This window comes from Bhargavaea ullalensis, assembly GCF_042432615.1.
Lineage (GTDB): Bacteria > Bacillota > Bacilli > Bacillales_A > Planococcaceae > Bhargavaea > Bhargavaea ullalensis.
In genome coordinates this window covers 1-57,671 of sequence record NZ_JBHLWY010000001.1, presented here as the reverse complement: position 1 = coordinate 57,671, position 57,671 = coordinate 1, and the positions used below count along the sequence as shown (strand labels likewise).

The window sequence follows — 57,671 nt, the reverse complement described above, 5'->3', positions numbered from 1 at the left end:
CGAAACAGAAAAACGAAGGGAGACAGAAGATTGAAGAGGCTATGGTATGGAGTATTGTCCGTCCTGCTCGTCACGTCGCTCGTCCCAAGCGCCATTTCGGCGAAAAAGCAGGAGGAGCCGGACGCGGAATTGTGGAGTGCCGTGAAGCCGCTGGAAACGACGGTGACTTTCCTGAACACGGGGGCCCACCCGGACGATGAGCGCAGTGATTTCCTCGCTTATCTTTCAAGGGGGCTAGGCGTGAAGACGTCCAGCCTGATCGCCAACAGGGGCGAAGGCGGCCAGAACGCGATCGGCAATGAGCTCGGGAACGGACTCGGGATCATCCGTTCCAACGAAATGGTGGAAGCCGCCAAAGTGAACGGCGTCAAAGCGTATCACCTGAGCGAGACTACTTCCGATCCGATCTACGACTTCGGCTTCTCGAAATCCCCGGAGGAAACCCTTGAAAAGTGGGGCGAGGAAGTCACGTATTCCCGGCTCATCCGGTTTATCCGGACGTACCAGCCGGACATCGTCATGCCTTCGTTCCTCGATGTGGACAGCCAGCACGGCCATCACCGGGCAATGAATGTGCTGTCTGTCAGGGCATTTGAAGACGCGGCCGATCCAACCGTCTTCCCCGAGCAACTGAAAGAAGGTCTCGAGCCTTGGCAGATCAAAAAGCTTTATCTCCCCGTCTCCAAAGATGAAGCGACGACTTCAATCGAAATCGGCGGTTATGATCCGGTCTACGGGATGAGCTATCCTCAGCTCGGCGAGGCTTCCCGATATCTTCACAAGAGCCAGGGAATGGGCCGGGAAGTTCCGGTTGAACCGCGGCAGACGCATCTTTTGCTGGCGGATTCCGCAGTGGAAGCGGACTCGTCCGATCTGTTTGCGGGAATTCCATATGACTTCGACGAATGGGCCAACGCGGTCCGGGACAAAAAGCTGAGCGGCAAGCTGGCGGATCTCCAGGAAAGCCTGGATGAAATCGTCGATGCCTATCCGGACCGCACGGCCATCCTGCCGAAATCCCAGAAAGCGCTCGATGAAACAAGAAAGCTCGCCAAGCATGTGGAAAAGTCAAAACTGGCAGGCGAAGTGAAGCATGACCTGCTTCACAAGCTGGAACTGAAAGAAGAGCAGCTGCAGGAAGTCAGTTTCATTTCCTCGAATCTGGAAACGACCATCAATATCGGTTCCTACGTCCTGACGCAGGGCGAGAAAACGGAAGTGATGGTCGAAGTGAAAAATAACGGCCGGCAGAAAGTGCAGCATCTCGAAGCGGAACTTCTCACGCCTGACGGCTGGAAGCACGGGGGCAAGGCCAAATTGAAACATCTCAAGCCGGGCGAATCCGGGAAAGTCACCTTTGACGTGACGGTGCCGGAAGATGCCGGCTACTTTGAGCCTTACGCGGACCCTGCGCTGCAAGTCCGGCTGTCGTTCAAGGAAAAAGGCACCGAAACGGTCCGTGTGCAGGATCTTGACAACACGGTCAGCGTACTGCCGGAGCTGAGCGTGACGCCGGATCCGGTCAATATCACCGTGAACACGGCCGATGTCCAGGATGAGATCCCGGTCAAGGTCCGGGTGAAAAACTACCGGGCAGGCGAGACGGAAGCGACCGTTTCCCTGAAGCTTCCGGAAGGGTGGAAAAGTGAGCCGGAATCTATTGAAACGGCTTTCGGAGCACGCTTTGAAGAGAAAACCGCGGCCTTTACACTGATTCCGCCCGCAACCGTCGAGGAAGGCGACTTCACCGTCGAAGCAGTGGCCGAAATGGACGGGCAATCCTTCAACACAACCGTCCAGGAGATCAAATACGAGCACATCAACGACTCGTATTATCTGTACCCGTCCGTCATCAACGGAGTGGCGTTTGAAATGCTGAAGCCGGAAGGCCTGAAAGTCGGGTACATCGACAGCGGGTTTGACCAGATGGCGGATGCATTCAGCAACGCCGGATTTGATATCACGAAGCTGACGCCGGAAGACCTGGCAAGCGGCGATCTTTCCCAATACGACACGATCGTCACCGGCATCCGGGCCACGCTCGGCCGGGAAGATCTGCTTCAGAACAATGAGCGCATCAAGGAATACGTCCGCAACGGCGGCCACTTTGTCATGCAGTATGTGACGGCCGCCGACCCGTGGGATGCGGAGCTCACACCGCCTTACCCGCTTAAAATCGGGACGCCGTCCATCCGGTGGCGGGTGACGGACGAGACAGCGGAAGTGACGATGACGAAACCGGACCATCCGCTGTTCAACTATCCGAACAAGATCACCTCCTCTGACTGGGACAACTGGGTCCAGGAGCGGGGCCTGTACTTCCCGATGGAATGGGACAGCCGATATGAAACGTTCGTTTCGATGGCTGATCCTGGGGAAGATCCGTTCACAAGCGGAATCCTTATGGCGGAGTACGGGGAAGGGACGTATCTTTATACGAACCTCGTCTTCTACCGGCAGATCGGTGCGCAGGTGCCGGGCGGATACCGCATCTTTGCGAACCTGATGAGCTACGGAACTCAGAAATAAAAGAAGGCTACCCTTCACGTTGAACCAGCAAAAGGCAAGGACGGCGGTTGGCTGCAAAACGCAACCGAACTCCTTGCTTTTTGCTTTTCGGTCAACGCCTTCTTTCTAATCCATATAATATTGAGAAATTTCCGTGAAAGCCTTTACATGGGCTCTCTTTTCTACTACAATAGCCTCAAGAAGTTAGTAAGTTAATTTAACAAACCAACAAAGGGAGAAATGGGCACCCGGATCAGAAGTCCGGCTGTGCCGCAGCGAAAAGGATCAATGTCTGCGGATTGACCGGCAGGAGTAAGGGGCAACGTCATGCAGAATATGAATGAAGAATCAAACAGGAACCGGAATGCCAGGCAAGTGCTTCAATGCGTGCAGATGGCCGGATCCACCACAAGAACGGAAATTGCCCGGAGACTTTCACTCAGCAAGCCGACGGTTTCCACGATCATCGCCGAACTGATCGAGGAAGGATGGATTGTGGAGACGGGAAGCGGGGAGGCGTCCGCAAGCGGAGGCCGGAAGCCGGTCAATTTGAGGTTCAATCCGAAAAAAGCCTATTGCATCGGAGTGGACATCGGCGGTACGAAAGTGGCGGTCGGCGTGACGGATTTGAAAGGGGAACTGGAAAGCTACCGCACGTTCCCCACTCAGGAACACCTGGAACGGGATCTGTTCGGAACAATCCGCGAAAAAGTGGAGGAAATGAAAAAAGAACTGTCGATCGGGGACGGCCAGATACTGGGCCTCGGGGCAGGTGTACCGGGGGTCACGAACGTCCAAACCGGGGTGGTCGAAGAAGCCCCCGCCCTTCGCTGGAAGAACTTCCCCGTCCGGATGAAGCTCGAGGAACTGTTCCCTTTTCCGGTGTATGTGGACAACGACGTGAATATCGGGGCGCTCGGGGAGCATTGGAAAGGGCTCGGCCGCGACAAGCGAAATTTGATCTTCATCGCCGTCGGGACCGGCATCGGCAGCGGAATCATCCTCAACGGACAACTGTTCCGCGGCAGCCATTACAGCGCCGGTGAAATCGGTTACATGGTCACGGACCGGACTTTGTCGAAAAAGTATGAAGCGTCCTTTGAAGGCTACGGTTTTCTCGAAAGCATGGCGGGCGGCACGTCGGTCGGCATCAGTTTGTCGAGGCGGCTCGGCCGGCCCGTCTCGGCACGCGAAGCATTTGAGCTTTACCGTTCAGGAGATCCGGCAGCCGTGGAGGAACTGGGGACGGCCCTCCAGCATCTGGGGATCGCCATCGCAAACTATGTGTCCATCCTGGATCCGGAGCTGATCATTTTAGGAGGTGGTCTGGCACAATCATTCGATGTAATCCATCCGGTCGTCTCAGACATCGTGAAGCAGCATGCACCGAAGGAATGCGAGATCGTAAAGACGGCGTCCGGCAGCGAAGCCGGCGTGATCGGGGCAGTCGCACTGCTGTTGAAAGAACACGAGGGCATTTACAACATTTAATGGAGAGGGGTAGTTGATTTGGGGAAAATGTTCAAGAAAAGCTGGCTCCTGCTGGTGGCCGCACTGTTCGCGCTCATGCTGGCCGGCTGCATGGCGGACTCCGGCACAAAAGACAACGCGGATGCCGACAAAGGGACGGATGACAAGTCCGACACAGGCAAAAGCGAAGGGGAAGACAAGCCGGCTGCAGAAGATCTCGAAGACAAAGTCGTCATTTATTCACCGCACGGCAGCGACATTCTGGGGGATTTCAAACAGCAGTTTGAAGAAGAGTACGGCATCAAGATGGAGTTCCTCGACATGGGCTCGCAGGAAATTCTCGACCGGGTCCGCTCCGAGAAAAACAACACCCAGGCGGATGTTTGGTGGGGCGCTCCTCAGGTGAACTTCGACCAGGCAAAAGACGAAGGCCTCCTCGCCGAGTACAAGCCGTCTTATGCGGATGCGCTCGATGACATGTACCATGACGAAGACTGGATGTGGAGCGGAACGTCGATGACACCTGAAGTCATCATGTACAACAACAAGGAAATTTCCGAAGAGGAAGCGCCGACAGACTGGGATGACCTGGTCGATCCGAAGTGGAAAGACGAGCTGATCATCCGCTACCCGCTCGCTTCGGGAACGATGCGCACGATTTATTCCGCGATGATCTACCGCACTTACAAAGACACAGAAGACACGCAGGAAGGCTACGATTGGCTGAAGAAACTCGACGCCAATACAAAGGAATACTCGGCCAACCCTGAGCTGATGTACAACCAGCTCGCAAAAGGCGTCGGCACGCTCACGGTATGGAACATGCCGGACACCGTCATGCTGGCCGAGGAAAAAGGCTATCCGTTCGGCTATGTGCTGCCGGAAAGCGGAACGCCGGTCTTGACGGAAGGGATTGCGGTCATCAAGGATGCCCCGCACCCGAAAGCCGCCGAAGCGTTCTATGAATTTGTCAACACGAAGGAAGCCGCGAAGCTTCTCGCCGAGAAGTACTACCGGATCCCGACCCGTGATGACGTCGATGACCTTCCGGAGTGGATCACGGAAGCCGAAGACAAAATCAAGCCGATGGACATCGACTGGGCGCTGTTCCAGGAGAAATCCGACGAGTGGATGGACTACTGGGACAACCACATCAAAAGCTCGGACAAAGAAAAGGGAGAGTAACCTGCAGGCTGCATGGCACTCTGTATGAAAATCAGCCACTGACATCGGACTATCGCAGGCGAGGGTGCCGGCGGTAGTCCTCCTTATTTAAGGGAAAGGGTGTGAATCAAATGTCCATCGTTCATTTATCAGCCATCACCAAGCAGTTTGGAAAAGTCACGGCGGTTGAAGACCTGGACTTGCAGATCGGGGAAGGCGAATTCTTCACGTTCCTTGGACCGAGCGGATGCGGGAAGACGACGACCCTCCGGATGGTTGCGGGGTTTTATTACCCGACGAAGGGGGTCGTCAAGTTCAACGACCGGGACATGACGACCGTTCCGCCGGAAAAGCGCAATACGGGCATGGTGTTCCAGAACTATGCGCTGTTCCCGCACATGACCGTCTTTGAAAACGTCGCGTTCGGCCTGAAGGTCCGCAAGCTCGGCAAGGCGGAAACAAAAGAGCGCGTGGAGGACGTGCTCAAGAAAGTCCGGCTCGACCAGTATGCGGAGCGCCAGGTGAGCCAATTGTCGGGCGGCCAGCAGCAGCGGGTGGCATTGGCGCGGGCAATCGTCATTGAACCGGACATCCTGCTCCTGGACGAGCCGCTCAGCAACCTGGACGCGAGGCTGCGGGATGAGATGCGGGCGGAGATCCTCCGGCTCCAGCAGGAATACAAGATCACGACGATCTACGTCACGCACGACCAGGTGGAAGCGCTGACGATGAGCGACCGGATCGCCGTGTTCAACTTCGGCAAGTGCCAGCAAGTCGGCACGCCGACCGAAATCTACAACGAGCCGGTCAATGACTTCGTTGCCGAATTCATCGGCGAGACGAACCTGCTCCCGGTGACCGAGACGGGGGCGGGCGAAGGGCGCCGGGTCTTCCGCGTGGACGCACTTGGCCAGGAAGTCACCGTCAACGAAACGACGCTGAACATCGCCGAATACGGCAAAGAAGATGACCTGCGCATGTCGATCCGCCCCGAGGCCGTAGAAGTTTCCAAGACCCGTCCTTCCGGTCTCAATGTTTATCCGGGCACGGTGAAAAATGTCCAGTTCACCGGAGCAGCCGTACATACTTATGTGGAAATGAACCAAGGCCTGACACTTGTCGGCACGGCGTTGAATCAGGGACCGAGCACTTACCTGAAGGAAGGCGCCGATGTGTTCGTCCGCTTGCCGGAAGACCAGATCCGCATCGTTCCGAAAGCGGGGGTGTGACGGATGCCAAACTTGAACCATTCGAATCCGGCGGCACAGGGGAAAGGCGGGAAGCGACATGTTGAATGCTGAAAAGCGGAGAACGTACATCCTGCTCATCCCCGTCATCCTCGTCCTCGTCGGGTATGTGCTGTATCCGACCTTGCGAACGGCCTATGAAAGCTTCCTTCACAACGGGGCTTTCTCGATGCAGAACTATGAGGACTTCTTTGGGACGAAAGCAAGGGCGAATCTCCAGGCGCTCTGGAACTCGGTATGGATTTCACTGCTGTCCGTGCTGTTCAGCGCACTGATCGGGATTCCGCTCGCCTACATCTTCAACCGGTATGAATTTCCGGGCAGGCGGTTCTTCTCGAACATCGCGATCATGCCGATTGTGCTGCCTTCGCTCGTCGGCGTCATGGCGTTCATGTTCCTTTACGGCGAAGCGGGCCTCGTTCCGAATGCGATCAAGGATCTGCTCCATCTGTCGGACGTGCCGTTCAAGATCGGCGGAATCTCCGGCATCCTGATCGTGCACGCGTACACGATGTACCCGTACTTCTACATGACGACTTCGTCGGCGCTTGCCAATCTGGATCCGTCACTTGAGGAATCGGCATCGAACCTCGGTGCGGGACGCTTCAAGGTGTTCTGGCAAGTGACATTCCCGCTGCTGACGCCGGGAATCGTCGCCGCCTCGCTCCTCGTCTTCATGGTGTCGATGGCGAGCTTCAGCGCGCCGTTCCTGCTGGCCGGCGGATTCCGGGTGCTGAGCCTCCAGATCTATTTCTCGAAGATCAACGGGGATCTGGAAATGGCGGCCACACAATCCGTCATCCTGTCGATCGTGTCCATTTCGTTCCTGCTGTTCATGCGCTGGTATCAGAGCCGGAAAGATTACCGGATGGCGTCCAAGGGGATCGGCGCCCACCGGAGCGAGGTGAGCAACCCGCTCCTGAAGTGGACGATGGTCACCGCCGGGATCGTCGCGATGATCATCCTGCTCCTGCCGCATGCCACCTTGCTGCTCTTGTCGCTCGTGCCGGAAGGGACCTGGACGTGGCAGACGTACCCGACGGCATTCAACTTTGAAAACTATACGATGCTGTTTGACACTCCATATATTTGGGAGCCGGTGCGCAACAGTCTGATCATGGCGTTCCTTGCCTGCCTTGGCGTGTTCGTGTTCGGGATCTTCACTTCCTACGCACTCGTCAAGCGGAACTTCATCGGAAAGAACCTGCTCGATATCCTGGTCATGATTCCGTGGGCGCTTCCGGCGACCGTCGTGGGGATGAACCTCATCCTCGCCTTCAACTCGCCGAACCCGTTCTCGTTCGGCCAGATCCTCGTCGGGACATTCTGGATCCTGCCGCTCGCCTACTTTGTCCGCTTCCTGCCGCTCGTGGTCCGTTCAACGAACGCGGTGCTGGAACAGCTGGACGATTCCATCGAGGAAGCGGCACAGAACCTGGGAGCCAAGTGGTTCTACACCTTCAGGAAAGTCGTGATCCCGATCATCCTGCCGGGGGTTCTCAGCGGGACACTGCTTGCATTTGTCCAGGCGGTCGGTGAATTCCCGACGTCCGTCCTGCTTTATACGATCGGCAACCGTCCGATTTCCATTGAAATTATGAATCAGCTGCGCATGTTCAACATCGGGCAGGCCGCGGCTTACGGAATGATTCAAGTCGGACTGATCGCGATCGTCATGTTCATCTCCAGCCGGTTCCTCGGCGTCAAGGCCGAGAAGTCGCTCGGCTGATGGTTCAACCAACAAAGTAAAAGAGGTGCTCATTCCGTGACTGCTTGGAGAAAGGAATTTATGTTGTCCGACGGGGAGTCGTTCCCCGGCAAAACGTATGTGGATGTGCTGCTGAGGCCCGTGTTTGACGAGCAGCGGGAGTATTTGTTCGATGCGATGTTTGAAGTGCATGCGGCGCACACGAAAATGCTGGCGGAGCAGGGGATCCTCAGCAAAGTGGAGGCGGAAAAAATTCTCGGTGCCATCCGGAAAGTCGAAGGGATGGACCGCAGCGCGCTCACTTATTCCGCCGACTACGAAGACCTTTTCTTCCTCGTCGAATCCAAAATCGGCGAGCTGATCGGCGATGAACTCGCGGGAAAGATGCATATCGCAAAAAGCCGCAACGACATGGGCGAGGCGATGTACCGGATCGTGCTCCGGCAATATCTGGACGAAACCACCGAAAACGCGAAGAAGCTGGCGGGGGCGATCCTCGCACAGGCGACCGAGCATGTCGAGACCGTCATGCCGGCGCACACGCACACCCAGCCGGCGCAGCCGACGACGTTCGGCCATTACCTCGTCGCCATCTATGACAACCTGAGCCGGGACATCGAGCGGCTGGAGCGTGCCCGCCGGACGGTGAACCAGTCGCCGATGGGCGCGGCGGCCATCACGACGACAGGCTTTCCGATCAGCCGAGAACGGATGGTCGAGCTGCTCGGGTTCGACGGGATGATTGAAAATTCCTATGACGCGATCGGCACGGGAGACTACCTGATCGAGGCGGCCCAAAGCCTGATCAGCCTCATGACGAACATGGGCCGCTGGATCCAGGAGTTCCTCCGGATGGCGTCCAAGGAAGTCGGCCTGCTCCGCGTGTCTGACGCCTACGTCCAGATCTCGAGCATCATGCCGCAAAAACGGAATCCGGTGTCGATGGAGCACTCGCGTGCGCTTGCTTCGAGCGCCGCATCGGAGGGCCTCGCGGTCATCCATATGATTCACAACACCCCTTACGGCGACATCAATGACACCGAAGACGACCTGCAGCCGCATCTGTACGCCGGATTCGAGAAGGCGAACCGGGTGCTCCGGCTCATGACGGCCGTCGTCCTGACATTCGAGTTCGACAAAGACCGTGCCCGCCAGCAGGCCCGCGAAAACATGATTACGATCACCGAGCTCGCAGACGTGCTCGCACGCGAATACGGCGTTTCCTTCCGCCGCGCCCATCACAAGGCGAGCATCATCGCGCGGGAAGCGGACCGCCACGAGCATGAATTGTACGAAATCCCGCTTGAGACGATCAACGGATGGCTCGGTGATGTGCAGCTTTCTGCGGAAGACTGGAAAGCGATCGTCGATCCGGTTGCATTCGTCGAGCGCAGAAGCATCACGGGCGGACCAAATCCGGATGTTGTGCGCGACATGATTAAGCGCAGGCAAGAAAAGAGTTCATAACAGGAAGGACCGGCGGCCGGGCGAGGCTTCCGGTCCTTTTGGCATCTTGACGGACGGAAATCCCGGGGATATAATAAGCGGTTGTATATTCTGGGAATTGCGGTTTTAGAACCGTTGCAAAGGAGTCCTCTGTTCAATGATGTCATTATATGCCCGGCTGTTCGGTCGTTACTGGAACCCGTACACCGCGCTCATTGCGGCCGGCGTGCTCAGCGCGCTTTATTTTGGCCTCACCGGCACGGTCTGGGCGGTGACCGGCGAATTCACCCGGCTCGGCGGCCATATGCTGAACCTGTTCGGCGTTGACACGTCCGACTGGGCCTATTTCAACCTCGTCGGCATGGAAGGCACGACGTTCACGCGTTCGGACGGCTGGATCGTCTGGGGCATGTTCGCCGGGGCGCTCATCACCGTCCTGCTTTCAAACAGCTTCAAAATCCGCGTGCCGAAACAAAAGCGGCGGCTCATCCAGGGGCTCGTCGGCGGCATCATCGCCGGCTTCGGCGCCCGCCTTGCCCTCGGCTGCAACCTCGCCGCGTTTTTCACCGGCGTGCCGCAGTTTTCCATCCACTCGTGGATCTTCATCGTCGCGACGGGCTTCGGGACATACCTCGGCGCCCAGATCACGAAAACGAAATGGTGGAAAGGGAAGCCGGCCCTCACCAAAGGATCTGCCGTTTCTAAAACGCGGCAAAAGCGGGTCATCCAGCCGTATGTCGGCGGCCTGGTGGCCCTTGCGTACAGCGTGCTCATCATTGTCTTCTTCGCAACCGGAAAGCCGCTGCTCGGAACGGCCGCGATTTTCGGTGCCTTGTTCGGAATCCTGATCGAGCGCGGCCAGATCTGCTTCACTTCGGCATTCCGCGACCTGTGGCTCACCGGCCGCAGCCTCATGGGCAAGGCGATCATCGCCGCCATGGCCGTGAGTTCGGTGTGCACGATCGTGGTCATTGCCTTTTACGGCATGGAGCCCATCACGAAAATCGCCTCGCCCGGCACGTTCGTCGGCGGCTTTCTGTTCGGCCTCGGCATCGTGCTCGCGAGCAGCTGCGAAACCGGCATGATGTACCGCCTCATGGAAGGGCAGGTGCTTTACCTCGTCGTCTTCGCCGGCAACCTCATCGGCGTGACGTTGCTCGCCTACGCCTGGGACCACCTCGGCGTGTATGATCTGCTCGTGGCGAGCGGGGAGAAAGTCAACCTCGTGACCGCGGTCGGGCCGGTCTGGGCGATCATCGCCACGCTCACGATGCTCGCCGCCTGCTGGGTGTTCGTCGACTACTGGGCGAAACACAAACGCTACCGCATGACGGTGAAAAGGGAGGAAAAGAAACTTGTCAGCTGACTTCACACTCGACCTGCGCGGCGAATCGTGCCCGTACCCGGTCATCTACACACTCGACGCACTGAAGGACATGCAGCCGGGCCAGCTTCTGCAGGTCATCACCGACTGCCCCGGCTCATTCCGCAACGTCCCGGAGGAAGTCGTTTCGCACGGCTACCGGCTCATGAAAGACCCGGAGAAAAACGGCCAGGAATATTTGTTTTATATTGAAGCCTGATTGAGAGGGGACGCCTGGGTGCGTCTCTTTTTTTGTGGGCGGAGCCACTGCGCGGGTGTTTATCCACATGTGGATAAGGGTACGGCAGGGGAATTCATCCACAAAAACGGCGGATTCATCCACAATTGGGGGATAAGGGAGAGGAGGGATTGGCTTAAGAGTCCGACTCGCGCGCGTAAGAGTCCGATTCTCACGTTTAAGAGTCCGATTCATGTGCGTAAGAGACCGATTCTTCCCTTTAAGAGTCCGATTCCCGCCCAACCTTACGAAATCGTCACATTGGAAGGCCGGTTTGTCACGACAATCGAACGACCGGCGGCGAGGGTCCGCGTTATGATAAAGACAACAAATCGGGCGGGGCGCAAAGCACACCCGCCGACCGGGAGGAAATCAGCATGCAGCAAGACGGTTTGATTCTCGAAGCGCACGGAGTCCGGAAGTCGTTCGGATCAAAGCAAAACGCCCAGGAAGTGCTCAAAGGCATCGACCTGCGCGTCAAAGAAGGAGAATTCGTCGGAATCATGGGGCCGTCGGGGGCGGGGAAGACGACGCTCCTCAACGTGCTCGCCACGATCGACCGCCCGACGTCCGGCGCAATCCGGATCGGCGGGCAGGAAACATCGAAAATGAAAGATGCGCAACTGTCCACGTTCCGCCGCGACAAGCTCGGCTTCATTTTCCAGGACTACAACCTGCTCGACACGCTCACCGTGAAGGAGAACATCCTCCTGCCGGCTTCACTCGGCGGACTGTCGAAAAAAGCGGCGGAAGCCCAGTTTCAGGACATTGCCGGCATTCTTGGCATCACCGACCACGCAAGCAAATACCCGCATGAAATATCAGGGGGGCAAAAACAGCGGACTTCTGCCGCGCGGGCGCTCATCAACGAACCGTCGATGGTGTTCGCAGACGAACCGACGGGCGCACTGGACTCCAAATCGGCCGCTTCGCTTCTCGGCACGCTCGAAGACATCAACCATAAGCGCGGCGTCACGATCATGATGGTCACGCACGATCCGGTCGCGTCCAGCTACTGCAGCCGGGTCGTCTTCCTGAAAGACGGTGCGCTTTATTCCGAACTGTACCGCGGCGACAAGTCCCCCCAGGCATTTTTCCAGGATATCCTCAACGTGCAGGCCGTTCTCGGGGGTGACCGCGTTGACGCTCGTTGATCTCGTTTTCCGCTCGATGCGCAAAAACATCAGGCACTACTACTTGTACTTCTTTGCGCTCATCTTCGGCGTGACGCTGTTCTTCATCTTTTCGACGCTGCAGTTTGACGGAGCGGTGTCCGGAGAAACCGACTTGTCGGCGAAGATGACGTCCGGCTTCAAGGCGGCCACGGTGCTGCTGTTCGCCATTCTGCTCATTTTTGTCACTTATGCCAATGACTTGTTCCTCACAAGACGCAGCCGTGAAATCGGGCTGTATCAGCTGGTCGGGCTCACAAAACGCACCGTGTCCCGGATGCTGATCATCGAAAACGTGCTGCTCGGTGCCGGTGCATTCATCATTGGAATCGGCGCGGGGCTTCTCGTGTCACGGCTGTTCCTGCTGCTGCTCTTGAAGCTGATCGGATATGAAGGAACGGTCAGCCTGTCGTTCAGCGGCGCCGCGTTCAGCCAGACGGCGATGCTGTTTGCCGTTCTGATCGTCGTCACGTCCTTCCGGATGTTCATTAAAGTCCGCCGCACGAAGCTCATTGATCTGTTTAATGAAGACAAAAAAGACGAGCATCCGAAGCAGCCGAAACCCGTCACCTCGGCAATCCTCGGCATCGTCGGCTTGGCAATGATGATTTTCGGCTATTGGTTCGCCAACTCAAAATATATGCTGAATGCCTTTTTGCTCTTGAACATGCTGATGGTCCTGGCACTGGTCATCGTCGGCACGTATCTCGTGTTCCGCGTGACGATCGGATGGATTCTGACGCTGTACCGCCGGAGCCGCAACGGACAGATCGGCCTGAAGGGTGCCTTGTCGGTTGCCCCGCTGATGCACCGAATGCGGGCGAATGCCAAATCGCTTACCGTGATCACCACGCTGTCCGCGATGACGCTGGCCATGACTGGATTTGCCTTTTCAATGTATTACTCGACAGGGCAGGAGGTCCGGGTCGGAACACCGCATGATTTCATGTTCACGGAAAGGGAAGAGGCAAACGAGCCGTTGCCGGAAGAACTGGCGGGCCAATTCGCAAAGTCACTGGACGACGCCGGCATTCCTTACAACGAACAGGCGATCACCTACGTGCACACGATCGGCATGTTCAACGGAAAGCATTTTCCCGAGATTCTGGAACTTGAAGGCCGTACTGTGGATGTGCTCGTATTCGACTGGGATCAGTTGAATGCATCCGGACTGGAAACTGAAGTCCCGGCGAAAGGGGAAGCTGTTTTCCATGATTCCGGACTGTCCTGGCTGCTCACGGACAAAACCTTCCCGTTTGATGCGAGCCTGCAATCCGGCGACCTCAAGGAGAACTTCCGGGTGAGCGAAATGGGGGATCGCCAGGTGACGAGCGGCTACGAAGGCGTCACCACCGAGTTTGTGGTTAAACATGACAGTTACATGAAGTTGAAAGACGCGGCACCGCCCGAATCTCTTCACACCGTTGTCGGGTTCAATCTGAAAGACAAAGACGATCTGAAGGAAGCCTCCAAGCTGTATCAGGAGATCAATCCCGGCAACACGCGGCTCGATTACTATCTTTCCTACCAGGATGCCATCTCCTATAGCGGAATCATGATCTTCATCACCGGATTCCTCGGACTCGCATTCCTGGCATCCACCGGCAGCATCCTGTATTTCAAGCAGATGAGCGAAGCCGAACAGGAGAAAAGAAGCTACACGACACTGCGTCAGCTCGGATTCAAGACAAGCGAAATCATGAAAGGAATCCGGCGCAAGCAGGCATTCGTGTTCGGCATTCCGCTCCTGATGGGGCTCGCCCACTCGATTTTTGCCATCAAGTCCGTCTCCATCTTCTTCACATCCGGCGATATCCGGACGCCGGTCGCCATTGCGATGATCGTCTATTCCTTGATTTACCTCATTTTCGCAGTGTTCACCGTCGGCTACTACCGGAAAACAGTAAACGACGCACTCTGACAAAAATCGCCCTCTCTTCAGCAGAAAGGGCGATTTCCCTGTTCATTTCCCGGGAAATAACTCGAAATATGTTTCATGTGAAACAGGGGTTCTGATTTTTCTGATCAACAGAGGAGTGATTTACACAATGATCGAGCTAGGATTCATCAATCACAGCCCGAGCGGAGGACTGCACAGGATTAGACAATTCCCTCCACCTTTCGACCTATTCACGTTTAAATCACTATATGTTAGGCTATATGAGCGTTAACAACACAATATCTAGTAGTACGATGGATCGGTACCGATCGCGGTTTAATAGGGAATCCGGAAAAGCCGGAGCTGTCCCCGCAACTGTGAACGCGGACGACCGCCGAAGGGCCACTGTGGGGAAAACCATGGGAAGGCAGGCGGAAGGATGACGCGCAAGCCAGTAGACCTGCCGGCCATCGTGAAGCGACACTTTCTTCGGGGTTTGAGGAGTGGAAGCGAACGGGTGCCGACCCATTCATTTCTTTTATTCTTCCATTCATTCCAGGCCCCGCTCATTCCATTTATTCAACGCAGTGGGCAGAAGCCCCGCCGAAGACTTGTTCTCGGCGGGGCTTCTGCTTTTTGTCGTTCCGTGTTTTCGAAGAACAAAGAAAAGCGACTCACTCGCGCCCGATTGCGACTCACTCGCGGTCAAAAGCGTCTCACTCGCACCGGATTGCGTCCCGCTCACGGGCGAAAGCGTCTCACTCGCCGAAAACGGCTCGCCGGCTCGAAAAAATCACCCTCGCTCCACCCATAAAAGGAGGAATCATCATGGTTACCAAACCGACGGATCATCTGGCCATCATTCATTCTCTTGAACAGGAATTCACGCCCGGGAAAATTGGACCGCTGCGGCATTCGGCGGAGCGGTATATAGATCGGCGGGGCAGCGCGGACGACAGCCTCGACGGCCATCTCATCCGCGAATCGCTCGCTCGCGTGGATGAAGCCGAGACGTTCTGGACGGACGTGGCGGCGCGGATTTTGCTCCACCGGCTGTACAAAGAACAGCAGGTTCTCCGCGGCACGCCTGACCCTTATCAAGATTTCGCCGGTCATGTCCGCCGGCTGGTCGACGGGGGCCTCTACGCGCCGTCGCTCACAGAATCCTATTCCGACGAAGAACTCAAAGAAATCGGCGAGCTCCTCGATCCGTCGCGCGACCGGCTGTTCACGTACACCGGTCTTAAAACGCTCACGGACCGGTATGTCGCGACCGACTTCGGCAAGCGGCCGGTCGAATTGCCGCAGGAGCGCTGGCTCGTCATTGCGATGACGCTCATGAGGGGCGAAACGGACGACCGCCTGGGGAAAATAAACGAAGCGTACTGGGCGCTTTCGAATTTGTACATGACCGTCGCCACGCCGACGCTTGCCAATGCCGGGAAGCCGCATGGCCAGCTGTCGAGCTGCTTTATCGACACGGTCGATGATTCGCTCCGGGGGATCTATGACTCGAACACCGACATCGCAAATCTTTCCAAATACGGCGGCGGGATCGGTGTTTACATGGGGAAAGTCCGGGCCCGGGGTTCGGCGATCCGCGGTTTCGAAGGAGCGTCGAGCGGCGTGCTTCCGTGGATCAAACAGCTCAACAACACCGCCGTTTCGGTCGATCAGCTCGGTCAGCGCCAGGGGGCGGTTGCGGTGTACCTGGACGTCTGGCACCGGGACATTCTGACGTTCCTCGACCTGAAATTAAATAACGGCGATGAGCGGCTCCGTGCACACGATATTTTCACGGGCGTCTGCCTGCCGGATCTGTTCATGGAACAGGTCGACGCGCGCGGCGACTGGCATTTGTTCGACCCTCACCAAGTGCGCTCGGTGATGGGCTGGTCGCTCGAAGATTTCTATGATGAGCGGCGCGGGGACGGATCGTTCCGCGAACGGTACTTGCAGTGCGTGGCGCACCCCGGCATTTCTTCCAAAAAAGTGCCGGCCATCGATATCATGAAGCGCATCATGCGCAGTCAGTTGGAGACGGGCGTGCCGTTCATGTTTTACCGGGACGAGGTGAACCGGATGAATCCGAACAAGCACGAGGGGATGATCTACTCGTCGAATCTGTGCTCGGAAATCGCGCAGAACATGAGCGCGACGGGGGCTGCGCAGGAGACGCTCGAGGAAGGCATGATCGTGAGCCGCCGGGCGCCGGGTGATTTCGTCGTCTGCAACCTGTCGTCGATCAACCTCGGCAAGGCGGTGCCGGCGGGTGTGCTGGAGCGGCTCATCCGGATTCAGGTTCGCATGCTCGACAATGTCATTGATCTGAATCAAATCCCGGTGCTGCAGGCCGGGGTCACGAATGCACGCTACCGCGGAATCGGCCTCGGCACGTTCGGCTGGCATCATCTGCTTGCACAGGAAGGGGTGCAGTGGGAGTCGGACGAGGCGGTCGAGCGGGCGGATCTGTTATATGAAGAGATCGCTTATCATACGATCCGCGCATCCATGGAACTGGCCCGGGAAAAGGGCGCCTATCCGCTTTGCGCCGGGTCGGACTGGGAAACCGGCGGGTATTTCGAGCGCCGCGGATACAGCGGGGACCGGTGGACGGAACTGAAGTCGGCGGTTGCGGAAAACGGCGTGCGAAACGGCTACATGATGGCCGTCGCCCCGAATTCGTCGACGTCGGTGATCGCGGGCTCGACGGCTTCGATCGATCCGGTGTTCAAGCCGTTTTACCATGAGGAGAAGAAGGATTATAAGCTGCCGGTCGTCGCACCGGATCTTGATCACCGCACGTATGACATTTACCGGCGGTCGGCCTACATCGTCGACCAGCGCTGGAGCGTCCGTCAAAACGCCGCCCGCCAGCGCCACGTCGACCAGTCGATCTCGTTCAATCTGTATGTCCCGAACACAATCCGCGCGAGCGTCCTGCTGGATCTTCATCTCCAGGCGTGGAAATCGGGGCTGAAGTCGACGTACTATACGAGGTCGACCGCGAGCGAAGTGGAGGAGTGCGAGTGGTGCCAGTCGTGACGGGGGCGGGGAGACCGTGCGGAGGTCCAGATACCGGGGAGGTGTTCTCAGATGAAGCGGGTGCTCATCGCCTATGCGACCTACAGCGGCAACACGCTGGAAACGGCGGAACTCGTCGCCGGTGAATTGGAGGCGTCCGGCTGCCGGGCGGACCTTCACCGGATCGGCGCGGAGCGGGTGCCGGATGTTTCGCACTATGACGCGCTGATCGTCGGTTCATTCACCTGGGCGGAAGGCAGCGTCCCGGAAGAAGTGAAAGACTTCATCCTCGACGTCGGCTACAAGCCGCCCCGCGTTTATGTGTTTGGAACGGGCGACACCCAGTTCGGCGGAGACGATCTGTTTTGCCGCGCCGCCGTGAAACTCGCCCGGTTCTATGAATCCTCTCTGCCTCCGCTGAAGGTCGAACAAAGCCCGCGCGGCGTGCAGGAAGCGAGGGTGAGGAAGTGGGCGGCGGGATTGCTGGAAGACGTAAGGGTATGAAGGGCGAGTGGGACGCAATGGAGCGCGAGTGAGACGCTTTTGCGCTCGAGTGAGACGCAATCCGGTCCGAGTGGGACGCTTTTGCCTCCGAGTGAGGCGCAATCCAAAAAAGGCCCTTCAGCTTGGATCAGACATCTAAAGGAGTGAATGCAACATGAGCATGACGACGAACACACGCCTTACCCGCGTGAAGGTCCTCGATCCGGTCAATCCGAACCGGGCGACGGCGATTTTCGGCGGGGAAGCGAGCGGCATCCTGAATTGGAACGACTTGAAATATCCGCACTTCTACAAGCTGCGGCAGCGGATCCGCTCGCTGTTCTGGACGGCGAATGAAGTGGACATGACCCAGGACGTGAAGCAGTTTTCCCGTCTGGACGCAAACGAGCAGGACGCATTTCTGAAAATCATCGGGCTGCTGGCGACGCTGGACGGGCCGCAGACCGACGTGGCGGCGAAATTGTCGGCGTACGTGACGGACCCGTCGGTGAAGTCGCTGTTCGCCACGATCGCCGACCAGGAAAGCGAGCACAATCACAGCTATGCGTATGTCCTGAGCTCGGTGACGGACTTCGACCATCAGGTGAGGGCGTTTGAAATGGGCCGGCGGGACGCGGTTCTTCTTAAACGAAATGAACGGATTGCGCAGGTGTACAACGACTTTGCGGAGTACCCGACCGTCGAGAACGCACTCAAGTCGATGGTGTACACGACGCTGCTCGAGGGCCTGTTCTTTTATTCCGGCTTTGCGTTCTTCTATAACTTGGCGCGCAACGGGAAGATGGTCGGCACGTCGACGATGATCAGCTACATCAACCGCGACGAGCTCGAGCACGGCAAGGCGATGAGCGACGTGTTCCGGGCGGCGATGGGCGAGAATCCGGAGCTCAACACACCGGAATTCACCGAGTGGATCTACGACGCCTACCGCCATTCGGTCGAGCAGGAAACCGCATGGAGCCGTTACGTGCTGGACGGCATCGACGGAATTGATCCCGACGAAATGGAAGGCTACATTAAATTCAGGGCGAATAAAATGCTCCGAATGCTCGGCCTGAGCGAACTTTACGAGGAGCATGCCGACAATCCGATGAAGTGGATCCGCGCCTACGTCGACTCGTTCGACAACACGAAAACCGACTTCTTTGAAGGCTCGTCGCGGCAATACACGAAAACGAGCGACCTGAACGGGTTTGATGATTTGTGAATGAGTTTCCTTCCAAACTCCTACAGAAAAAATGAAAAATCCTCCTTCAATCATGGACAAATGTGATGAAATATTTGTTATAATTGCGTCAATGAATATTTTGTCCAAAGGAGAGAAGAGCATGGCGGGTACCGCGAATAAAGAGAAAGACACGAAACCACAAAAAACTTTTGAGCAAAGGCTCCGGGCAGTGAAGGAAGTGACGGAGAAAAAACGGAAAAAAGGCGCTGTGGCGAAAGAGCTCGGCGTCCATCCGAACACGCTCAAAAATTGGATCGACGCTTTTGAGGCGGAAGGCGAGGAAGGCCTCATTCCGAAAAAACGCGGCCGCCAGCCGAAATCACCTTCTGTGGATCCGAACCGACGCCTGCGCGAGCTGGACCGGGAAGTGCGCCGCCTGCGCGAGGAAAATGAAATCCTCCAGAAATTCCTCGGCAAGGTGAAGATCAAGAAAACCGACCGCTTCGACGCCATCACCGAGATGAAGGAAGAGCATAAGGTCCGCCGCCTTTGCATGACGCTCGATGTGTCCGAAAGCGGCTATTACAACTATGTGAACCGTCCGGACAACAAGCTGTCCGACCGCGACAAGGAAGATATCCTCGTCATCCGCCGCCTCATGGAGACGGAAAACGTCGACGATGCGGACTGGATCCTCCTGGAAATGCGCAAGGAAGGCCACCGGATCAACCGGCGGCGTCTCCTCCGCCTGCTCGATCAGATGGACATGATCGAGGAAGACGGGTTTGAGCCTGAAATGAACCCGGACATCGAAGAAGCGGCGGAAGAAGAACTGCTGGAACCGGTCGCCGCGGAATAAATTACACAACGATCAACAGCCGCCGGAACATCGCATCCGGCGGCTGTTCGCTGAATGGATTGGCAAGGAAAGGGGACGGGGGACATGAAAAAGACGGTGTACATCACGCGGAAGCTGCCCGAGGAGGCGGTCGCGCCGCTGCGGGAATCGTTCAACGTGGACATGTGGACAAGCGAGGACGAGCCGGTCCCGCGCGGGGTGCTGCTCGAAAAAGCGGAGGAAGCGCATGCGCTCTGGACGATGCTGTCGGAAGAAGTTGACCGCGAATTGCTCGAGCGGGCGAAGAACCTGGAGATCGTTTCACAGCTGGCGGTCGGCTACAACAACATCGACACCGAAGCCGCAAAGGAACACGGCGTCACCGTCACGAACACGCCGGGCGTCCTCACCGAAACGACCGCAGACCTCGCGTTCACCCTCATGCTCGCCGCCGCTCGCCGGACCGGCCAGGCGGAACGGGCGCTGCGCGCGGGCGAGTGGAAATCGTGGACGCCGATGGGCTTCACGGGACAGGACATCTTCGGCGCCACGCTCGGCATCGTCGGCATGGGCCGCATCGGCGAAGGGGTCGCCCGCCGCGCCCGCGGGTTCGACATGAACGTGCTGTATCACAACCGCACACGCAAACCCGAAGCCGAATCCATGCACGGATTCCGCTACGCCGGGCTCGATGACCTGCTCCGGCAGTCCGACTTCGTCGTTGTCCTGGCGCCGCTCACCGACGAAACCCGCGGCATGATCGGCGAACGCGAACTCGGGCTGATGAAGGAAACCGCAGTTCTCGTGAACGCCGCGCGCGGCGGGATCGTGGATGAAGAAGCGCTGTGCGACGCGCTGAGGAACGGGCAGATCTGGGCCGCGGGACTCGATGTCTTCGAGGAAGAGCCGATCGCCCAGGATCATCCGCTGCTCGAATTGCCGAACGTCACCGCGCTGCCCCATATCGGCAGCGCGAGCATCGAAACCCGGCTCGCCATGATGAAGCTGAACGCCGAAGCGATTGCGGACAGGCTGGAAGGCCGCACGCCCGACAACCGGGTGGTGTGAGCGATGCGAAGGAAGATTTTATTGGCCGCGGGGCTGATTTACTGGATCGGCGCGGCAGTGAAGCCAAAGCGCGTGCGGGCGGGCGTGTGCAGGAAAGTGGAGGGAACCGGCTGAATGAAAATGAACACCAACCAGAAATTCATCCTCGTCGGCGGGCTGATCTTGTTGATCGCCGTCCTGACGATCGTGCTGATGACCTACTTCAACACGAAAGAAATCAAAACCCTCATTTCGGGATGCGAGGAAAACGGGGGGCAGTACGAGTTGACCATCACCAAGCCGCTCACGAGCGGGTATGAATTTAAGTGTGAGCGGTGAGAGAGTGAGGGAGGCCTTGTCCGGGGGGACGGGGCCTTTTTGGGTGAGTGGGGGCGGGGGTGGGAGTCCGCAGGAGAGTGAGTGGGATCATAGGTGGGTTGAGTGAGCGCGTAGAGGGGGCGAGTGGAATCATAGGAGTTTGAGTGTGGGCGGCAATAAGGAGAGAGGCCTTGTCCCTGGGGATGAGGCCTAATTGGGTGAGTGGAATCGTAGAGGTGTTGAGTGAGCGCGTAGAGGGGGCGAGTGGAATCATATGGCTGTCGAGTGAGCGCGTAGGGCGGGTGAGTGGAATCATAGGGTCAGGACTCTCTCTTCTTCAGGCGATCTTTATGGAGATGGCGAAGCGCGCAGAAAGAATAGGCAGCGGTTTTCCCCCAGCCGATCGGGTCCAGGTGACTGCCCAGGTGCCGTCTGGCCGTGCTTTCGGGAACGACTTTGAGGAAAGAGACGAATTCTTTTGTGGTGACCACAGGTTTGATTGTCAGGACATAGTCGAGCAGAGCGCGAGCGATCGACTCATCCGAATCGACGCGTCTGCAGCGGGTGCAACTGTATTGCCGTTGGGTGTCGCGATCCAGTTCGGAACCGCAGTTGTCGCATAGCAATCCAGTGAGGAAATCTGTTTTCAGTAAATGATGCCGCTCAGCCGAAGTTGTCAAATCCGGCCCTAACTGCTCCGTATGGATTCGGATGAATGCCGACTTTGCCAAGCTGTTCTCGACAAGCGGCAAGTTCCTGAATGACTTGTTCAGGTAATGATGGAGCTCTTTTACGGAAATGATTGTGGAATTGGCAGGAAGATTCATCCAGGTATTTTTCGTTGCAAACGCGACGACGCCGGCCACCGGAATATCCAGGTTCCGGTCCAGCAGCCAATTGCGGAGAGCGACTTTCTGGTTTTCCACTTGAATGATGGGACAATCAAATGTCAATACGGTACCGTCCGGCTCGATTCTCTCGATCCGTCTCGGGTACTCGAGCCAGTGCAATGTGCCGCGGATCATTTTGGCTTCGATAATCCAAATTCCTTTTTCCGTGATGATCAGCGTATCGAATTGGGCGATATAATTATGACTGATTTCCAGGCGGACATCCCGCAAAACCGTCCACCAGCCGGGCAGCTGAACGTGCCGCAAATACTGATCCACTGCCAACTCACCTTTGTAGCCGGCCTCGATCCGGCTCGCCTGCTCACCAAAAAACTTTTTCTTCTCATGCCCCGCGACCAAACGGAACTCTGACCGCCTGGCCCTCACCAAATCAATCGGATATCGCCGCTCCTGCATCTCATCGCCCCCTTACGAAAACCATATCACAGCTATAGTCCCAAGGGTATTCAACCCGGCAACTTTGAAAAATGAAGCACTTTCCGATCCCAAATTTGAAAATTGGCATCCGAAAGTGCCGTAAAATCAAATCTTCAAAATGAAGCAGAACCGCCATCGTAACTCCATGATCCCACTCACTCCTCCAACGCGCTCACTCAACCTCTGTATGATTCCACTCGCCCCGCATATCCGCTCACTCATTGCCCCAACGCGCTCACTGGCCCCCCGAGCTTCTCCCAGCCCCCAGCCGCCGCGCAGTAACTCCACGATTCCACTCACACCTCCAACGCGCTCACTCAACCCCTGTATGATTTCACTCTCCCCGCCAACGCGCTCACTGGCCCCCCGAGCTTCTCCCAGCCCCCAGGCGCCTTGCAGTAACTCACGATTCCACTCACACCTCCAACGCGCTCACTCACCCCCTGTATGATTCCACTCGCCCTGCCAACGCGCTCACTCACCGCGCCAACGCGCTCACTGGCCCCCCGAGCTTCTCCCAGCCCCCAGGCGCCTTGCAGTAACTCCACGATTTTACTCACTCCTCCAATGCGCTCACTCAACCCCTGTATGATTTCACTCGCCCCGCCAACGCGCTCACTCTCCCCGCCAACGCGCTCACTGGCCCTCCGAGCTTCTCCGGCTCTCAGCCGCCTTGTAACTCCATGATTCCACTCACTCCTCCAACGCGCTCACTCACCCCCTGTATGATTCCACTCGCCCTGCCAACGCGCTCACTGGCCCTCCGAGCTTCTCTCAGCCCCCAGCCGCCGCGCAGTAACTCCACGATTCCACTCACACCTCCAACGCGCTCACTCACCCCCTGTATGATTCCACTCGCCCCGCGTACGCGCTCACTCACCACCCCAACGCGCTCACTCGCCCCACGAACGCACCCAACCCCCGCCCCAATACCCCAAAATGTTTACCCCACCCAACTCTCCCGGGTATACTACCCACAACGACAATCGAAGGCGGCGATAGGGATGAAGCGGTGTATGCCTTATTTGATGTTTCATGGGCGGGCGGCGGAGGCGGCCGTGTTTTATAAGGATTTGTTCAACCTCGAAATCGTGGAGATGAAGCGGTACGGCGATGCGGAGTTTCAGACGCCGGAGGGGGCGGAGGATTATTTGATTCACGGTTATCTCAAAGGTCCCTGCCTGGAGCTGATGCTGGCGGATTCTACCGAGCCGGAGCCGGAGTTTCCGGTCCGCAGTGTGTCGTTCATGATCGACTGTGATTCAGAAGAAGAGATCCAGCGTCTGTACAAGGGACTCCTTGAGGACGGTCGCCGGCTGATGGAGCTGCAGGAGACGTTCTGGGGCGCCGTTTACGCGAAAGTGGAGGACCGGTTCGGGTTCACGTGGGATCTGAACTATGAGCAGCCGCGCGAATTAAAATAACATCAGTCACAACAGCTTCCGGGCCGTCCACACCGTCCGGAAGCTTTCTTTATTGAAACATTCCGTTCATCTTCCGTTCAACTTCGCCCGTTACAATGGACTTATCGCAACGCGCGACGGGTAGAAGTACTGCAAGGCGCGGCGGATCTGCCGCAAACCGGCTGGAGGGGATTCCATGATTGTTTCCATCATCTTATTCGTCTTGTTCAGTTTCATCAGCTACCGGCTGATCGGAAGCGAAAACCTTCGGGGGAAGGCACTCATCGCCTCGGTCCTGTCGCTCGTGTTTTCGAGCGCCGCCTATTACGTGTTCCATGTGAGAAACGCACCGCCGGAAACACGCTTTTTCCATTTTGACCATTACACATTCCTTTACTTCATCACACTGGTCGTCGTGTCGATGGGGTTTTCGCTGATTCTGGAGATGATGTCGCCCCAGGAAGGCAAGCCGGAAGACGCACCGGGCCTCATCCCGCGGCTTCGTTATTTCGTCTCATCCCGGCTGCGTTATTTGAACCTGCTTGCGGTCGTCTCCCGAAACGGCCTGCTGAAAAGCACGCTCCGGCCGGGACGGGAGATGCGGAGCCGGGAAATGGCGGTCGCGTTTCGCAATACGCTGGAAAAGGCGGGCGGGCTGTTCGTGAAATTCGGCCAGTTCCTGTCGACCCGCTCGGACTTGTTCCCGGCGGAGTTCCGCGAAGAACTGTCCCGGCTCCAGGAAGAAGTGGAGCCGGTTCCAGTCGAGCAGATCCGCGAAGTGATCCGCACCCAGCTCGGCCGCCCCGTCGATGAAATCTTCCGCGAGTTCGATGACGAGCCGCTTGCCGCCGCTTCGATCGCCCAGGTTCACCGGGCGCAGCTGAAAAACGGGCAGGAAGTCATCGTCAAAGTCCTGCGGCCGGCGCTCCGCAAACAGCTGGCGGTGGACGTCCATATTTTGACGAGCTTCGCGGATCTGCTTGCCAGGAGAACGGCGTGGGCTCGCAAGATCGGCATTCGTTCGCTGACGGAGGGGTTCATCCAGGGGCTGCATGAGGAAACCGACTTTTCGTATGAGCTCGGCAACCTCCGTCAGATGAAGAAGGAAGAGAGCGGGAGTGTTTATATTCCGACCGCGTTCAAGGAGTACTCGACAACGGACGTGCTCGTGATGGAGTATGTGGACGGCGTGAGCCTCAGCAAGGCCGCCCGCCGGCTTCAGAACAATCCGGCTGCGCGCGCGGAGCTGGCCAATGAACTGTTCCAGGAAATGCTCGAGCAGATTTTCGACAAGGGACTCTTCCACGGCGATCCGCATCCCGGCAACATCCTGATCCTGAAAAACGGGCGGCCGGCGTTCATCGATTTCGGGGCGGTCGGGCGGCTGTCGGAAATCCAGCGCAACGGATTCAAGTGGCTGCTGATCGGGATCATCCGAAAAAATGCAGATTCGATGGTCACCGGCGTGAAAAGCCTCGTCGAGAATAGCAATGACATCGATTCGCGGAAGCTCGAGCAGTCACTCAGCCAGTTCCTTGCGGAGCACTCGTTCGAAGGCGACATCCTCGACGAAATGGGGAAAGACCTGTTTGAAATCATGGGCCGCTACCGGCTGCAGTTCTACCCGGACGTCGCCGCGGCGTTCCGGAGCCTGATCATCCTGCAGGGCAGCCTGCAGACGGTCGATCCGAATTTCAACCTCGCCGCCGTGCTTGACTCGTACATGAAGACGATCATGAACTTCAGCAGCCTCAAGCAGACCGCGCTCGACAGCATGGAAGACGATCTGCTGAACCTGATCCCGATGCTGAAAGCCCTGCCGAAGCGGATCGAAGGAATCACCCGGCAGGCGGAAGACGGCCGGTTCACGATCCGGATGTCGCTGTTTTCCGACGAGGCGAACGTCCGCTTCATGAATTCCATCGTCTCGCTGTTCTTCACGGGTCTCGTCGGATTCGCGTTCGGCGCACTCGCACTCGGCGCACTGTTTCTCGCCCAGTCCGAAGAACCGGGCGGATACTCGTTCCTCGACGTGTTCGGCTATTCCGGACTCGGCCTTGGCGTCACGATGCTCATCCGGGTCGCCATCCAGAGCATGCGCCGGAGGCAATAAATTCCACTCAATCGTTATCCGGATATAATCCCACCAGGAGGTGCAATCATGGCGGCAGTCCAAAAGCACTCAAAAATGAACCTCGGCTTCGTGGTGCTCCTGGTCGGCGTGTTCATGGCCGCGCTCGACAACGGAATCATCTCCGCGGCGCTCACGACGATCAACTCGTCGTTCGACGTGTCCGCCACACACGGCACATGGGGGATCACCCTTTACACGCTCGGCCTTGCCATCGCGACGCCGATCGCCGGAAAACTGTCCGACCGGTATGGCCGCAAAAAGCTGTTCCTCATTGAAATCGCGATCTTCACGATCGGCTCGCTCGGCGTCGCGCTGAGCCCGAACTTCGCATTCTTCCTCGGCGCCCGGCTGTTCCAGTCGCTTGGCGGCGGGGGGATCTTCATCATCGCGAGCTCCTACGTCATCAGCACATTCACGAAAGAAAAGCAGGGCAGCATGCTCGGACTCATCGGCGGCATGAACGGCATGGCGTCGGTCATCGGCCCGAACATCGGCAGCTTCCTGATCGACCTGACGGGCAGCTGGCATTGGCTGTTCCTCATCAACGTGCCGATCGGCATCCTGCTCATCGTCTTCGGGATCTTCTCCCTGCAGGAATCGAAAGTGCCGGTCCTGTCGAAGATCGACTTCTTCGGAATCGTGCTGCTGTCTCTCTCGATCCTCAGCATCATGTTCGCGATCAACAACCTTGGCAACAACAGCTTCCTGAACTGGAGCGTCCTCGGCCTCCTGCTGCTCGGCGTCGCCATTTTCGCCCTGCTCATCTTCGCTGAAAAGCGCGGCGAACAGCACAACGTCGACCCGATCCTGCCGGTGAGCCTGCTTCGCAAAACGACTTACTCGGTCACGATGATCATGGCGCTTCTGTCCGGCACGTTCATCGGCGCGATCATCTTCATCCCGTCGTTCGCCGAACAGATCCTCGGCATCCCGGCCGCCAAATCCGGCTACTGGATGACGCCGCTCGCCATCGCATCCGGCATCGGCGCAGGCGGCGGAGGCTACTTCGTCGACAAGCAAGGCCCGGTCCGCACGCTCATTATGTCCGGCGTGATCTCGATCATCGGCTTCGGCGGCCTGAGCTTCTTCACCGACACGAAACTGATGTTCATCATCCTCTCGGTCATCGCAGGCATCGGCTTCGGATTCGTCCTCGGCGCCCCGCTCACCGTGCTCACATCCAACGCGGCCGGCGAACAAAAAGGCTCCGCGCTCGGCACCCTGAGCGTCGCGCGCCAGATCGGCCTCACCATCTCGCCGACCGTCTTCGGCGCCATGATCCAGCGCGGCTTCAGCCAGCTCGGCGACATCATCCCGGAGAAGCTGCAGGAACACGGCGTCGACCCGAGCACCATGCCGCCCGGATCGATGGACAGCATCCAGGGCGCCGGCTACAGCAACATCCAGGAAAGCATCGCGAAAATCCCGTCTCCGGACGTGCAGGATGCCCTGCGCGAAGCCTTCAACGTGGCGGCCCATAAAGCCTACGACCCGATTTATCTGACCACTGCCGTGATGGCGGCTTTGATCATCGTGCTGGTCGTGGTATTTGCGAAGAAGTTCCGTGCAGACGCGGCCGAAGATGCGGCGCGCGAGGCGGAAGGGGAAGTGTGAGTGAAGGAGGAGTCCCTGCGGGGGCTTCTTTTTTTGTGGGGTGGGAGTGGGTGAGTGGGTGAGTGGGTGAGTGGGATCATAGGAGTTGCGAGTGAGCGCGTACATGGCGTGAGTGGAATCATACGGGCCGCGAGTGAGCGCGTACGGCCTCCGAGTGGCTTCATCAGAAAAAACGCTCGCCGGGGCGAACGTTTTCTTCCTTCATTCCGATCAATCCATCCGACGCTTTTTATAAACCACGACTGTCAGCACGACCGCGGCGGCGGCCCAGGCGGCCAGCACGAGCAGGTTGCCGCCGACGGATTCGCCGCTTTCCATCCCGGCCCACATCGTCGCGAGCTGTTCGCTCGGGAGATAGTTGATCGCCGTGACGACGGTTTCATTCGAAATCATTTCCTTGAACATGCCGGCCATGCCGAAGATGAACATGACGGGCATGCCGAGGATGCTCGTTTCCATGACAGTGCGAGACAGCAGGCCGAGCAAAGTGCCGATTGCGAGGAAGATGACGAGGCCAAGCACGATGCTCACCGTGAACAGCGGCAGGGACGGGACGCGGAAATCGGCCAGGAAGATCGATCCGATGATCACGACGAGCGTCATGACACCGCTGAGCAGGCTTTTGCCGATCAGGATTTCCATCGTGCTCGCCGGCGACAGCAACAGTCCGCGCAAAGTGTTTTTCTCCTTTTCCTCCGCAACCATCGCGGCCTGGACGAATGCACCGGCAATGACGAGGGCGAAGGTGATCGGCATGGCGGCAAGCGGTCCTTCACCGGCGCCGATCCGGCCGAGCCAGGCGGCGAAAAATAGGGGGAGGGCGAGTGTGATCAGCACATATCCGTTGCGCTGAAGGTCTTTCCAGTCTTTCATAAAGATCGCATTCACGCGTTTCATCGAAAAGGTCATCATGCCAAGTTCCTCCCTGTCATCTGTACGAATAGATCGCCGAGCGACGGCTCGTTCGAGTGGATCGTCACCAGCTCACCGCGCTCCATGAAGCCGGCAATCGCAGCGGCTCCTTTGGCATCCGGCTCGATTGTCACCGTCTGCTGATTCTTCAATAACACCGAAATTGTCGGCCGGCCCTGCATCGTCCGCAGATTCCGCGGCGTGTCGAACAGCCGGATTTCCCCGTCATGGAGGAATGCCACCCGGTCACAGAGCGACTCGGCCTCTTCCATGTCATGCGTCGTCAGGAAAATCGTCGTGCCCGCACGGTTGAGCGCCTTCAGCCCCCCGTGAATGTGCCGGGTGTTCGCCGGGTCGAGAGCGGAAGTCGGCTCGTCGAGGAACAGCAGGTCCGGTTTGTGCAACACTGCACGGGCGAGCGTCACCCGCTGCTTCATCCCCTTGGACAGTTTCTGCACTGGCGTCTTTTCCTCGCCGATCAGGTTCACCATCTCCAGTGCCTCCCGGATCTCTCCGCGGTCCGTTCCGTAAAGATCCGCGAACAGCCGGAGATTGTCCGCGACCGTCAGCCGGTCATACAATCCGCTGTTGTCGGTGAGAATCCCGATCCGCTTCATCCGTGCCGGGTCCTTCAATAAATGAACCGGCTCGCCGAACACACGGACTTCGCCGGCGGTCGGTGCGAGCTGTGCGGTGAGAATCTTGATCGTCGTCGTCTTGCCCGATCCGCTCGGTCCGAGGAAGCCGATCGTCTCTCCTTTTCGCACGCTGAAATCCACATCTTTTAAAGCTGATTTGTTTCCGAATGATTTGACGAGGCTGCGCACCTCAATGATGTTCTCCATGTTTCCGCCCCTTTTCGCCGTGGTCGTTTGCTTGACCCTAATGTACCGCGGATTCATCGGAAACGCAGTAATATCAAGGCGAAAGGAGCGCAGGGAGGGGTGAATGGAGCAGAGGGCGGCTGAATGGAGCCCCTTTTCGGCCGGCCGGAGCGGCTCAGATCCCGAGAAACGCCTTCAGTTGGGCATACTTTCCCTTGGAGAGGGGAACGGAGCTTTTATTTGGATCTTCAAGGATGAGGCTGTAGCTGTTCCGCGTCCATGTAATCACTTCGCGGACCCGCTGCAGGTTCACGAGATACGACCGGTGGCAGCGGAAAAACCCGAACGGCACGAGCCGCTTTTCCAGATCGCCGAGCGTGATCGCGCACGGGAAGGTCTCGCCGTTCACGTTCAGCATGGACACGCCGTCGGTGCTTTCGACGAACACAATTTCCGTCGGATCAAATAAAATCAGCTTGTCGTTCACCTTGGCCGGCACTTTGTCGAAGCGGATCTGGATGGAGGAAGGTCCGTCCTCGTAATCGGGGGCTTCTTCTGTATTCGGCACTTCTTCCACCGTAGGGTTTTCCTCTGAAATTTCCTCGACCGTCTCCTCCGGCGCGAGCTCGATCCCTCTCAGACCGTCGCGATTCAGCCGGTAGACGGTCGGACTGATGGCGACGGCGTTCTCCAGGTTGCTCGTCGTCAGCAGCACTGCGCCGCCCGCTTCCGTGAATTCCTCGAGCACCCGCTGAAGGATGATCCGGCTTTCAATGTCGAGGTTCTGCTCCGGTTCCTCGAGCAACAGGAGGTCCGGCTCATGCACGATCGCCCGTGCAAGCTGCAGCCGCCGTCTTTCCGAATGGGAGAGCTTGCGGATGCGCACCCGTGCTTTGTCGGCGAGCCCGACTTTCCCCAGCAGACCGGCCGGCGCCGATCCGCTTCCATACAGATTGCGGAACAATAGAAGATATTCGGCCGGCGTCAACCGCTCGTACAGCGCGTCATCAAGCAGAAACACGCCGATCCTCCGCGCCAGCTCACGTGCCTTTCCCTTCGTGGGCTCCTCCAAAAACCGGATTTCCCCGTGCAGCACCGGCTCCACGCCCGCCGCCATCCCGATCAGCAGCCGCCCGGTCTCATGATCACATTGCACCGCCGTGATCCTGCCCGCCGCCACACTCAAATCAAACCGCGGAAACACAACCGAATTTCCCGCTGACTTCTCCACCTGCCGGAACTCCAGCACCGCCATGTTGTCATCCCCCTGCTGTCGTCTGAATTCTCTCTACCAGTTTAATGAAAGACGGGGAGGGCGGCAATAGGGGGGAGCCGGCAACCGGCAACCGGCAGAAAAAGCCCAATGTCTTCCTGCAATTGATATACTAAACTCAACAGCATGTCCGAAAAGCGGGTGAGTGAATGTCGGCGATTGAGATTTTGACGTGGCCGTTCCGGCAAAAGGCGATCAACAGGATCAATAACAAAGAAAGCTATTTGAACTACCCGGTGATTTATCTGTTGAACGGCAAAAAAGAAGCGTATATCGGCGAAACGGTTTATTTTAAGCATCGGATGAAAGCCCATTTGAAAAGCAGGCGGAACCTGGACCAGATTCATTTGATCAAGCATGAGCGATTCAACCGGTCTGCCACGTTCCACCTGGAAACCAAATTGATCAATTACTTTTTGGGTGATGAAAAGTATGAGCTGCAGAACAAAAGCAAGACGGCGAGCGACTTCACCCACAACTATTACAACAAGCCCTTTTACGACCGGGATGTGTTTGAAGAACTTTGGCGGAAGCTGCATGAAGAGAAGCTGGTGGATCATCAGCTCCACGAAGTGGAAAACAAAGACATCTTCAAGCTGTCCCCGTTCAAGGAGCTCACACTCGAGCAGCTGGACCTGAAAGACCGGGTGATGGCGTTTTGCCGCGCGCAGGTGCAGACCGATCCGGGTGAATACGGAAGCCTGCTCGTCGTGGAAGGGGAGGCCGGCGTCGGAAAAAGCGTCGTCCTCAGTTCAATTTTCAACAGCATTCAGGAAGAGACCGCGGAACCGTCTTCCGAGTTTTACGGCAAGGACAATTACCTGGTGGTCAACCATGAAGAGATGCTCAAGACGTACAAAGGAATCGCCAAGCAGGTCAAACATCTGAAGGTGAAAAATTTCACGAAGCCGACGTCGTTGATTAACCGGCTGCAGAAAGAAGACGGCCGTGCAGATATCATCTTTGTGGATGAAGCCCATCTGCTTTTGACGAAACCCGACGCCTACAACAACTTCCACGGAAACAACCAGCTGGAAGAGCTGCTGAAAAAGGCGAAAGTGGTCGTGGTCATCTACGATCAGGACCAGGTGCTGAAACTCAAAAGCCTTTGGAGCGCAGAGCTTCTGGAAAAGCTGAAACGGCTGAGCGCCCACCACGAAGAGTATCAGCTGACCAATCAATTCCGGATGCAGGCCAACGATGACGTTCTCCGCTGGATCAATGCCTTTAAAAGGAAACAGCTGCTCCCCATGCCGGAGGATGACGGCTATGATCTTCGCGTGTTTCAGACGCTGGAACAAATGCACAGCGCCATCATCCAAAAAAATCAGGAGCATGGGCTGAGCCGGGTGGTGTCGACGTTTGATTTCCTGCACAAAAAAGACGGGCAGACCTACTACATCAGCGAATCCAACGGCGAATACCGGATGCCGTGGAACACGACCAGCACACAATACACATGGGCGGAAAAAGCGGAAACGGTCAACGAAGCGGGCTCCATCTACACAGTGCAGGGCTTTGATCTCAACTATGTCGGCGTGGTCCTGGGCCCTTCCGTTCAATATGATGAATCCCGGGATGAACTCGTCATCGATCCGGAGAAATACATGGACAAAGGCGCTTACACCGGGACGGACGGCATTGCCGATGTGCAACAGGCCAAGGAGAAAATCGTGTTAAACTCGATCAATGTCTTGATGAAACGCGGCGTAAAAGGCCTATTCCTCTATGCTGCGAATGAAACTTTGAGGAAAAAACTGCTCGCGGATCAGCGCGAGAGAGACGAGAAGTGATCCCGCATTCATCCGCCGCGCCCCCGGTTCATATCCTATAGGTGGAGGTGTGCGGATGCCGAGAGTGAATTACCGCAGCAAAGACGTGGATCTGATGGCGCGGATGATGCGGGCGGAGGCGGAGGGGGAAGGAAACCAGGGGATGCTGTACGTCGGCAACGTGATCGTCAACCGGGCGGTCGCGGATTGCCTGGATTTCGCTGATGTGCGGACGATCGAAGATGTGATTTTCCAAGTGCAGGGCAACAACTATTCCTTTGAAGCCGTCCAGAAAGGAAATTTGTTTTACCAGCGTGCGAGAGAATCGGAAAAGCGGCTGGCGCGGCAGCTCCTGGAAAGTTGGCGCCAGCACCCGGCCAAATACGCCCTCTGGTACTTCAATCCCTACGCCCCGTGCCCGCCGACCTGGTACGGCCAGCCGTTCACCGGCCAGTTCAAGAACCACTGCTTCTACGAACCCGCCGCCGGCACATGCGCAAGCGTCTATAGTTAATGAAAGAAAAAGCAAACCAACCTCGGGCCATGACGAGGTTCGTTTGCTTTTTTTTCGTGGTCAGAGCGGATGATTCCACTCAGAAGCCCTACGCGCTCACTCGCGAGCCGTATGATTCCACTCGCACCTCCTACGCGCTCACTCACAGCCGCTACGATTCCACTCGCCCCCGAACCCACTCACCCGGGGTCTCCAGGCTGAAACCCGCCCCTCGAATCAAATATGCACACCACCCGGACTATGATTCCACTCGCGCCTCCTATGCGCTCACTCGGCAGCGATATGATTCCACTCGCGCTGCCTACGCGCTCACTCGAGGCCGCTATGATTCCAATCGCCCCCCGAAACACTCACCCACAGCCCCCAGGCTGAACCCACCCCCCGAATCAAACGCACCCACTCCCAAACAATATGATTCCACTGGCCCCCTCGCCGTATGCTATACTATTCCGAAAAGTGATATTTCGAATAGAGAAATATCTAAGGGGGAGGCCCATCATGACAAACGACCAAACGCTGACAGAAGAAAACCTGCTGCTGGAGTATTTGACGGTGAATTCTGCGTACGAGCCTAAAGCGATTCCCGAGACGGAGCGGTTCACGTTCATTTCCAAAATCACGGGGATTCCGCAAGTGTGGACGCTGGATCCAGCGGGCGGGCCCGTGCCGTTCGCGGAGATGCCGGACCGGGTGCTGAGCGTGTTTCATTCGCCGGACGGGCAGCGCACGGTGATCGGGATGGATCATCACGGGAATGAAAAGCAGCAATTATACATTCTCGACAACAATCCGAACCGGACGCTCGAGGAAGCCGGGGAAGAACTGCTCGCCGCGGAGAATCACGAGAAAGCGGAAACGGACCACCTGCCCGAGCCGAAGCCGCTCGTCCATTCGCCGGAGCATTTCCACTACCCGGCGGGCTGGTCTCCGGACGGGTCCCGGATCGTCTTTTCGAGCAACCGGCGGCATCCCGGCCATTTCGACGTGTTCACGGTCGATGCCGACACCGGCGAAGAAAAGACGATCTACGAATCCGACGCCAACTGCGAACCGCTCGGCTGGATCGACGACCGCACCGTCCTCGTCTCGCTGAAGGAAACGAACATCGACAGTGCGCTGTTCGCCGTCGATACCGAATCGGGAGAGACGACCAGAATCGGATCGGCCGGCACGCCCGCACGCCATGCATCGCCGGCGGTCATCCCAGGCGCGCGAAAAGGCTATCTGCTTACAGACGCCGGCGAAGACACGCAGTACGTGGCCGCCTTCTCGCTCGATGAGCCGCACACAATGGAAAAACTTCTGCACTGGAAAAAGTGGGACATCGAAGAGATCGCCCTGTCGCCGGACGGGCGGCTGCTCGCCTTCACGCTCAATGAAGGCGGCATTTCCCGGCTTGGATTCTACTCGCCCGACACCGGAGCACATGAACTTGCCGACGGCCTGCCCGGCGGCGTGATCGGAGGACTGTCTTGGCTGACCGGCACACGGCTCGTCTTCACCCAAAAATCGCCGACCGAGCCCGGCGACATCTGGGAATACCGCCCGACGGAAAGAACGGCGGTGCGGCACACGAACCTTGGGCAGTCGGACACCGCCGGCCCGCTTTGGGCGGAGCCGGAGCTGCATGCGTTCTACTCGTTCGACGGCCTGGAAGTTCCGTATTTCCTGTATGAAAAGTCGGCGGAGACGGGCCGTCCGGCGGTGATCTGGGTGCACGGCGGGCCGGAGGGTCAGTCGAAGGCGGAGTACAATCCGGTCGTGCAGTACCTCGTCCACCGGGGATTCGCGGTCGCGGTGCCGAACATCCGGGGCAGCCTCGGGTACGGACGCCGCTACCTGAAACTCGATGACGCGGACAAGCGGCTCGATGCGGTGGCGGATCTTGCGGAGCTTGCCGGCGATCTGGCTGCGTCGCACGGCGTGGATTCCGGGAAGATCGGCATCATCGGGCGCAGCTACGGCGGGTTCATGGTGCTGTCGGCGCTCACCCATTATCCGGAAAAGTGGGCGGCGGGCGTCGACGTCGTCGGCATGTCCAATCTGCGGACGTTCCTCGAAAACACCGGCGAGTGGCGGCGCTACTTGCGCGAGTGCGAGTACGGGACGCTCGCGGAGCACTCGGAATTCTTTGACCGGACGGCGCCGATGAACCTGACCGACAAGATCGAGGCGCCTCTGCTCGTGTTCCACGGCCGAAATGACACGCGCGTGCCGGTGAGCGAAGCCGAGCAGCTCGTCGCGGATCTCGAGTCCCGCGGACGGGAAGTGGAGCTGGTGATTTTTGAGAATGAAGGCCACCAGACCGAGCGGATCGAAAATCATATCCTGATGCACACGAAGACGGTGGAATTTTTCGGGAAGCAATTAAGGGGGAACCGTTGATGGAGAAATTGTGGAAAGACGAGCGGGTGCAGGCCGCGCTCGCGTTCATCGAACAAGACAACGACGCCACGACCGAAGAGCAGATCGAACTCACGGAAATCGAGGCGCCGACATTCGCCGAAGCGGAAAAGGGCCGTGCCTACCGGGCGAAGCTGGAAACGCTCGGCCTGGAGGAAGTGGCGACGGACGCAGCGGGCAACGTGTTCGGCAGGAGGCGCGGGAAGGGAAGCGGGCCGACGCTCGTTTTGTGCGCCCACCTGGATACCGTGTTTCCGGCCGGCACCGACGTCAAGGCGAAGCGTCGGGACGGCAAAGTGTTCGCGCCGGGCATTGCAGACGACGGCCGCGGACTCGCCGCTGTTTTGGCGGTCCTCCGGGCGCTCCAGTCTGCGGGCATCGAGACGGAAGGCGACCTGCTGATCGGGGCGACCGTCGGCGAAGAGGGCCTCGGCGACCTGAACGGCGTGAAGCATTTATTCGCGGAGCGGGGGGATGAAATCGACGGCTTCATCTCGATCGAACCGGGCGCGCCCGACCGGATCACGTACCTCGCGACCGGGTCCAAACGCTACTCGGTCAAGTACCGCGGACCCGGCGGCCACTCGTTCGGCGACTACGGCACCCCGAGCCCGGTCCACGCACTCGGCCGCGCCATCGCCGAAATTTCGTCGGTCCGGACACCGGAACTGCCGAAGACGACTTATAATGTGGGCGTGATCGGCGGCGGCACGTCCGTCAACACGATCGCCGAGGAAGCGGAAATGATTCTGGATCTCCGGTCGACATCCGCTGACGAACTCGCCCGGCTTGAACGCGAAGCCCTGCGGATCATCCATCAGGCGGCGGATGAAGAAAACCGGTTCCGCGGCCGGCCCGGTGCGGTGTCGGCGGAGCTGGAACAAGTCGGCGACCGCCCTGCGGGAAGCCAGGATCCGGAAAGCACCATCGTGCGGATTGCTGCTAATGCCTCCAGACTGCTGGGGTATGATCCGGTCCTGGAAGGCGCCTCCAGCACCGACTCCAACGTCCCGATCCACCTCGGCATTCCGGCTGTGACACTCGGCGGCGGCGGAGAATTCGGCGGCTGCCACACACTGGGCGAATGGTTCGACCCGAACGGCGCATTCGTCGGCGTGCAGAAAGTACTGCTCACCGTGCTGGCTTTGGTCGGCGTGCCGGGTGTGGCGGGCGCGGGGCTGGAAGTGAGGGAGAAGGCGGTCAGGTGAGGCGGGAGCGGGGCGAGTGAGACGCAATCCTGGGCGAGTAAGTCGCAAACACTCCCGAGTGGGACGCAATCACCTCCGAGTGAGACGCTATCCACTGTCTGTGACTAATTTTTTACTTCTCAAATCAAAGATTCTCCGCAGGTGGAGAATCTGCCAAACCCATAAGGAAAACCTTCCGGCGCGCCGGAAGGTTCATTTAAGGGCTTAGAACATTTGGAGTAACCGGATCATCCGGAGGAAAAAGGGGAAGACATCTGTGGCGAAATAACGAGTGAGTCGCTTTCCTCTGCGAGTGAGACGCTTTCTCCGGTGAGTGAGACACAATCGTGCCCGAGTGAGTCGCTTTCCCTTTTTCGCCCCTCAAAAATAAAAACGGCTTCCGGAGATTTTACTGCCGGAAGCCGTTTTTCCTATTTTATTTCATGGGTTTTCTGTTGTTTATCTCTTTGATGCCCGGTAGCCGGCCGCCTGGGCTTCGGCTTCTGAGCAGAACATGACTTCGGCGTTCGTGCGGTCGTAGTACTGGCCGCCCGGCTTGTGATAAATATGGCTGCTGGCGTTGCCTTTGATATTGCAGGCGCCTGCCGGCTGCTGCGGTTGGGGAGCCGGTTTTGGCTGAGGAGCCGGGGCAGGTTTTGGAGCAGGCTTCGGCTTTGGCATGTTCTGGGCGGGGGAAGCCTGTTCTCCGCCATTCACGACTGCCGCATCAAACCCTCGGTCCGTCGCATAGTTCTCGACCGACCAAATCCCGACTGCCTGCTGCTGGGCTTCTTTCTGCAGCGTGTCATAGCGGTCCACGTATTTGGTGTTCGGCGCGTAAACATACGCTACGCGCGCAAGCCCCTTTTTCAGGAGCTCCTCCTGCACCGACACGCCGTCAACATACACGTAGGCCAGCAGACGGTTGTACTTATCCCGGTCTGACACGTCGAACTCCAGCTCGATCGACCCGCTCTGGACCAGCTTCGTCGTGAATTCCTTCGCCTCCCGACCGAACGGCTGCACACCGAGGCGCGGGTGGTTCGTCTCGGGCGTGTCGACGAGCAGGAAGCGGACGGATTCTGTCCGGCCATCGATGTTCACTTTGATCGTGTCTCCGTCAATCGGGTTTGCAAGAGTGACCGGCACACGGTTGGACGCTGCTGCCGGCTGGGCTGCTTCCTTTTGGACGGATTCTTGCGCAGCCGACCTGGTCTTGGCCGTAGCCGGAACTGCCGCAACTTCAACTGACTTCAGCTCAGCGGATTTCTCGTCGGCTTGGGAGACCTCTTCCGCTTCTCTTTTGGCGGTCTCTTCATTTGGAGCCTCTTTTATGTCGGCGATTTTCGTTGGCGCTGCAACCGCCGACTCGGACTTCACTTCTTCATCGGAGGCCACCTGATCGGGAGCCGGGCCCGCAAAGATCACGATGACCATGGCGGCCAGGAATGCCCCCGCCACTTTGGAATGCCGCTTGATTGACGGCTTCATCCGGAAAGCCAGCTGGAGGAGGAAATCTGCCCCGCTGCCAATCAGACCGGCCAGTGCGGCGGCGAAGAAAATAAAGTAGAGCCGGTCGATCAGCACCCCTGCCGAAAACAGAAGCATGGCAGCGAACAGCGCCACCCAAACCCCGATGGCCAACCTGGTTCCGAGCACCACTTTGCGTGCGTCATGCTCCATCTTCAGGGCCAGTCTGATAACCAAAATGACCACACCGGCTGCCAAACCGGCGGTCGCCAGTAAAAATAATAAGGCAAATAATATGGACATCCATGAGTCTCCTTCTCGTGAAAATAACCAAGAATCATTTTCTCACGGAATTGGAGAACCGTCCATATGATTATTGCCAGAATGAGTAAAAGAAAAGGAACTTCCAACGAAGGAAGTTCCTTTTGAAGAGACGATGTAAATGCGGCACTACCGGGCACTCTGACCCCGGCCGGAGATGCGCGTCATTCCCTTTTCCACTTCCCGTCGGAGGTGCCCATTCGCGCGGGACAAGGCGGTGCCGCGGCCCTGTGATGGAGATAGTATACGCACTAAGGATGAGAGATATACATGGAAAGCGGAAAAAGTTTAGGGGGGAGGGGTGTTTATTATGTTGGGGCCGTGTTGGATCACGAGTGGCGCAAGTTTGGGCTTGAGTGGCGCAAGTTGAGGCTCGAGTGGCGCAAGTTAGCCCCTGAGTGGCGCAAGTTGGCCTCCGAGTGAGGAGAGTTTCCTGAATTCCTCTGATTTGGTCCGAAACGCTCCGAATCACCTGTGGATAACTCTCCGTTTTTCTTGTCAAATTTCAATTTTGGCATCGGAAATTGCCTCCTTTTGCAAACTTGAAAAGTTATGTTTTTTCTTCTCTTTTTTATGCTATGGTGTCGTTGAGGAGGTGGGGGAGTGGGGGAGAGGAAATACCCGCTGGAGTTAAGGAAGCTGGAGGCGGCGCTTGGCAGAATGTGGCCGGGCGACCGGGAGCGAGAGGACATTGAGGAAAAAAGGTACCGGGTGGAAGCGGGGTTCAAGGGGGAAGTCATGGTCGACCAGCATTTGCGCGGGCTGCGCCTGCCGGTGAATTGGACCATTCTCCGAGACATCCGCCTGCAGATGCACAAAGATTACATTGTTCAGTTTGACACACTCATTGTGACGGACCTCGGAATTTGGATTTTGGAGTCCAAGCAAGTCCGCGGCCGCCTGCATTGGCACGAGAACCCGCGCCGTCTCGAGCGCATCGACGACGACGGCACGATCTTGTCGATGAACTGCCCGATCACCCAGCTGGACAATCAAAAAAACGCGCTCGCCGGTTGGCTCGGTGATCGGGGCATTTGGACGACGGTCTCCGGCGCAGTTGTCTTTACCCGGCAGAATGTGTGGGGCAGCTTGCCGGAAGATGCGCCGTTCATCTCGGTGAAGCAGATCCCGTCCTACTTGAAGCGGGAAATCAATGCAGCAAAATCCGCCGGCGACCACTTTTCTTTTGAAATCATCGCAGATCTCATCCGGACCCATCAAGTCGAACCGGATCCGACTCCTGCCGTCGACCTGTTCAACCTGCGGCCCGGCTGGTTGAAAACGGGCCTGCTCTGTGAATGGTGCTCGGGAAAATTAACCCGGATCTCCCAGCGGACCCACGTGTGCCACGGCTGCAATAAACCCGTCAACGGAGACCCATACGGCCGGGCCCTGCTTGATTTTGTCCTGGTGTTCAAAACATCATTCACCAACCGAGAATTTTGCGAGTTTGCGGAGATTTCATCTTCGACAACCGGGAGACGTACCTTGGAACGATACCCACTTGAAGTGATTGGGAAAACCAATCGACAAAGATACAGATTCGTGCCAACACTCCACCTGGATCACTCGGGGCAGAGATTGAAGAGGCGGGGAGAGGGTTAGATTCTTTATGAGTGGCGCGAGTTTGGCCTCGAGTGGCGCGAGTTTGTGCGCGAGTGGCGCAAGTTGAGGCTTGAGTGGCGCAAGTTGGCTCTCGAGCGGCGCGAGTTTGCTTTTGAGTGGCACGCGCTATGCACTTATGGTTGGACGAATCTCTATTTTATAGTTGGAGCCGTCGGGCATGGGAAATCCATGCCGGTAACTGAATCGGGTGGTGAGTGGCGCAAGTTTGGCCTCGAGTGGCGCGAGTTTGGCCTCGAGTGGCGCAAGTTGGCCTCCGAGTGGCGCAAGTTGGCCCTCGAGTGGCGCAAGTTGGCTCGTCACCCGCTTCCACACTCCGCCCACACAAAAAAGCTTCCGCCCCCACGGAAGCTTTTTTGCCTCTCACCTCACACCTTCACTCAACCGTCACGACAATTTCCGCAGTCCGGCCGGTGTCGCCGACTGTTCCTTCGACCGTGTAGTCGCCGGGCGCCAACAGGTCGGCGGTTTTCAGGTTCCAGAACACCGGGGCGTCGGCGGTGATGCCGTTGACCAACCGGATCTCCAGTTTCACCGGGAGATTCGGCATCACTCCGGCTGCGGTCCTGACGGCTGCGGGTTGTTCGACTTCCTCGACGGCATATTTCACGGCACGGGTATCGTGCGCCCTCACGAGGAAGCTGGCGAATTGGCCGCGGCTGACCGCTTCTTTCGGACGGAATTCCAGCACATGCGTTACGTTATTCTTTGCCAATACAAGAATCGGCTCGCGGAAATAAGGGGCGGCTGCATGCAGGTCCCGCATGGATACGATTTCATCCGGCACATCCTTCAGGCCGAATGCGTTCACAAGCACCTTCGCCATCTGTTCGCGCGAGATGAGCTGGCGCGGGCTTACGTTATTGTTCGGGTTGCCGTCGAAGATGCCGGCGTTCCGCACGACCAATGACAGTCGGTATAACTCCTCGTCTGGTCCGTCCGCGGGTACGTCGGCAAATGCCTTCACCCCTTCAACATTATACGAATCAAGCGTTTCTCCGGATTGGCTCAGGACGAGCTTCCCGAGCGCCTTGATCGCATCCGCGCGGTAAACGGCTTTGCCTGGCTTGAATGTGCCGTCCGGATAGCCGGTCATCACTCCAAGCTCCCGAGCCAATAGTATATTTGCCGAATGCTCGCCGGACTCCGGTACATCCGTATACACGGGTGCCGCTGATGCAGTCGGCACCAAGAAAGCCAGCACCAGCACTGCCACCACCCAGCCGCCAAACCATTTTTTCATGTAAATGACCCCTCTCTGTTTGGATTCTCTTATCCTTCCATACCCTTCCACGCCGCCCGAGAATCAGCCCGACGGCCGTGTATTTTTTGCCTCTCCGCCCAAAACCGACTTTCCCGACCGAAAAATAATTTTTCGAAAAAGAGTTGACTTTCAATCAGGCACCGGGTAAAGTAGGTCTCAATCAACGAAACCAACCAATTACATACACATCATTTTCTTATCGAGAGAGATCGAGGGACAGGCCCTATGACATCTCGGCAGCGGACTCCACAGCGAGCACCGTGCCAATTCCTGCAGACGCGCACCGCGTCTGATAGATGAGAAAAGATGGCCAAACCGGCCTTCTTTTTCTTGTCGTCTTCAAGAAAAAGAAGGTTTTTTCGTTGCCTCGAACACAAGGAGGTCCGCCCAGTGATTGAATTCAAGCAAGTGTCCAAGACATTCACGCTCGGTCCGCGCGAAGTCCACGCGGTGAAAGATGTGACCCTGACGGTCGATCAGGGAGACATATTCGGCATCATCGGCTTCAGCGGCGCCGGCAAAAGCACGCTGCTGCGGCTCGTCAACCTGCTCGAGCGCCCGACGTCCGGCCGCATCGAGATCGGAGGGACGGATGTCACTTCACTCAAGCCGAAAGAACTCCGCAAACAGCGCCAGAACATCGGGATGATCTTCCAGAACTTCAACTTGTTCAACTCCCGCACGGTCGCCGGCAACATCGCCTATCCGCTGAAGCTCGCCGGCACGCCGAAAGCCGAAATCGGCCGCCGGGTCAATGAACTGCTGCAGTTCGTCGGGCTCGCCGACAAGGCCGGCAACTATCCGGATCAGCTTTCCGGCGGCCAGAAGCAGCGCGTCGGCATCGCCCGGGCGCTCGCGAGCAACCCGGACATCCTCATCTGCGACGAAGCAACATCTGCGCTCGACCCCGACACGACCGCCGACATCCTCCGGCTGCTCAAGAAAGTGAACCGGGAGTTCGGCATCACGATCCTGCTGATCACACACGAAATGGAAGTGATCCAGTCAATCTGCTCGAAAGTCGCCGTCATGGAAAACGGCGAAGTGATCGAGTCGGGCGGCGTGTTCGACGTCTTCACCGACCCGCAGCACGGAACGACCGAACGCTTTATCCGCTCCGTCCAGCAGGATCTTCCGTCGCCCGGAATCCTCAAAGAGTGGCGCGACGGAGGCGGGGGCAGGCTGTACCGGCTTTTATTCAAAGGAGCGATTGCGAATGAGCCGGTGCTGTCGCGGGTGACCGCCAAGCACGGCGTCACGTTCAACATCGTGTACGGCTCGGTGCGCGAGCTGCAGGAGCGGCTGTTCGGCAACCTGATCGTGTCGTTTTCGGGCGATCCGGATGCGGTCAGCGCCGCCATCGCCGAAATTGCGACGCTTACGGACATCGAGGAGGTGATCGAACTTGAACGTTGACTGGACTACATTTTGGCCGCGGATCGTCGAAGCGACGGGCGAAACGCTCATCATGGTCATCGCGACGCTCATCTTCGGCTCAATCCTCGGCGTCGTCATGGGACTGCTGCTGTTCGTCACCCGGCAAAACAACATTCTGGAAAATAAACTCGTCTTTAACTTGCTGAACCTGATCATCAACATCGTCCGGCCGGTGCCGTTCATCATCTTCCTCGTCGCGATTTCGCAGCTCACCCGGCTCGTCGTCGGCACGACGATCGGCACGGCGGCCGCGATTTTCCCGATGACGATCGTCGCAAGCTTCACGATCGCGCGGGTCGTCGAGAACAACCTCGTCTCGATCGATCCCGGCGTCATCGAAGCGGCGCAGGCGATGGGGGCGAGCCCGATGCGCATCATCTTCACGGTGCTGATCCCCGAAGCGCTCGGCCCGCTCGTCCTCGGACTCACGTTCGTCTCGGTCACACTGATCGACTTCTCGGCGGTCGCCGGGACGGTCGGCGGCGGCGGTCTCGGCCACGTCGCGATGACGTACGGCTATCAGCGGTTCGACGGCAGCGTCATGGTCGTCACCGTCGTGATCCTCATCGTCCTCGTGCAGCTGGCGCAATGGATCGGCAACACGCTGTCGCGGAAGATTATGCGGCGGTGAATGAAGGTGCTGTCCATTCTGTCGAAGAAATTCGCTCGCTTACCGCCCGGGGTAAACGCCCGCCTGAAGCGCAGCTCATCGAACCATACAAACAAAGGAGAATGCACTTATGAAGAAAATCTGGTTGCTCGCTCTGCTGCTCATCACCGCACTCGCCCTCGCGGCCTGCGGGAATGCCACGGCGGATTCAAAAACGGTGAAAGTGAAGATCGGCGTCAACGGAGCGGACGGCGCCCAGTGGCCGATCCTCAAAGAAATGGCGAAGAAAGAGGGCATCGACGTCGAGCTCGTGGAATTCGCCGATTACACGCTTCCGAACAACGCGCTTGCCCAAAAGGACATCGACCTGAACGCGTTCCAGACGATTGCGTTCCTCGCCCAGTACGGCAATGAAAGCGGCAATGACCTCGTGCCGATCGGGTCCACCCAGTTCGCGCCGATGGGCCTTTATTCCGAGAAGATCGGGGACGTTTCCGAACTGAAAAAAGGCGACAAGATCGCCATTCCGGACGACGCGGTCAGCCAGGCGCGCGCACTCCGCCTGCTGGAAAGCGCGGGGCTCCTGACGCTTTCGGACGACTTCGGACTGTTCGATGATCCGACGAAAATCACGGAAAACAAGCTGAACCTGGACATCATCCCGATGACGCCGCAGCAGACCCCGCGTGCGCTTCCGGACGTCGCCGCGTCGGTCATCAACAACGGAATCGCCGGCCAGGCCGGGCTTTCCCCGTCCGACGACCCGATTTTCAAGGAAGATGAATTCGATGCGAGCGTCCGGCCGTACGTGAACTGCATCGCCGCCCGCGGAGAAGATGCAGACAATGAAACATACAAGCGCATTGCGGAGCTTTACCAGACCGACGAAATCGCACAGGCGATCAAAGAAGACACGAGCAACGGCTCTGTCCTCGTCAAACTGACCAAAGAAGAACTCGACGGAACGTTCAACGAACTGAAGGAATAAAAGGAGAGAACCCTGATGAAGAAACTGTGGCTGCTCGCACTCGCTCTGGTCACCGCACTCGCCCTCACAGCCTGCGGGAACGCCAACGCGGACTCGAAAGAAAAACCGGTCAAGGTGAAAATCGGAGTGAACGGGGCGGACGGCGCCCAGTGGCCGATCCTGAAGGAAAAGGCGAAGAAGGAAGGCATCGACATCGAGCTCGTGGAATTCGCCGACTACACGCTCCCGAACAACGCACTCGCCCAGGGGGACATCCAGCTGAACGCATTCCAGACGATCGCGTTCTTCGGCCAGTACGTGAAGGAAAGCGGCAATGACCTCGTCCCGGTCGGCTCCACCGTGTTCGCGCCGATGGGCATTTATTCCGAGAAGATCAAGAACGTGTCCGAACTGAAAAAAGGCGACAAGATCGCCATCCCGGACGACCCGGCCAACCAGGCGCGTGCGCTCGTGCTGCTGCAAAGCGCCGGACTGATCAAACTCGCAGATGACTTCGGACTGTTCGACGACCCGACGAAAATCGCGGAAAACCCGCTCGGCCTCGACATCCTCCCGATGACCGCCCAGCAGACGCCGCGCGTGCTGCCGGACGTGGCCGCCTCCGTCATCAACAACGGCATCGCCGGCCAGGCGGGCTTCTCCCCGGCCGATGACCCGATCTTCAAGGAAGACGAAACCGACGAAAGCACCCACCCGTATGTGAACATCATCGCCGCCCAGGCCAAGGACAAAGACAATGAAACATACAAGCGCATCGTCGAGCTGTACCAGGAAGACGACGTGCAAAAAGCGATCCAGGAAGACACGAACGGCGGCTCCGTGCTCGTCAAACTGAGCCCGGATGAACTCGACCGGATTTTCAACGACCTGAAAAAATAAACCGAGACCAATGGAGGGATCCCCAATGACCGTAGCCCAGGACGCAAAGACGAGGATTTTGGAATCGATTGAAGCGAACCGCCACCGGTACATCAACGTGAGCCACTATATCCACGCCCATCCCGAAATCGGGAACGAGGAGCGCATCGCGAGCGCCCGGCTCGCGGCACTTCTTCAAGAAGCGGGCTTTGAAGTCGAGACGGGCGTCGCCGGACACGAGACGTCGTTCCATGCGGTGAAGGACAGCGGGGAAGAGGGGCCGACTGTCGCGTTCCTCGCGGAGTACGACGCGCTGCCGGGCATCGGCCACGCGTGCGGACACAACATCATCGGCACGACGAGCGTTGCCGCGGCGATCGCGCTTGCCGAGCAACTCGATGAAACGGGCGGCCGCGTCTCCGTGCTCGGCACCCCGGCCGAAGAAGGCGGTCCGAACGGCAGTGCGAAAGGCAGCTTCGTGCGCCACGGGTTCCTCGAGGGGGTCGACGTCGCGCTCATGATCCATCCGGGTGCGAAAACCGGCCCGACCGGCGAAACGCTCGCCGTCGACCCGCTCGACTTCCACTTTTACGGCCGGCCGGCGCATGCATCGGGCGCACCGGAACAGGGGATCAACGCGCTGGACGCGGTGATCGGGCTGTTCAACGGCATCAACGCCCTCCGCCAGCAGCTGCCGTCCGACGTCCGCATCCACGGCATCATCACACACGGCGGCGACGCCCCGAACATCATTCCCGAATACGCCTCCGCCCGCTTTTTCATCCGCGCCGAAACGTGGTCGCGCACGGAAGAGACGGCGAAGAAAGTCCGTGCGATCGCGGACGGCGCGGCCCTCGCCACCGGCGCGACCGTCAAAGTCGAACGCTTCCAGAATGAAGTCCGCGATTTCGTGCTCAACGCGGTCCTCGACGAAGTGATTTGCGAAGAACTCGAATCGACCGGCGAAACGATTGTCCGAGAAAAGCGGAAAGGGAAGGGCTCGACCGACGCCGGCAACATCAGCTACGCCGTCCCGACCGCCCACCCGCACATCAAGATCGGACCGGACAACCTGATCGGCCACACCGCCGAATTCCGCGAAGCCGCCAAATCCCCGGCCGGCGACGAAGCCCTCATCCGCGGCGCCAAAGCCCTCGCCGCGACCGGGCACCGCCTCTTGACCGACGCCCCGCTGCTGCACCGGGTGAGGAAGGAATTCGAGGAAGCGCTGAAGAGGAAAGAACGGGAATAAAAGAGGAAAGCGAAACCTCCGGCGGGCGCCGGAGGCTTTTTGTCTCTATATAGAAGGAAGTCGGGGGGGGAGAGAGGGAGAGGGAAACACTAGCATCAGAGCGACACACTCGGTCTGAAGCTCGACGAAAGGCCTTCCGGCTTTGCCCGGAAGGCCTTTGAAAAGGGAAGAACTTCCGGCGAGCCGGAAGTTTCCGATTGGGGTTAGATCGGTGAGGGGTAGTGAGGAGTGAGTGGTGGAGAGGGAGCGTGTGAAAAAGGGTCAGGCAAGAGTGTGTTCATAGTACTATGGAAATTACACAGAGAACTGACCCACATCCCGGCGACGCGGTCACCCACAATTTCTATGATTCCACTCATCAAGCCTGCGCGCTCACTCAAAGCCCCTATGATTCCACTCATCACAGCAACGCGCTCACTCAAGGCCCCAATGATTCCACTCACCCCGGATGGTGTCCCGAAACTCCATCAGGTGAAGAAATCCGCTCGCTTACCGCGGATTTCTTCGACTTCTGAGTGAAATTCCCACAGAGAACTGGACACAAGGTGAAGGAAGTGAGGTTCTCACGGAAGCGACACACCTGCTACAGATTGCGTCTCACTCGAGTCCAAAAGCGACTCACTCGGCCCCGATTGCGTCTCACTCGAAGCCAATAGCGACACACTCACGCTCCATTGCGTCTCACTCGCGCTCATTGGCGACACACTCGCCACAAATTGCGACGCCCTCACGCTCCAGGCACTGTCCTCACCCTCGGAAATCCTCACGCCCGCACGCTCTACCCCCGACGTCCCATCTCCCCGGAAATCTTTTCAGCTCCCTCCACCACTTTCTCAATAAACTCATCCACCTGCTCGCCGGTCACCTGGCTTTCGATCGCTTCCACGCTCAGTGCCGCCAGCACGCGGCCCTCGTAGTCGAACACAGGCGCGGCAACGGCGAGGGTTCCCGGGGTTTTTTCGCCGCGGCTGATGGCGAATCCTTTTCTTCGGATCCCCCGCAGCTGTCCCTCGAGTTCCGCCCGCCCCTCCTCATCGTTCAACAGCCGGTTCAGCAGTGCGCCCGCTTCCCGCCGCTCCATGTTGGCGAGCATCACTTTGTTCGCCGCGCCGATGTGCATCGGGATCCGCTCTCCGATGGCGTCGATGATGCGCACGCTCTGCGGGGAGTCGATGCGGTCGATGATGACCGACACATCGTCATTCGGCGCGTTCAGATAAACGGTTTCCCGCACATCCGCCGCGAGTTCTTCCATCACCGGACGGGCCACGATCCGGACGTCGAGCTTTTCATATTTTCTTAGCCCGAGTTCGACCCACCGGTAGCCGAGCTCATACTGTTTCGTCCGCTCTTCCTGGGAGACGAGGTCATGGGATTCGAGCGACTGCAGCAGGCGGTACACGGTGCTGATCGGCAGGCCGGTCGAATCGGCGAGTTCGGCGGGGAGCCATTTTGTCCGCTCGGGATCCGACATGGCATCGATAATCGCCATCGCCCGGTCAATCGATTGAATCATCCGCTCCGCCTCCTCTCATTCCCTTCATTGTACCAAAATCCGGGCCTGGATTGACCTAAATGTTCAGACCCTTTCCAAAAGAATAAAACCGATTGACAACCTCCTGCAGACGGCATAGAATAAAAGAAAGATTTCGCATTACAGAATTAATTCCACGATGCGGAATAATTTATTCATCAATCATGAAAACGCTTTCCGTAAGCTGGCAAATCGTTAAAGAAGGGTTTGAAGGGGATATGGACGGGTTCACGAAAGCAATTGCGGCACTCACCGACTTCATCTGGGGGATTCCGCTGATGGTGCTGCTGATCGGCGGGGGGATTTTCCTCACGGCGAGACTCGGATTTTTCCAGTTCCGATACTTTCCGCACATCATCAAACAAACATTCGGCAAGATCTTTTCCAAATCTGAAGGGGACGGCACGCTCACGCCGTTCCAGGCCACGACAAGCGCGCTTGCGTCCACGATGGGCGCGGCCAACATCGTCGGCGTTCCGGTCGCCATTGCACTCGGCGGACCGGGGGCCATCTTCTGGATGTGGCTCGTCGCGCTGATCGGGATGGGCACGAAGTACTCGGAAGTCGTGCTCGGCATTCATTACCGGGAGAAAAACAAAGAAGGCGAATTCGTCGGCGGCCCGATGTACTACATCAAAAAAGGCCTCGGCTGGAAGAAAGTCGCCGGGTTCGTCGCATTCGCGCTCATGATCGAAATCATCGCGAGCACGATGGTCCAGGCGAACTCGATCGCTTCGTCGATGAGCGGTTCGTTCGGCCTGCCGCCGCTCGTCACCGGCATCGGAGTCGCACTGCTCGTCATCGCCGTCACGTACGGCGGCATCAAAACGATCGGGAAAGTGACCGAAAAACTCATCCCGTTCATGGTCGTCATCTACCTCGCGGCCGCACTCGCGGTCCTCATCTACAATTTCAAAGAAGTGCCTCAGGCGTTCCTGCTCATCTTCGAATACGCATTCCGCCCGATGTCCGCAGCAGGCGGATTCGCGGGTGCCGGCGTCGCAGCGGCCATCCGCTGGGGACTGGCACGCGGCCTTTATTCCAACGAAGCGGGCATGGGGACCGCGCCGATCGCGCACTCCGCCGCGATCAATGATCACCCGGCGAAGCAAGGGTTCTGGGGTGTCTTCGAAGTCATCGTCGACACGCTCGTCGTCTGCACGATCACCGCACTCGTCGTCCTGACGTCCGGCGTCTGGCAGACCACATCGCCCGATGACGCGTCGAACATGGTGACACAGGCGTTCGTGCCGCTGTTCGGCTCGTCGATCGCCGGCACGATCGTCACCGCGACGCTGTTCCTGTTCGTCATCACGACGGTCGTCGTCATCATTTATTACGGCGAAAAGCAGGCGGAATTCCTGTTCGGCACCGGCGCGTCGAAAGTGATGCGCGTCGTCTACATCGCCGCGATTTTCGTCGGTGCGCTCGGCGGGCTCCGGTTCATCTGGCAGTTCCTGGACCTCCTGCTTGCAGCGGTCGTCATCCCGAACGTCATCGCCGTCCTGTTCCTGAGCGGCAAAGTGAGAGAAATCACGAAAGACTACTTTACGAACCTGTACCCGGTTGAACATAAAAAGAAAGCAAAGGGAGGAAACCCACATGTACGAACAGCTGAAAGCGATGGAAATGCAGGCGCAGATTGAAGCCATCACGCGCCACCTTGTCGGATTGAACTCGATCAACGGAACACTCGGAGAAGTCCGGATCGTCCAGGAGATCCATCAGATCCTGTCGTCTTTCCCGTACTTCCGGGAACATCCGGAAAACCTGTGGCTCCAGAAGATCGAAGGCGACCCGATCGGCCGGCAAAACGTCTTCGCGCTTGTCGAAGGCGCCCATAAATCGCCGCAGACGGTGCTGTACCATTCGCACATCGACACGGTGGCGGTCGACGACTTCGGCCCGCTGAAAGAACACGCGTTCAACCCGGACGCGATGGAAGAATTCTTCCGCGGCTACGAAGCAGACCCTGAGCTCCGGGCGGAAGCCCTTTCCGGCGACTGGATGTTCGGCCGCGGCTCCGTCGACATGAAAAGCGGCGCCGCCGTCCACATCGCGAACATCCTTTACTTCTCCGAACATCCGGAAGAACTGAGCGGCAACGTGCTCCTGCTGTGCAACGGCGACGAAGAAAGCGAGCACCGCGGCATGGTCGGCGCGCTCGGCGAGCTGAACCGGCTGCAGCACGAGTTCGGTCTTCACTTTGTCACGGCGATCAACACCGACTTCATCACGCCGCTTTATGACAACGACCCGAACCGCTACATCTACACAGGCGCCGCAGGCAAGATCCTCCCGAGCTTCCACATCTACGGCCGGGAAGTCCACGTCGGCGACACGCTGTCCGGCATCGACCCGAACTTCATCGCGGCGAAACTCACCGAGCGGCTCCACAACCGCTACGAGCTCGCCGAACAGATCGAAGGCGAAATGGTCCTGCCGCCGACCGTGCTCAAGCAGCGCGACACGAAAGAACTGTACACCGTCCAGACCGCCATCTCGAGCCACCTATACTTCAACTGCTTCGTCTACGAAGAAACGCCCGAACAGATCCTGGCGAAGTTCATGCACGAAGCCCGCGAAGCGGCCCGCGAAACGGAAGCTTATATGAAGGAACAGTTCGACCAGTTCATCCGCGTCACCGGCCTTCCGAGCCGAAACCTGAGCTGGGCGATCGAGGTCACGACGTACGAAGACTACGTGAACTACCTGGCAGCGCGCGGCGTCGACGTCCGCAGCGTCATCGACGGCGTGCTCGCGGGTGAACGAACAGGCGACCTGCGCGACCTCAGCTTTGAAATTGTTGCGGCCCTCCAGGCAGCCGATCCGGAGAAAAAAGCCCGCATCATCCTGTTCTTCGCACCGCCGTTCCTCCCGCACAACTACCTGAAAGCAGAAGACGGCCGCGACGCCCACATCCAGGCGACTGTCGCACGCGTGCTCGAGGAAGTCGGCGCCGAAACCGGTGAAAGCTTCCAGCTGAAAAAATTCTTCCCATACCTCGCCGACGGCAGCTTCCTGTCGCTCCACGAAACGGAAGACGAGCTCGCTCCGCTCACCCGAAACCTGCCCGAATGGAACAACATCTACGGCATCCCGTTCGGCACGATCAAGAAACTCAATATCCCGAGCGTCAACATGGGCGTCTACGGCAAAGACGGCCACAAATGGACCGAACGCGTATATAAACCATACTCGTTCGGCGTGCTCCCGGGCCTAATCCGGAAGGCGACGGTGAGTTTGCTGAAGCAGGAATCTGAAGAAAAAATGTTAGAGACTGTTTAACCTAAAAACTGTCCCCTCCGAGAAAATCGGGAGGGGACAGTTTTTTACGATTTGGATGCTTGTTCCTGCGGGATTGTTGCTGATTGAATGTGTTCCTTTACAAAAACAGCCATTCGGTCCATCGCTTCCATTAGGTTGTTCATCGAGGTTGCATAGGAAATCCGGATAAATCCTTCGCCGTACTTGGTGAATGAACTTCCGGGAACGACGGCGACATGTTGTTGCCCAAGCAATTTCTCGGCAAACTCATATGAAGTGAGCCCCGTGTTCTTAATGGAAGGAAACAGATAAAAAGCGCCTGTCGGCAGGATGACGTCCAGGCCCATTTGCCGGAGTCGTTCGACTACAGCATCTCTTCTTTTCCGATACTCTTTGTTCATCTCTGCGGGAAGGCTGCGGCAATGATCAAGTGCTTCGATGGCCGCATACTGACTCGGCAGGGAAGCGCAGATGGAGTTGGACAAGTGGACTTTCAATATGGTCTCGATCAGATACTCAGGGCCGAGCACAAATCCGATTCTCCAGCCGGTCATCGAATGGGACTTGGACACTCCGTGCACCAGAATCAGCTTTTCCCGGATCTGCGGATAGGAACCAAACGAGACATGCGGTTCCCCGTACGTGTTCTGGCTGTAGATTTCATCAGAAATGATGAACACGTCATGGCGCTCCAACACAGCGACCAGCGCATCCATCTCTTCCTTGTCCAAGGTCACGCCGGTCGGGTTGGACGGCAGGTTCAGCAGCACAGCCTTGGTCCGGTCCGTGATGAGCGATTCCAGTTCGGCGGGATCCGGCCGGAAGCCGGTTTTGGAAGTGTCCAGGTAAACCGGCACTGCACCTGCCAGATGAATCACCGGCTCATAGCCCGAATAAATCGGTGCCGGAAGAATCACCTCATCGCCTTCATTCAAGATGGCGCGCAGGGTGGAGTCGATCCCTTCACTCGCCCCGGTGGTGATCAACACTTCTCCATCCGGATTGTAAAGGAACCCGTATTCTTCCCGGAAGAAAGCGGATACACTTTCGCGCAGCCGAAGAAGGCCGGCATTGTGGGAATAGCCGGTCTGATCGTTTCGGATGGCGGCAATCGCCGCTTCTTTGATCGGCGCCGGAGTCGGAAAATCGGGCTCTCCCAAAGTGAGGTTAATTCCGTCGGGCAGGGCGGCCGCCTTATTGGCGAATACACGCGTTCCCGGCACGCTGATATTGACCGCTTTTTCATTCAATCCGTTTTTCACAGTCATCACGTCCTCTAATTGTCTTCTGTATACTGTATACATCATAAATGAAAAAGAAGATCCTGTAAAATGAATCTTTTGAGTGGGCAGAAAAGTTTAAAAACGAATTGACAATCATTTTGGATTCAAGTAATCTTGAATCACACCATGTATACGGTATACAGAGGAGCGAAAGGTAAGCGGTTTCATTTATGTGAAAAGGGGAGGAAAAAACATGAAGATGAATAAACTCACAGGGGGATTTGCAGCTGTTTGTCTGTCGGCTTCCATGATTCTGGCCGGCTGCGGCGACACGGAGAAGGTCGAAGCGGACGGAGAACAGGTGAAGTTGCAGCTTGGCCATGCCATGTCTGAAGGAACACCGGCTGCAGATCTGATTGAGGAAATGGCGAAAAACGTGAAGGAAGAAACGGATGGCCGAGTCGTATTTGACGTGTTCCCGAACAGCCAGCTCGGTTCGGAAACGGAAATGCTCGAGCAAGTGCAGATGGGAACGATGGAATCTGCTGCGATCATGGTCGGCACGATGCAGTCCCTGGACATGAAAATGGCCATTGAAGACCTTCCTTACATGTGGAAAGACATTGACCATGCACGGGCGGCCTACGACGGGGAATTCGGCGAATATCTTGCCGGGGTGATGGCAGAGCAGGACCTGAAACAGATCGGCTATATGGAGTGGGGATTCCGCCATATTACGAACAACAAAAAACCGATTGTAGAACCTGAAGATATGAAAGGTCTCAAAATCCGCGTCGCCGAGTCGAGCCTTCGGATTGATGCATTTGAACAGCTCGGCGCCCTGCCGACATCGATGGCATTCAGTGAAGTGTACGGCGCCCTGCAACAAGGCGTTCTGGACGCACAGGAAAACCCGCTGGCAAATATCGTCGCACCGAAGTTTGACGAAGTGCAGGATTACCTGTCGCTGACCGGCCACTTCTACAACACGGTCATGCTCGTCGTCAACAACAGTACCTGGGACAAGATCTCCAAAGAAGACCAGGAAATCGTACTGAAGGAAGCAAAGCGGATTTCCGAAGAAGTCCGTGTACAAAACGATGCCATGCAGGATGAGTATTTGAAGACCCTCGAAGAACGGGGCATGGAAATCAATGACAACGTGGACACAGAAGCATTCCGCGATGCGATGCTCCCGGTTTATGACAAGTGGGAAGAAAAGCACTTCGGAAAAGAACTGATGGATATTTATAGAGAAGCTTCCGGCTGGTAAGAACTTGTTTTCTCTTCCTGAGTGTTGATGCAGGGAGAGAAAACTTTTTTCTGAATGGAAGACTCGTTCGTTTAAATCGTTTCAGAGATGGGGGAGCACGTTGGACAAACTCACGAATATCATCGCGAAAATATTGACCTACCTTTGCATCATCGCCATCACCGGATTGGCTGCCATCGTTCTGGTCCAGGTGGTGTCCCGGTTCATCGGGGTGTCCATCCCGGCCACCGAGGAACTATCCAGACTGCTGATCGTCTGGCTGACGTTCCTGGGGGCGAGCCTGGCCATCCATGAAAAAATGCATCTCGGCGTCCGGTATTTTGTCAGTCTCGCAAGCGTGAAAAACCAGAAGATCATCGATACATTCATCTACATACTGACAGTGGTGCTGCTCGTCATCCTGGCGGTGTACGGATTCAGGCTGACGTCATCGGCCATGTCCACCCTGTCTCCGACGATGAAAATGCCGATGGGGATTTTCTATCTGGCCATCCCGCTCAGCTCGGTGTTTTCGATTTACTTTGTGCTAATGAACATTTTGAAGCCTGATCCGATGAAACAAGGGGAGGCGAGCTTATGATTATCGGGATTCTCGTCGCTTTCTTTGTTCTCTTGTTCCTCGGGATGCCGATTGCGTTCACAATCGGGCTGGTCTCAATCGGGGCGCTGCTGATCAGCGGTGTGTCACTGGAAGTCGTCGTCCAGCGAATGTTTGCCGGCGTCAACAGCTTTTCCTATCTGGCCATTCCGCTGTTTATACTGGCCGGGAATATCATGGGAGAGGGCGGCCTGACGAAACGGCTCATGGCTCTGGCGGATGCCATCGTCGGCCGCTTTTCCGGCGGCCTCGGCATGACGGCAGTCGTGACGAGCGCCTTCTTCGGAACGGTTTCCGGCTCCACGGTCGCCACGACTTATGCGGTCGGATCGGTGATTGTGCCAAGAATGAAAGAACAGCGGTACAGCAACTCGTTCATCGCCAGCATCATCGGCCCGGCGGGCGTGCTGGGTCTCATCATCCCGCCGAGCATCACGATGGTCATACTCGGCATCACGGCGAACATTTCCATCGGGGACCTGTTTATCGCCGGCTTCCTGCCGGGCATCCTCCTGACCGTCGCCCTGTGTGCGTACGTCGCGTTTATGTCAAAGAAAAAAGGATTCGGCGTCGTTGAAAAAGCGCATGTGAGCGGCAAGGAGTTCTGGTCGATCTTTAAATCGGCCCTGTTCCCGCTCCTTTCGCCTGTCTTCATCCTCGGCGGGATCTTCAGCGGACTGGTAACGGCAACAGAAGCGGCCATCATCGCGGTCGTCTACGGCTTCATCTTGTCGCTGTTCTACCGGGAGTTGTCGATGTCGAAGGTGAAGGACATCATGGCCGGCACCGCCGTGACGTCCGCCATCATCCTGATCATCATCTCTTTCGCGAACGTCTTCACTTATGTGCTGACGGCCAACCGGATCCCGGCGGCCATCACTGACTTCTTCCTGCAGTTTGCCTCGACGCCGCTGCAGTTCCTGCTCATCGTCTCGGTGATCCTGCTCATTCTGGGGACCCTGACTGAGGTCACATCGCTGATCATCTTGCTGAGCCCGATCTTCATGCCGATCGCGATGAAATATGGAATCGACCCGGTCCACTTCGGCATGGTGCTCATCATGAACTTCGCACTCGCCAACATCACGCCGCCGGTCGGTCTTTCCCTGATCGCCGGCAGTAATGTCACGGACAAGAACATGGGAATTGAGAACACGTTCCCGTATGTGTTGCACGTGATCGGGATCGTCGCGATTGTCGTTCTGATCATTATTTTCGTACCACAAATTTCAACTGTGCTCCCAGATCTGTTCGGTAAGGCGGCGGGCGTATGATCAGGAAAACACCGGAATTCAGTGTTATCCACAATGTACATGGCGGCAAAGGCAGCATGGAAATCGCCCGGATTCTCACGGACGAGGACCGGGCGGGCGCCCTCCGGCTGTTTGCGAGGGTCACTGTGCATCCGCATTCAACCATCGCCTATCATCTTCATGAGGAAGACTCCGAAATTTATTATCTGCTTGAAGGAAAAGGAATTTTCATAGATAATGGGGAAAAGAGAAGTCCCGTTGAAGCCGGGGATTTTTGCATGATCCGACAAGGTGAAGGGCATGGCATCGAAAACCCTTACGACGAACCTATCGAACTGTTGGCCGTTGTGTTTTAAGCAATCGGGAAAAGAGGCGTTCTGACTTGAAAGTGATCAAGCAAAGCGAAACATTGGCTGAGCAAGCCTACACCTTGCTGAAAAAAGCCATCATCAACGGGGAACTGCAGGAAAAGCAGCCGCTTCCTGAAGAATCAATGTCAAAGGAACTGGGAATCAGCCGAACCCCGCTGAGAGATGCACTCAATCGGCTCGCGCTGGAAGGCCTGGTGATCCAGAAAAAAGGCCGTCCCGCCATCGTCGCCGGATTCACGAGAGAAAAGTCACTGGAATACATGGAAATCCGCAGCGTACTGGAAATTCACAGCATCACCCAGATCATGGACCGGGTAGATTCGCTGTTCATTGATCAACTCAAGGAAAACCTGTTGGAACAGCGGGGAGCCATCGATGAAAATGACTTTCAGAAGTTCATCGAGCTGGACAGCGAGTTTCACATTCTGCTCGCTTCAAAAAACTCCAATGAAGAAATGAAAGACTTGATTGAGCGGATGAACACGGGCGTGAACAGAGCCTTCCTCATATTGTCCAACACGGTTCCCCAAAGCGCCCGGAGCGCTTACGCGGAGCATGTCGAAATCCTCCAGGCTCTGGAGCAGAAAGAAGCCGCACAGGCTAAAGAAAAAATGATGGTCCACCTCAATAACGTCGAAAAACGTTTTTTGATGTACTACTCCAATATTCCCGTTGGTTGAATAAGGGAAAAACAATGAAAACATCCGGCTGAACTGAACCCCGAAATACGGACACTTTAAAAAAGTCCTGTTTCGGGGTTTTTGCGTGCTTGAAAACTTCGTTATACTGGACACAAAGTTGAACGGAGGAGATCAAATGGGTCGCCAATCTTACAATGAACAGGTTCGCAGGATACTGGAGGGAAATCCGAACGTCCGCCATGTAAGCGAGAAAACCATCCAATACACACCAGAATTTAAGTTGAAGGCGGTCAAGGCCCATAGAGAGGGCAAAACTCCCTATGAAATCTTCCTGGAAGCCGGCCTGGACCCTAAGATCATCGGGACAGACCTTCCGGCAGGTTCACTTAAACGGTGGAGGAAGACAGTGGATGCGCTTGGGGAGGATGCGTTGCTTACGGAACGCAGAGGCCGTGGAAGTACAGGAAGGCCCACTTCAGGCAGCCAGTCGGCGGAGGACCGGTTAAAGAAGGCGGAAGCCCGCATCAAATACCTGGAGGCTGAACTGGATCTGGTAAAAAAGCTAGAAGCGGCCGAAAGGAGGATGAGGAAGTAACCCTGTCGCCTGGCGAAAAGTATTCGCTGATCGAGGAAGTCATCAGAACCCACGGACTCAAGCGGGCCGTTGCCTATCTTTGCCGGGTGGCAGGGGTCCGACGTCAGGGTTACTATGAATGGCTGGCCGGCCGCGAGTCACGCGATCTCCGTGCGGAAGCTGACTACGAGGACTACCTCCTCCTAAAGGAGATTCAGGATAAGAAGAGAGGCAAGGCCGGCTACCGAGCCCTGTATATGATCCTTAAAAATGATTAAGGCGTGGTCATGAATCATAAGAAGATTCTTCGCCTGACCGGTCTCTACAGTCTTCACGCAAGCATCAGAAGAGCCAATCCTTACAGGAAGATGGCAAAGGCCAACCAGGAGCACCGGACGGTGCCGAACCTACTCAACCGTGAGTTTGACCAGGATGAACCGGGCAAGGTCCTCCTGGCGGATATTACCTATCTCTATCACGGCAAGGGGCAGCCGGCCTACTTCTCCGGTGTCCTGGACGCCGCAACCAAGGAGTTGATTGCCTTTGAGCTGACCACCAGTCTGACGATGCCCATTGTCTATCGCACCTTGGCCAAACTGGAAGAGGCGCTGGATGGGAACATCCACCCGGAGGCCCTCATTCATTCGGATCAGGGT

Annotated in this window: 45 protein-coding genes, 1 pseudogene and 2 riboswitches; of the genes and pseudogenes, 38 read left to right on the top strand and 8 right to left on the bottom strand. The window is 57.4% G+C overall.

From position 1 onward, the window contains the following. Nucleotides 1-30 precede the first annotated feature (30 nt). From ACFFIY_RS00230 to ACFFIY_RS00155, 16 genes are all read left to right on the top strand, one after another. On the top strand, nt 31-2,529 hold the full coding sequence (locus tag ACFFIY_RS00230; RefSeq protein ID WP_354198032.1) for an NEW3 domain-containing protein: 2,499 nt from the start codon (nt 31-33) through the stop codon (nt 2,527-2,529). A 306-nt stretch (nt 2,530-2,835) separates the two neighbouring features. Further along, nucleotides 2,836-3,999, top strand: coding sequence for an ROK family transcriptional regulator (locus ACFFIY_RS00225; RefSeq protein ID WP_354198030.1), 1,164 nt, complete (start codon nt 2,836-2,838; stop codon nt 3,997-3,999). A gap of 27 nt (nt 4,000-4,026) precedes the next feature. Continuing rightward, nucleotides 4,027-5,163 (top strand): extracellular solute-binding protein, encoded by a 1,137-nt coding sequence (locus tag ACFFIY_RS00220; RefSeq protein ID WP_354198048.1) that lies wholly within the window; start codon nt 4,027-4,029, stop codon nt 5,161-5,163. A gap of 110 nt (nt 5,164-5,273) precedes the next feature. Continuing rightward, nucleotides 5,274-6,371 (top strand): ABC transporter ATP-binding protein, encoded by a 1,098-nt coding sequence (locus ACFFIY_RS00215; protein WP_354198028.1) that lies wholly within the window; start codon nt 5,274-5,276, stop codon nt 6,369-6,371. A 58-nt stretch (nt 6,372-6,429) separates the two neighbouring features. Then, a complete protein-coding gene (locus ACFFIY_RS00210) occupies nt 6,430-8,118 on the top strand; it encodes an ABC transporter permease (protein ID WP_354198026.1) in 1,689 nt (562 codons plus the stop codon). 36 nt (nt 8,119-8,154) lie between these two features. Further along, nucleotides 8,155-9,564, top strand: coding sequence for an argininosuccinate lyase (gene argH / locus ACFFIY_RS00205; RefSeq protein ID WP_354198024.1), 1,410 nt, complete (start codon nt 8,155-8,157; stop codon nt 9,562-9,564). A 136-nt stretch (nt 9,565-9,700) separates the two neighbouring features. After that, the gene (gene yedE / locus ACFFIY_RS00200; RefSeq protein ID WP_354198022.1) at nt 9,701-10,909 is read left to right on the top strand and encodes a selenium metabolism membrane protein YedE/FdhT; all 1,209 of its coding nucleotides are present in this window, start codon (nt 9,701-9,703) and stop codon (nt 10,907-10,909) included. Further along, nucleotides 10,899-11,126 carry a sulfurtransferase-like selenium metabolism protein YedF gene (gene yedF / locus ACFFIY_RS00195; RefSeq protein ID WP_354198020.1) on the top strand — a complete coding sequence of 76 codons (228 nt, stop codon included), beginning with the start codon at nt 10,899-10,901 and terminating at the stop codon, nt 11,124-11,126. The genes yedE and yedF overlap by 11 nt, the downstream gene beginning before the upstream one ends. A gap of 395 nt (nt 11,127-11,521) precedes the next feature. After that, a complete protein-coding gene (locus ACFFIY_RS00190) occupies nt 11,522-12,298 on the top strand; it encodes an ABC transporter ATP-binding protein (protein ID WP_354198018.1) in 777 nt (258 codons plus the stop codon). Continuing rightward, nucleotides 12,285-14,237: an FtsX-like permease family protein gene (locus ACFFIY_RS00185; RefSeq protein WP_354198016.1), complete on the top strand. Its 1,953-nt coding sequence runs from the start codon at nt 12,285-12,287 to the stop codon at nt 14,235-14,237. Before ACFFIY_RS00190 ends, ACFFIY_RS00185 begins: the two co-directional genes overlap by 14 nt. Nucleotides 14,238-14,497: 260 nt before the next feature. Further along, nucleotides 14,498-14,677, top strand: a riboswitch (cobalamin riboswitch). A gap of 346 nt (nt 14,678-15,023) precedes the next feature. Further along, the gene (locus ACFFIY_RS00180; protein WP_354198014.1) at nt 15,024-17,240 is read left to right on the top strand and encodes a ribonucleoside-diphosphate reductase subunit alpha; all 2,217 of its coding nucleotides are present in this window, start codon (nt 15,024-15,026) and stop codon (nt 17,238-17,240) included. A 51-nt stretch (nt 17,241-17,291) separates the two neighbouring features. Continuing rightward, entirely contained in the window at nt 17,292-17,723 is a 432-nt protein-coding gene (locus ACFFIY_RS00175) for a flavodoxin (protein ID WP_354198012.1), read from the top strand. A gap of 160 nt (nt 17,724-17,883) precedes the next feature. Continuing rightward, complete coding sequence (locus ACFFIY_RS00170) at nt 17,884-18,930, top strand: ribonucleotide-diphosphate reductase subunit beta (RefSeq protein WP_354198046.1); 1,047 nt, start codon at nt 17,884-17,886, stop codon at nt 18,928-18,930. Nucleotides 18,931-19,021: 91 nt separating this feature from the next. Then, nucleotides 19,022-19,750, top strand: coding sequence for a transposase (locus tag ACFFIY_RS00165; protein WP_354198010.1), 729 nt, complete (start codon nt 19,022-19,024; stop codon nt 19,748-19,750). 84 nt (nt 19,751-19,834) lie between these two features. Next, nucleotides 19,835-20,797, top strand: coding sequence for a 2-hydroxyacid dehydrogenase (locus tag ACFFIY_RS00160; protein ID WP_354198008.1), 963 nt, complete (start codon nt 19,835-19,837; stop codon nt 20,795-20,797). Nucleotides 20,798-20,917: 120 nt separating this feature from the next. Beyond that, nucleotides 20,918-21,115, top strand: a complete 198-nt coding sequence (locus ACFFIY_RS00155; protein ID WP_354198006.1) for a hypothetical protein — start codon at nt 20,918-20,920, stop codon at nt 21,113-21,115. Between the two features lie 299 nt (nt 21,116-21,414). Here ACFFIY_RS00155 and ACFFIY_RS00150 read toward each other — a convergent pair whose 3' ends face one another. Then, complete coding sequence (locus tag ACFFIY_RS00150; RefSeq protein ID WP_354198004.1) at nt 21,415-22,401, bottom strand: nuclease-related domain-containing protein; 987 nt, start codon at nt 22,399-22,401, stop codon at nt 21,415-21,417. Between the two features lie 1,025 nt (nt 22,402-23,426). Here ACFFIY_RS00150 and ACFFIY_RS00145 point away from each other — a divergent pair. The 3 genes from ACFFIY_RS00145 to ACFFIY_RS00135 all read left to right on the top strand — a co-directional run bounded on the left by ACFFIY_RS00145 (nt 23,427) and on the right by ACFFIY_RS00135 (nt 27,573). Further along, on the top strand, nt 23,427-23,846 hold the full coding sequence (locus tag ACFFIY_RS00145) for a VOC family protein (protein ID WP_354198002.1): 420 nt from the start codon (nt 23,427-23,429) through the stop codon (nt 23,844-23,846). A 175-nt stretch (nt 23,847-24,021) separates the two neighbouring features. Further along, a complete protein-coding gene (locus ACFFIY_RS00140) occupies nt 24,022-25,938 on the top strand; it encodes an ABC1 kinase family protein (protein WP_354198000.1) in 1,917 nt (638 codons plus the stop codon). A gap of 45 nt (nt 25,939-25,983) precedes the next feature. Further along, on the top strand, nt 25,984-27,573 hold the full coding sequence (locus tag ACFFIY_RS00135; RefSeq protein WP_435521453.1) for an MFS transporter: 1,590 nt from the start codon (nt 25,984-25,986) through the stop codon (nt 27,571-27,573). A gap of 210 nt (nt 27,574-27,783) precedes the next feature. Here the strand turns inward: ACFFIY_RS00135 and ACFFIY_RS00130 are convergent, their stop codons facing one another. The 3 genes from ACFFIY_RS00130 to ACFFIY_RS00120 form a co-directional block, all read right to left on the bottom strand. Beyond that, the gene (locus tag ACFFIY_RS00130) at nt 27,784-28,485 is read right to left on the bottom strand and encodes an ABC transporter permease (protein WP_376837120.1); all 702 of its coding nucleotides are present in this window, start codon (nt 28,483-28,485) and stop codon (nt 27,784-27,786) included. Next, complete coding sequence (locus ACFFIY_RS00125; protein WP_354197994.1) at nt 28,482-29,330, bottom strand: ABC transporter ATP-binding protein; 849 nt, start codon at nt 29,328-29,330, stop codon at nt 28,482-28,484. Before ACFFIY_RS00125 ends, ACFFIY_RS00130 begins: the two co-directional genes overlap by 4 nt. Before the next feature lie 154 nt (nt 29,331-29,484). After that, nucleotides 29,485-30,564, bottom strand: coding sequence for a LytTR family transcriptional regulator DNA-binding domain-containing protein (locus ACFFIY_RS00120; protein WP_354197991.1), 1,080 nt, complete (start codon nt 30,562-30,564; stop codon nt 29,485-29,487). 167 nt (nt 30,565-30,731) lie between these two features. On the opposite strand from ACFFIY_RS00120, the gene ACFFIY_RS00115 reads away from it, so the two are divergent. From ACFFIY_RS00115 to ACFFIY_RS00100, 4 genes are all read left to right on the top strand, one after another. After that, nucleotides 30,732-32,375 carry a DUF2075 domain-containing protein gene (locus ACFFIY_RS00115; protein ID WP_354197989.1) on the top strand — a complete coding sequence of 548 codons (1,644 nt, stop codon included), beginning with the start codon at nt 30,732-30,734 and terminating at the stop codon, nt 32,373-32,375. A 55-nt stretch (nt 32,376-32,430) separates the two neighbouring features. Further along, nucleotides 32,431-32,868, top strand: coding sequence for a cell wall hydrolase (locus ACFFIY_RS00110; RefSeq protein ID WP_354197987.1), 438 nt, complete (start codon nt 32,431-32,433; stop codon nt 32,866-32,868). A gap of 498 nt (nt 32,869-33,366) precedes the next feature. Then, the gene (locus tag ACFFIY_RS00105; protein WP_354197985.1) at nt 33,367-35,253 is read left to right on the top strand and encodes a S9 family peptidase; all 1,887 of its coding nucleotides are present in this window, start codon (nt 33,367-33,369) and stop codon (nt 35,251-35,253) included. After that, on the top strand, nt 35,253-36,479 hold the full coding sequence (locus ACFFIY_RS00100; protein WP_354197983.1) for a M20/M25/M40 family metallo-hydrolase: 1,227 nt from the start codon (nt 35,253-35,255) through the stop codon (nt 36,477-36,479). The genes ACFFIY_RS00105 and ACFFIY_RS00100 overlap by 1 nt, the downstream gene beginning before the upstream one ends. A gap of 438 nt (nt 36,480-36,917) precedes the next feature. On the opposite strand, the gene ACFFIY_RS00095 is transcribed toward ACFFIY_RS00100, so the two are convergent. Beyond that, nucleotides 36,918-38,231: a thermonuclease family protein gene (locus ACFFIY_RS00095; protein WP_354197981.1), complete on the bottom strand. Its 1,314-nt coding sequence runs from the start codon at nt 38,229-38,231 to the stop codon at nt 36,918-36,920. A 621-nt stretch (nt 38,232-38,852) separates the two neighbouring features. Here ACFFIY_RS00095 and ACFFIY_RS00090 point away from each other — a divergent pair. Beyond that, on the top strand, nt 38,853-39,854 hold the full coding sequence (locus ACFFIY_RS00090; RefSeq protein WP_354197979.1) for a nuclease-related domain-containing protein: 1,002 nt from the start codon (nt 38,853-38,855) through the stop codon (nt 39,852-39,854). A 394-nt stretch (nt 39,855-40,248) separates the two neighbouring features. On the opposite strand, the gene ACFFIY_RS00085 is transcribed toward ACFFIY_RS00090, so the two are convergent. Beyond that, nucleotides 40,249-41,115, bottom strand: coding sequence for an S-layer homology domain-containing protein (locus tag ACFFIY_RS00085; protein WP_354197977.1), 867 nt, complete (start codon nt 41,113-41,115; stop codon nt 40,249-40,251). Nucleotides 41,116-41,329: 214 nt separating this feature from the next. Next, nucleotides 41,330-41,439: riboswitch (SAM riboswitch) on the top strand. A gap of 87 nt (nt 41,440-41,526) precedes the next feature. On the opposite strand from ACFFIY_RS00085, the gene ACFFIY_RS00080 reads away from it, so the two are divergent. The 5 genes from ACFFIY_RS00080 (at nt 41,527) to ACFFIY_RS00060 (ending at nt 46,281) form a co-directional block, all read left to right on the top strand. Further along, complete coding sequence (locus ACFFIY_RS00080; protein ID WP_354197975.1) at nt 41,527-42,552, top strand: methionine ABC transporter ATP-binding protein; 1,026 nt, start codon at nt 41,527-41,529, stop codon at nt 42,550-42,552. Further along, nucleotides 42,542-43,204 (top strand): methionine ABC transporter permease, encoded by a 663-nt coding sequence (locus tag ACFFIY_RS00075; RefSeq protein ID WP_354197973.1) that lies wholly within the window; start codon nt 42,542-42,544, stop codon nt 43,202-43,204. Before ACFFIY_RS00080 ends, ACFFIY_RS00075 begins: the two co-directional genes overlap by 11 nt. 109 nt (nt 43,205-43,313) lie before the next feature. Next, nucleotides 43,314-44,171, top strand: a complete 858-nt coding sequence (locus tag ACFFIY_RS00070) for a MetQ/NlpA family ABC transporter substrate-binding protein (RefSeq protein WP_354197971.1) — start codon at nt 43,314-43,316, stop codon at nt 44,169-44,171. Nucleotides 44,172-44,186: 15 nt separating this feature from the next. After that, on the top strand, nt 44,187-45,050 hold the full coding sequence (locus tag ACFFIY_RS00065) for a MetQ/NlpA family ABC transporter substrate-binding protein (protein WP_354197969.1): 864 nt from the start codon (nt 44,187-44,189) through the stop codon (nt 45,048-45,050). Nucleotides 45,051-45,075: 25 nt separating this feature from the next. Then, on the top strand, nt 45,076-46,281 hold the full coding sequence (locus tag ACFFIY_RS00060) for a M20 family metallopeptidase (RefSeq protein ID WP_354197967.1): 1,206 nt from the start codon (nt 45,076-45,078) through the stop codon (nt 46,279-46,281). A gap of 778 nt (nt 46,282-47,059) precedes the next feature. On the opposite strand, the gene ACFFIY_RS00055 is transcribed toward ACFFIY_RS00060, so the two are convergent. Next, nucleotides 47,060-47,797 carry an IclR family transcriptional regulator gene (locus ACFFIY_RS00055; protein ID WP_354197963.1) on the bottom strand — a complete coding sequence of 246 codons (738 nt, stop codon included), beginning with the start codon at nt 47,795-47,797 and terminating at the stop codon, nt 47,060-47,062. Nucleotides 47,798-48,033: 236 nt separating this feature from the next. Between ACFFIY_RS00055 and ACFFIY_RS00050 the strand changes: the two genes are divergently transcribed. Next, nucleotides 48,034-49,461 carry an alanine/glycine:cation symporter family protein gene (locus tag ACFFIY_RS00050; protein WP_354198044.1) on the top strand — a complete coding sequence of 476 codons (1,428 nt, stop codon included), beginning with the start codon at nt 48,034-48,036 and terminating at the stop codon, nt 49,459-49,461. Beyond that, nucleotides 49,418-51,103 (top strand): M20/M25/M40 family metallo-hydrolase, encoded by a 1,686-nt coding sequence (locus tag ACFFIY_RS00045; protein ID WP_354197961.1) that lies wholly within the window; start codon nt 49,418-49,420, stop codon nt 51,101-51,103. The genes ACFFIY_RS00050 and ACFFIY_RS00045 overlap by 44 nt, the downstream gene beginning before the upstream one ends. Before the next feature lie 44 nt (nt 51,104-51,147). On the opposite strand, the gene ACFFIY_RS00040 is transcribed toward ACFFIY_RS00045, so the two are convergent. Beyond that, nucleotides 51,148-52,344 carry an aminotransferase class I/II-fold pyridoxal phosphate-dependent enzyme gene (locus tag ACFFIY_RS00040; RefSeq protein ID WP_354197959.1) on the bottom strand — a complete coding sequence of 399 codons (1,197 nt, stop codon included), beginning with the start codon at nt 52,342-52,344 and terminating at the stop codon, nt 51,148-51,150. 214 nt (nt 52,345-52,558) lie between these two features. Here ACFFIY_RS00040 and ACFFIY_RS00035 point away from each other — a divergent pair, with 214 nt between their 5' ends. The 7 genes and pseudogenes from ACFFIY_RS00035 to ACFFIY_RS00005 form a co-directional block, all read left to right on the top strand. Then, nucleotides 52,559-53,578 carry a TRAP transporter substrate-binding protein gene (locus tag ACFFIY_RS00035; RefSeq protein ID WP_354197957.1) on the top strand — a complete coding sequence of 340 codons (1,020 nt, stop codon included), beginning with the start codon at nt 52,559-52,561 and terminating at the stop codon, nt 53,576-53,578. A 100-nt stretch (nt 53,579-53,678) separates the two neighbouring features. Beyond that, nucleotides 53,679-54,158 carry a TRAP transporter small permease gene (locus tag ACFFIY_RS00030; RefSeq protein ID WP_354197955.1) on the top strand — a complete coding sequence of 160 codons (480 nt, stop codon included), beginning with the start codon at nt 53,679-53,681 and terminating at the stop codon, nt 54,156-54,158. Further along, entirely contained in the window at nt 54,155-55,450 is a 1,296-nt protein-coding gene (locus ACFFIY_RS00025; protein ID WP_354197953.1) for a TRAP transporter large permease, read from the top strand. Before ACFFIY_RS00030 ends, ACFFIY_RS00025 begins: the two co-directional genes overlap by 4 nt. Further along, nucleotides 55,447-55,785 carry a cupin domain-containing protein gene (locus ACFFIY_RS00020; RefSeq protein ID WP_354197951.1) on the top strand — a complete coding sequence of 113 codons (339 nt, stop codon included), beginning with the start codon at nt 55,447-55,449 and terminating at the stop codon, nt 55,783-55,785. The genes ACFFIY_RS00025 and ACFFIY_RS00020 overlap by 4 nt, the downstream gene beginning before the upstream one ends. Nucleotides 55,786-55,817: 32 nt before the next feature. Next, a complete protein-coding gene (locus ACFFIY_RS00015; RefSeq protein ID WP_354198042.1) occupies nt 55,818-56,480 on the top strand; it encodes a GntR family transcriptional regulator in 663 nt (220 codons plus the stop codon). A 136-nt stretch (nt 56,481-56,616) separates the two neighbouring features. Further along, entirely contained in the window at nt 56,617-57,036 is a 420-nt protein-coding gene (locus ACFFIY_RS00010; protein ID WP_376837118.1) for an HTH domain-containing protein, read from the top strand. Between the two features lie 347 nt (nt 57,037-57,383). Further along, nucleotides 57,384-57,671 (top strand): annotated as a pseudogene (locus ACFFIY_RS00005) (IS3-like element ISBsp3 family transposase); the annotation flags it as partial.

Bases quoted from the DNA above. Each gene is read 5' to 3' on its own strand.
- ACFFIY_RS00130 (WP_376837120.1), bottom strand. From the start codon at position 28,485: ATGATGACCTTTTCGATGAAACGCGTGAATGCGATCTTTATGAAAGAC.
- ACFFIY_RS00110 (WP_354197987.1), top strand. From the start codon at position 32,431: ATGCCGAGAGTGAATTACCGCAGCAAAGACGTGGATCTGATGGCGCGG.
- ACFFIY_RS00045 (WP_354197961.1), top strand. From the start codon at position 49,418: ATGTACGAACAGCTGAAAGCGATGGAAATGCAGGCGCAGATTGAAGCC.
- ACFFIY_RS00165 (WP_354198010.1), top strand. From the start codon at position 19,022: ATGAATATTTTGTCCAAAGGAGAGAAGAGCATGGCGGGTACCGCGAAT.
- ACFFIY_RS00220 (WP_354198048.1), top strand. From the start codon at position 4,027: ATGTTCAAGAAAAGCTGGCTCCTGCTGGTGGCCGCACTGTTCGCGCTC.
- ACFFIY_RS00155 (WP_354198006.1), top strand. From the start codon at position 20,918: ATGAACACCAACCAGAAATTCATCCTCGTCGGCGGGCTGATCTTGTTG.
- ACFFIY_RS00215 (WP_354198028.1), top strand. From the start codon at position 5,274: ATGTCCATCGTTCATTTATCAGCCATCACCAAGCAGTTTGGAAAAGTC.
- ACFFIY_RS00175 (WP_354198012.1), top strand. From the start codon at position 17,292: ATGAAGCGGGTGCTCATCGCCTATGCGACCTACAGCGGCAACACGCTG.
- ACFFIY_RS00065 (WP_354197969.1), top strand. From the start codon at position 44,187: ATGAAGAAACTGTGGCTGCTCGCACTCGCTCTGGTCACCGCACTCGCC.
- ACFFIY_RS00035 (WP_354197957.1), top strand. From the start codon at position 52,559: ATGAAGATGAATAAACTCACAGGGGGATTTGCAGCTGTTTGTCTGTCG.
- ACFFIY_RS00010 (WP_376837118.1), top strand. From the start codon at position 56,617: ATGGGTCGCCAATCTTACAATGAACAGGTTCGCAGGATACTGGAGGGA.
- ACFFIY_RS00070 (WP_354197971.1), top strand. From the start codon at position 43,314: ATGAAGAAAATCTGGTTGCTCGCTCTGCTGCTCATCACCGCACTCGCC.
- ACFFIY_RS00095 (WP_354197981.1), bottom strand. From the start codon at position 38,231: ATGTCCATATTATTTGCCTTATTATTTTTACTGGCGACCGCCGGTTTG.
- ACFFIY_RS00120 (WP_354197991.1), bottom strand. From the start codon at position 30,564: ATGGCGGTGCTGGAGTTCCGGCAGGTGGAGAAGTCAGCGGGAAATTCG.
- ACFFIY_RS00100 (WP_354197983.1), top strand. From the start codon at position 35,253: ATGGAGAAATTGTGGAAAGACGAGCGGGTGCAGGCCGCGCTCGCGTTC.
- ACFFIY_RS00140 (WP_354198000.1), top strand. From the start codon at position 24,022: ATGATTGTTTCCATCATCTTATTCGTCTTGTTCAGTTTCATCAGCTAC.
- ACFFIY_RS00170 (WP_354198046.1), top strand. From the start codon at position 17,884: ATGACGACGAACACACGCCTTACCCGCGTGAAGGTCCTCGATCCGGTC.
- ACFFIY_RS00020 (WP_354197951.1), top strand. From the start codon at position 55,447: ATGATCAGGAAAACACCGGAATTCAGTGTTATCCACAATGTACATGGC.
- ACFFIY_RS00085 (WP_354197977.1), bottom strand. From the start codon at position 41,115: ATGAAAAAATGGTTTGGCGGCTGGGTGGTGGCAGTGCTGGTGCTGGCT.
- ACFFIY_RS00180 (WP_354198014.1), top strand. From the start codon at position 15,024: ATGGTTACCAAACCGACGGATCATCTGGCCATCATTCATTCTCTTGAA.
- ACFFIY_RS00145 (WP_354198002.1), top strand. From the start codon at position 23,427: ATGAAGCGGTGTATGCCTTATTTGATGTTTCATGGGCGGGCGGCGGAG.
- ACFFIY_RS00190 (WP_354198018.1), top strand. From the start codon at position 11,522: ATGCAGCAAGACGGTTTGATTCTCGAAGCGCACGGAGTCCGGAAGTCG.
- ACFFIY_RS00105 (WP_354197985.1), top strand. From the start codon at position 33,367: ATGACAAACGACCAAACGCTGACAGAAGAAAACCTGCTGCTGGAGTAT.
- ACFFIY_RS00060 (WP_354197967.1), top strand. From the start codon at position 45,076: ATGACCGTAGCCCAGGACGCAAAGACGAGGATTTTGGAATCGATTGAA.
- ACFFIY_RS00210 (WP_354198026.1), top strand. From the start codon at position 6,430: ATGTTGAATGCTGAAAAGCGGAGAACGTACATCCTGCTCATCCCCGTC.
- ACFFIY_RS00050 (WP_354198044.1), top strand. From the start codon at position 48,034: ATGGACGGGTTCACGAAAGCAATTGCGGCACTCACCGACTTCATCTGG.
- ACFFIY_RS00150 (WP_354198004.1), bottom strand. From the start codon at position 22,401: ATGCAGGAGCGGCGATATCCGATTGATTTGGTGAGGGCCAGGCGGTCA.
- ACFFIY_RS00225 (WP_354198030.1), top strand. From the start codon at position 2,836: ATGCAGAATATGAATGAAGAATCAAACAGGAACCGGAATGCCAGGCAA.
- ACFFIY_RS00115 (WP_354197989.1), top strand. From the start codon at position 30,732: ATGTCGGCGATTGAGATTTTGACGTGGCCGTTCCGGCAAAAGGCGATC.
- ACFFIY_RS00055 (WP_354197963.1), bottom strand. From the start codon at position 47,797: ATGATTCAATCGATTGACCGGGCGATGGCGATTATCGATGCCATGTCG.
- ACFFIY_RS00125 (WP_354197994.1), bottom strand. From the start codon at position 29,330: ATGGAGAACATCATTGAGGTGCGCAGCCTCGTCAAATCATTCGGAAAC.
- yedE (WP_354198022.1), top strand. From the start codon at position 9,701: ATGATGTCATTATATGCCCGGCTGTTCGGTCGTTACTGGAACCCGTAC.
- ACFFIY_RS00025 (WP_354197953.1), top strand. From the start codon at position 54,155: ATGATTATCGGGATTCTCGTCGCTTTCTTTGTTCTCTTGTTCCTCGGG.
- ACFFIY_RS00160 (WP_354198008.1), top strand. From the start codon at position 19,835: ATGAAAAAGACGGTGTACATCACGCGGAAGCTGCCCGAGGAGGCGGTC.